This is a genomic window from Streptomyces telluris (assembly GCF_024519335.1).
Classification (GTDB): Bacteria; Actinomycetota; Actinomycetes; order Streptomycetales; family Streptomycetaceae; genus Streptomyces; species Streptomyces telluris.
Map to the genome: position 1 here is coordinate 230,686 of NZ_JANIID010000004.1, position 57,671 is coordinate 288,356.

44 protein-coding genes, 3 pseudogenes and 2 riboswitches (2 of these 49 only partly in view) are annotated in these 57,671 nt (G+C 74.6%); of the genes and pseudogenes, 29 read left to right on the plus strand and 18 right to left on the minus strand.

What is annotated here, in order from left to right:
* The 4 genes and pseudogenes from NQU55_RS07145 to NQU55_RS07160 form a co-directional block, all read right to left on the minus strand.
* Positions 1–899: pseudogene (locus NQU55_RS07145) on the minus strand (ABC transporter permease/substrate-binding protein) (it extends 1,008 nt beyond the left edge of the window).
* Positions 889–2,457, minus strand: a complete 1,569-nt coding sequence (locus NQU55_RS07150) for a sugar ABC transporter ATP-binding protein (protein ID WP_168092877.1) — start codon at positions 2,455–2,457, stop codon at positions 889–891. The pseudogene NQU55_RS07145 and the gene NQU55_RS07150 overlap by 11 nt, the downstream one beginning before the upstream one ends.
* A 73-nt stretch (positions 2,458–2,530) precedes the next feature.
* On the minus strand, positions 2,531–3,532 hold the full coding sequence (locus tag NQU55_RS07155; RefSeq protein ID WP_168092878.1) for a LacI family DNA-binding transcriptional regulator: 1,002 nt from the start codon (positions 3,530–3,532) through the stop codon (positions 2,531–2,533).
* A 188-nt stretch (positions 3,533–3,720) separates the two neighbouring features.
* Complete coding sequence (locus NQU55_RS07160) at positions 3,721–6,117, minus strand: phosphoketolase family protein (protein ID WP_168092879.1); 2,397 nt, start codon at positions 6,115–6,117, stop codon at positions 3,721–3,723.
* 385 nt (positions 6,118–6,502) lie between these two features.
* On the opposite strand from NQU55_RS07160, the gene NQU55_RS07165 reads away from it, so the two are divergent.
* Positions 6,503–7,309: a SigB/SigF/SigG family RNA polymerase sigma factor gene (locus NQU55_RS07165; RefSeq protein ID WP_168092880.1), complete on the plus strand. Its 807-nt coding sequence runs from the start codon at positions 6,503–6,505 to the stop codon at positions 7,307–7,309.
* Between the two features lie 93 nt (positions 7,310–7,402).
* Here the strand turns inward: NQU55_RS07165 and NQU55_RS07170 are convergent, their stop codons facing one another.
* A complete protein-coding gene (locus tag NQU55_RS07170) occupies positions 7,403–7,564 on the minus strand; it encodes a hypothetical protein (protein ID WP_168092881.1) in 162 nt (53 codons plus the stop codon).
* Between the two features lie 115 nt (positions 7,565–7,679).
* Positions 7,680–7,922, minus strand: a complete 243-nt coding sequence (locus NQU55_RS07175; protein ID WP_168092882.1) for a chaplin — start codon at positions 7,920–7,922, stop codon at positions 7,680–7,682.
* A 255-nt stretch (positions 7,923–8,177) separates the two neighbouring features.
* On the opposite strand from NQU55_RS07175, the gene NQU55_RS07180 reads away from it, so the two are divergent.
* The 5 genes from NQU55_RS07180 (at position 8,178) to NQU55_RS07200 (ending at position 14,108) form a co-directional block, all read left to right on the plus strand.
* A complete protein-coding gene (locus NQU55_RS07180) occupies positions 8,178–9,677 on the plus strand; it encodes an SDR family NAD(P)-dependent oxidoreductase (RefSeq protein WP_168092883.1) in 1,500 nt (499 codons plus the stop codon).
* Positions 9,678–9,682: 5 nt separating this feature from the next.
* The gene (locus NQU55_RS07185) at positions 9,683–10,375 is read left to right on the plus strand and encodes a PhzF family phenazine biosynthesis protein (protein WP_256790067.1); all 693 of its coding nucleotides are present in this window, start codon (positions 9,683–9,685) and stop codon (positions 10,373–10,375) included.
* 273 nt (positions 10,376–10,648) lie between these two features.
* Positions 10,649–12,040 (plus strand): precorrin-6y C5,15-methyltransferase (decarboxylating) subunit CbiE, encoded by a 1,392-nt coding sequence (cbiE, locus tag NQU55_RS07190; RefSeq protein WP_168092884.1) that lies wholly within the window; start codon positions 10,649–10,651, stop codon positions 12,038–12,040.
* Positions 12,037–12,807, plus strand: coding sequence for a precorrin-4 C(11)-methyltransferase (gene cobM, locus NQU55_RS07195; protein ID WP_168092885.1), 771 nt, complete (start codon positions 12,037–12,039; stop codon positions 12,805–12,807). Before cbiE ends, cobM begins: the two co-directional genes overlap by 4 nt.
* 74 nt (positions 12,808–12,881) lie before the next feature.
* Entirely contained in the window at positions 12,882–14,108 is a 1,227-nt protein-coding gene (locus tag NQU55_RS07200; RefSeq protein ID WP_168092886.1) for a serine hydrolase domain-containing protein, read from the plus strand.
* Here the strand turns inward: NQU55_RS07200 and NQU55_RS07205 are convergent.
* Positions 14,105–15,343 carry a cobalt-precorrin-5B (C(1))-methyltransferase gene (locus NQU55_RS07205; protein ID WP_168092887.1) on the minus strand — a complete coding sequence of 413 codons (1,239 nt, stop codon included), beginning with the start codon at positions 15,341–15,343 and terminating at the stop codon, positions 14,105–14,107. The genes NQU55_RS07200 and NQU55_RS07205 overlap by 4 nt on opposite strands.
* 105 nt (positions 15,344–15,448) lie before the next feature.
* Between NQU55_RS07205 and NQU55_RS07210 the strand changes: the two genes are divergently transcribed.
* Positions 15,449–16,213, plus strand: a complete 765-nt coding sequence (locus NQU55_RS07210; protein ID WP_168092888.1) for a cobalt-precorrin-6A reductase — start codon at positions 15,449–15,451, stop codon at positions 16,211–16,213.
* Positions 16,214–16,441: 228 nt separating this feature from the next.
* Here the strand turns inward: NQU55_RS07210 and NQU55_RS07215 are convergent, their stop codons facing one another.
* From NQU55_RS07215 to NQU55_RS07225, 3 genes are all read right to left on the minus strand, one after another.
* A complete protein-coding gene (locus NQU55_RS07215; protein WP_168096365.1) occupies positions 16,442–17,956 on the minus strand; it encodes a precorrin-2 C(20)-methyltransferase in 1,515 nt (504 codons plus the stop codon).
* Positions 17,953–18,579 carry a precorrin-8X methylmutase gene (locus NQU55_RS07220; protein ID WP_168096366.1) on the minus strand — a complete coding sequence of 209 codons (627 nt, stop codon included), beginning with the start codon at positions 18,577–18,579 and terminating at the stop codon, positions 17,953–17,955. Before NQU55_RS07220 ends, NQU55_RS07215 begins: the two co-directional genes overlap by 4 nt.
* A gap of 70 nt (positions 18,580–18,649) precedes the next feature.
* The gene (locus NQU55_RS07225; protein WP_256790071.1) at positions 18,650–20,167 is read right to left on the minus strand and encodes a ferredoxin-like domain-containing protein; all 1,518 of its coding nucleotides are present in this window, start codon (positions 20,165–20,167) and stop codon (positions 18,650–18,652) included.
* 185 nt (positions 20,168–20,352) lie between these two features.
* Positions 20,353–20,426, plus strand: a riboswitch (cobalamin riboswitch).
* A 112-nt stretch (positions 20,427–20,538) separates the two neighbouring features.
* Between NQU55_RS07225 and cobN the strand changes: the two genes are divergently transcribed.
* Positions 20,539–24,165, plus strand: a complete 3,627-nt coding sequence (gene cobN / locus NQU55_RS07230; protein ID WP_168094511.1) for a cobaltochelatase subunit CobN — start codon at positions 20,539–20,541, stop codon at positions 24,163–24,165.
* Between the two features lie 97 nt (positions 24,166–24,262).
* On the opposite strand, the gene NQU55_RS07235 is transcribed toward cobN, so the two are convergent.
* Positions 24,263–24,613: a YbaY family lipoprotein gene (locus tag NQU55_RS07235; protein ID WP_168094512.1), complete on the minus strand. Its 351-nt coding sequence runs from the start codon at positions 24,611–24,613 to the stop codon at positions 24,263–24,265.
* Between the two features lie 85 nt (positions 24,614–24,698).
* Here NQU55_RS07235 and legP point away from each other — a divergent pair, with 85 nt between their 5' ends.
* From legP to NQU55_RS07250, 3 genes are all read left to right on the plus strand, one after another.
* A complete protein-coding gene (legP, locus tag NQU55_RS07240) occupies positions 24,699–25,517 on the plus strand; it encodes a Dot/Icm T4SS effector Zinc-dependent metalloprotease LegP (RefSeq protein ID WP_168094513.1) in 819 nt (272 codons plus the stop codon).
* 134 nt (positions 25,518–25,651) lie between these two features.
* Entirely contained in the window at positions 25,652–26,932 is a 1,281-nt protein-coding gene (locus tag NQU55_RS07245; RefSeq protein ID WP_168094514.1) for a VWA domain-containing protein, read from the plus strand.
* A 14-nt stretch (positions 26,933–26,946) separates the two neighbouring features.
* On the plus strand, positions 26,947–27,702 hold the full coding sequence (locus tag NQU55_RS07250; protein WP_256790072.1) for a hypothetical protein: 756 nt from the start codon (positions 26,947–26,949) through the stop codon (positions 27,700–27,702).
* Between the two features lie 43 nt (positions 27,703–27,745).
* Here the strand turns inward: NQU55_RS07250 and NQU55_RS07255 are convergent, their stop codons facing one another.
* Complete coding sequence (locus tag NQU55_RS07255; protein WP_256790073.1) at positions 27,746–28,705, minus strand: trypsin-like serine protease; 960 nt, start codon at positions 28,703–28,705, stop codon at positions 27,746–27,748.
* Between the two features lie 343 nt (positions 28,706–29,048).
* On the opposite strand from NQU55_RS07255, the gene NQU55_RS07260 reads away from it, so the two are divergent.
* The 4 genes from NQU55_RS07260 (at position 29,049) to NQU55_RS07275 (ending at position 32,870) form a co-directional block, all read left to right on the plus strand.
* A complete protein-coding gene (locus NQU55_RS07260) occupies positions 29,049–29,531 on the plus strand; it encodes a helix-turn-helix domain-containing protein (protein ID WP_256790123.1) in 483 nt (160 codons plus the stop codon).
* Entirely contained in the window at positions 29,528–30,196 is a 669-nt protein-coding gene (locus NQU55_RS07265; RefSeq protein WP_256790075.1) for a hypothetical protein, read from the plus strand. The genes NQU55_RS07260 and NQU55_RS07265 overlap by 4 nt, the downstream gene beginning before the upstream one ends.
* A complete protein-coding gene (locus NQU55_RS07270) occupies positions 30,189–31,400 on the plus strand; it encodes an MAB_1171c family putative transporter (protein WP_168094024.1) in 1,212 nt (403 codons plus the stop codon). The genes NQU55_RS07265 and NQU55_RS07270 overlap by 8 nt, the downstream gene beginning before the upstream one ends.
* Before the next feature lie 258 nt (positions 31,401–31,658).
* Complete coding sequence (locus NQU55_RS07275; protein WP_168094025.1) at positions 31,659–32,870, plus strand: cytochrome P450 family protein; 1,212 nt, start codon at positions 31,659–31,661, stop codon at positions 32,868–32,870.
* A gap of 229 nt (positions 32,871–33,099) precedes the next feature.
* Here the strand turns inward: NQU55_RS07275 and NQU55_RS07280 are convergent, their stop codons facing one another.
* Positions 33,100–33,699 (minus strand): hypothetical protein, encoded by a 600-nt coding sequence (locus NQU55_RS07280; protein WP_168094026.1) that lies wholly within the window; start codon positions 33,697–33,699, stop codon positions 33,100–33,102.
* Positions 33,700–33,710: 11 nt separating this feature from the next.
* Positions 33,711–35,273, minus strand: a complete 1,563-nt coding sequence (locus NQU55_RS07285; RefSeq protein WP_168094027.1) for an APC family permease — start codon at positions 35,271–35,273, stop codon at positions 33,711–33,713.
* A gap of 211 nt (positions 35,274–35,484) precedes the next feature.
* A riboswitch (cobalamin riboswitch) is annotated at positions 35,485–35,702 on the plus strand.
* Positions 35,703–35,733: 31 nt separating this feature from the next.
* On the opposite strand from NQU55_RS07285, the gene nicT reads away from it, so the two are divergent.
* Positions 35,734–36,894, plus strand: a complete 1,161-nt coding sequence (nicT, locus tag NQU55_RS07290; protein ID WP_168094028.1) for a Nickel transporter NicT — start codon at positions 35,734–35,736, stop codon at positions 36,892–36,894.
* 103 nt (positions 36,895–36,997) lie between these two features.
* On the opposite strand, the gene NQU55_RS07295 is transcribed toward nicT, so the two are convergent.
* Both NQU55_RS07295 and NQU55_RS07300 read right to left on the minus strand, forming a co-directional pair.
* Positions 36,998–38,203 (minus strand): MFS transporter, encoded by a 1,206-nt coding sequence (locus NQU55_RS07295; RefSeq protein ID WP_168094029.1) that lies wholly within the window; start codon positions 38,201–38,203, stop codon positions 36,998–37,000.
* Between the two features lie 111 nt (positions 38,204–38,314).
* The gene (locus NQU55_RS07300) at positions 38,315–39,826 is read right to left on the minus strand and encodes an alpha/beta hydrolase (RefSeq protein ID WP_168094030.1); all 1,512 of its coding nucleotides are present in this window, start codon (positions 39,824–39,826) and stop codon (positions 38,315–38,317) included.
* A gap of 210 nt (positions 39,827–40,036) precedes the next feature.
* Between NQU55_RS07300 and NQU55_RS07305 the strand changes: the two genes are divergently transcribed.
* From NQU55_RS07305 to NQU55_RS07350, 10 genes and pseudogenes are all read left to right on the plus strand, one after another.
* Positions 40,037–41,293, plus strand: coding sequence for an ATP-grasp domain-containing protein (locus NQU55_RS07305; RefSeq protein WP_256790077.1), 1,257 nt, complete (start codon positions 40,037–40,039; stop codon positions 41,291–41,293).
* Positions 41,290–42,114: pseudogene (locus NQU55_RS07310) on the plus strand (Rossmann-like domain-containing protein); the annotation flags it as partial. The gene NQU55_RS07305 and the pseudogene NQU55_RS07310, both read left to right, overlap by 4 nt.
* A gap of 248 nt (positions 42,115–42,362) precedes the next feature.
* Positions 42,363–43,424: pseudogene (locus tag NQU55_RS07315) on the plus strand (PLP-dependent cysteine synthase family protein); the annotation flags it as partial.
* A 425-nt stretch (positions 43,425–43,849) separates the two neighbouring features.
* Positions 43,850–44,959 (plus strand): enolase C-terminal domain-like protein, encoded by a 1,110-nt coding sequence (locus tag NQU55_RS07320; protein ID WP_168094405.1) that lies wholly within the window; start codon positions 43,850–43,852, stop codon positions 44,957–44,959.
* Entirely contained in the window at positions 44,956–46,188 is a 1,233-nt protein-coding gene (locus NQU55_RS07325) for an MFS transporter (protein WP_168094404.1), read from the plus strand. The genes NQU55_RS07320 and NQU55_RS07325 overlap by 4 nt, the downstream gene beginning before the upstream one ends.
* Before the next feature lie 17 nt (positions 46,189–46,205).
* Positions 46,206–46,985, plus strand: coding sequence for a class I SAM-dependent methyltransferase (locus tag NQU55_RS07330; protein ID WP_168094403.1), 780 nt, complete (start codon positions 46,206–46,208; stop codon positions 46,983–46,985).
* A gap of 83 nt (positions 46,986–47,068) precedes the next feature.
* Entirely contained in the window at positions 47,069–48,628 is a 1,560-nt protein-coding gene (locus NQU55_RS07335; protein WP_168094402.1) for an ABC transporter substrate-binding protein, read from the plus strand.
* Entirely contained in the window at positions 48,625–49,569 is a 945-nt protein-coding gene (locus tag NQU55_RS07340) for an ABC transporter permease (RefSeq protein ID WP_372504647.1), read from the plus strand. Before NQU55_RS07335 ends, NQU55_RS07340 begins: the two co-directional genes overlap by 4 nt.
* Complete coding sequence (locus NQU55_RS07345; protein ID WP_308402206.1) at positions 49,566–50,399, plus strand: ABC transporter permease subunit; 834 nt, start codon at positions 49,566–49,568, stop codon at positions 50,397–50,399. Before NQU55_RS07340 ends, NQU55_RS07345 begins: the two co-directional genes overlap by 4 nt.
* Complete coding sequence (locus NQU55_RS07350) at positions 50,396–51,916, plus strand: ABC transporter ATP-binding protein (protein ID WP_256790079.1); 1,521 nt, start codon at positions 50,396–50,398, stop codon at positions 51,914–51,916. The genes NQU55_RS07345 and NQU55_RS07350 overlap by 4 nt, the downstream gene beginning before the upstream one ends.
* Before the next feature lie 13 nt (positions 51,917–51,929).
* Here NQU55_RS07350 and NQU55_RS07355 read toward each other — a convergent pair whose 3' ends face one another.
* Positions 51,930–52,118, minus strand: a complete 189-nt coding sequence (locus tag NQU55_RS07355) for a hypothetical protein (RefSeq protein WP_168093180.1) — start codon at positions 52,116–52,118, stop codon at positions 51,930–51,932.
* A gap of 174 nt (positions 52,119–52,292) precedes the next feature.
* Here NQU55_RS07355 and NQU55_RS07360 point away from each other — a divergent pair, with 174 nt between their 5' ends.
* From NQU55_RS07360 to NQU55_RS07370, 3 genes are all read left to right on the plus strand, one after another.
* Positions 52,293–54,722, plus strand: coding sequence for an excinuclease ABC subunit UvrA (locus NQU55_RS07360; protein WP_168093179.1), 2,430 nt, complete (start codon positions 52,293–52,295; stop codon positions 54,720–54,722).
* Between the two features lie 274 nt (positions 54,723–54,996).
* Positions 54,997–56,154, plus strand: a complete 1,158-nt coding sequence (locus NQU55_RS07365; protein WP_168093178.1) for an FAD-dependent monooxygenase — start codon at positions 54,997–54,999, stop codon at positions 56,152–56,154.
* Between the two features lie 213 nt (positions 56,155–56,367).
* Entirely contained in the window at positions 56,368–57,231 is an 864-nt protein-coding gene (locus NQU55_RS07370; RefSeq protein WP_168093177.1) for an Fpg/Nei family DNA glycosylase, read from the plus strand.
* Between the two features lie 10 nt (positions 57,232–57,241).
* On the opposite strand, the gene NQU55_RS07375 is transcribed toward NQU55_RS07370, so the two are convergent.
* Positions 57,242–57,671, minus strand: the 3' end of a protein-coding gene (locus NQU55_RS07375) for an amino acid permease (protein WP_168093176.1). The gene runs 1,013 nt beyond the window's last position; 430 of the gene's 1,443 nt are visible here — the last part of the coding sequence; its start codon lies off the right edge, out of view — the gene reads right to left on this strand; the stop codon is at positions 57,242–57,244.

Consider the following 57,671-nt stretch of genomic DNA (forward strand, 5'->3'; position numbering starts at 1 on the left):
AAAGCCGAGACGCTCAGCAGGTTGAGGCCGTTGCGCAGGACCGCGAGGATCAGCGCGCCGATGAGGGTGCCGGAGGCCTTGCCGGAGCCGCCGGACAGACTCGCCCCGCCGATCACGACGGCGGCGATGGCGTCCAGTTCGTAGCCGACGGCCGCCTGCGGCTGCGCGGAGGTCAGCCGGGCGGCCAGGACGATGCCGGCCACGGCGGCGAACAGCCCGGAGAGCGCGTAGATGACGAGTTTGCGGCGCTTGACGTCGATGCCCGACAGCCGGGCCGCCTCCTCGTTGCCGCCGATCGCGAACATCGCGCGCCCGGTGTACGTACGGGCCAGGACCAGCGCCGCGAGCGCCCCCATGGCGATCGTCACGAGGACCGGCACGGGCAGCCGGCCGCCGAGGGTGTCGCCGAGCCGGCCGACGGACGAGGGGAGGGCGATGGGGGAGCCGCCGGAGATCACCAGGGCCAGGCCGCGGCCGACCGAGAGCATCGCCAGGGTGGCGATGAAGGCGGGCAGCCTCCCGTACGCGACGAGGGCTCCGGAGACGAGGCCCGCGCCCGCGCCCACCGCGAGGCCGAGCAGCACGGCGACCCACACCGGCAGGCCCTTCTCGGTGGCCGCCCAGGCGACGACGGTCGCGGAGAGCGCGGCCACCGAGCCGACGGACAGGTCGATGCCGGCCGACACGATCACGAACATCACGCCGAAGGCGAGGATCGCCGTCACGGACGCCTGCACGCCCACGTTGAGGAGGTTCTGCCCGTTGAGGAAGTCCCGGGACAGCACCGCCATCACCACGACCAGGGCGACCAGACCGCCCAGCGGGCCGTTGCGGAGCACCGCTCTGGTGAACCACTGCCCCGTACTGCTCCCGGGCGCCCGCAGCACCTCAGCCGACATCGGAGCCCTCCATCGCGCTCGCTTCGTACGTGTCTGCGGTGTCCACCGGCCGGACGGCCAGTTCCACCACCGCGTCCTGCGTGGCCCGTTCGCCCGACAGCTCGCCGGCGATCCGGCCCTGGGCCATGACCAGCACCCGGTCGCTCATGCCGAGCACCTCGGGCAGGTCGCTGGAGATCATCAGCACCGCGCAGCCCGCCGCCGTCAGCTCGTTGACGAGCCGGTAGATCTCGACCTTCGCGCCGACGTCGACGCCGCGCGTCGGCTCGTCGAGGATCAGCAGCCGGGCGCCCGCCAGCAGCCACTTGCCGATGACGATCTTCTGCTGGTTGCCGCCGGAGAGGGTGCGCGCGCTCTGCTCCAGGCCGCTCATGCGCACCTTCAGCCGCTCGGCGACCTCGGCCGCCCGCCGGCGCTGGCCGCCCCGGTCGACGAACCCGCCCCGGGTGTCCTGCGCCAGCCGGGCCAGGGTGAGGTTGTCGCCCAGCGAGGCGTCCAGCAGCAGGCCCTGGCCCTTGCGGTCCTCGGGGACGAGGCCGACCCCGGCCCGCATCGCCGCCCGCACGTCGCCGCGCGCCAGTTCCCGGCCGTCGACCTCGACGGTCCCGGTGTCGTAGCGGTCGACGCCGAACAGCGCCCGCGCCACCTCCGTCCGGCCCGCGCCGACCAGGCCCGCGAGACCCACGACCTCCCCGGCCCGGACGTCGAAGCCGATGTCGCGGAAGGCGGGCGTGCGGGTCAGCCCGCGCACGCGCAGGAGCGGGGCCCCGGGCTCCGCGGGCCGCTCGCGCGGGTACTGCTCGGCGATGTCGCGGCCGACCATCAGCCGGATCAGCTCGTTCTCGTCCGTCGCGGCGGGCACTTCGGCCACCGAACGGCCGTCGCGCAGCACCGTGACCCGGTCCCCGAGCGCGGCGATCTCGTCCAGGTGGTGGGTGATGAAGACGACGCCCACGCCGCTGTCGCGCAGCTCGCGCACGATGGCGAAGAGCGTGCCCACTTCCTCGGAGGTGAGCACGGCCGTCGGCTCGTCCACGATCAGGACGCGGGCGTCCAGGCTCAGGGCCTTGGCGATCTCGACCATCTGGAGCCGGGCGATGCCGAGCCCGGCGACCGGCGCGGCGGGGGAGACGTCCAGCCGGACGCGGCGCAGCAGCTCCGCCGCCCGGGCCCGCATGGTGCGCTTGTCGATCAGCCCCAGCGCGGTGCGCGGCTGGCGGCCCAGGAAGATGTTCTCGGCGACGGTCAGCCCGGGGACGAGGTTGAACTCCTGGTGGATCGTGGCGATGCCGAGCCGTTCCGCGTCCTGCGCGGAGCGGACCGCGACCTCGCGGCCGCCCACCAGGATGCGGCCCCCGTCGGGCCGGTGGACGCCGGAGAGCAGCTTGATGAGCGTGCTCTTGCCGGCGCCGTTCTCGCCGAGGAGGACGTGCACCTCTCCCGCGCGGAGGCTCAGGTCGACCCCGTCCAGGGCGCGGACGCCCGGGAACGACTTGGTGACGCCTTCGACCCGCAGCAGTTCGCGGCCGCCCGGTACGTCGTCGTCGACGCCGGTCATGCGCTGCCCCTCTCCTGTCCTGCCTGTCCTGCCTGTCCTGATGCCGGTCGGCCCGATCTCGGTCGGCCCGGTGTCAGCCGGTCGGCGGTTCGCCGCACGAGCGGCGCCGCACCAGGTGCGCGGGGAGCAGCACCGACGGCGCCTCGCGCCCCTCGATCCGCGCCAGCAGCGTGTGCACGGCGGCCCGGCCCAGCTCGCGCGTCGGCTGGGCGACGGCGGTCAGCGGCGGGTCGAGGTGGGCGAACCACGCCACGTCGTCGAAGGCGACCAGCGCCACGTCGGAGGGGACGCGCAGCCCCCGTGCCCGCACTTCGTCCAGGGCGCCGAGCGCCATCAGGTTGTCGGTGGCCAGCACGGCGTCCGGCGGCTCGGCGAGGTCCAGCAGCCGGCGCATCACCTGCCTGCCGCCCTCCGGCCGCAGGTCGGGCGACGCGCCGATGCGCTCGGCCGGCAGGGGGACGCCGTGCGCGGCGAGGGCCGTGCGGAACGACTCCAGGCGCTCGTCCCCGACGGGCGTGCCGGCGGGCGCGACGATGACGGCCGGCCGGCGCCGCCCCAGCGCCGCCAGGTGCGCGGCCAGCTCCGTCAGCGCGGCCCGCCCCTCCGCCCGTACGCACGGGGCGGCGACGCCCGGGACCTCGCGGTCGAGGAGCACGAGCGGGGTGCCGGCGGCGACGGCCTCGCCGAGCATGGCCGAGCCGGTGCCGGCCGAGCTGACCAGCAGGCCGTCGATGCGCCGGTCGAGGAGGGTGCGGATGTGGTCGTCCTGCTGCTCCGGGCTCTCGCCGGCGTTCCCGATGATCAGGCTGTACCCCAGCCGCCGGGCCTCCTGCTCGACGGCGTCGGCCAGTTCGGTGAAGAAGGGGTTGCGCAGGTCGCTGATGACCAGCCCGAGCGTACGGGTCCGGGCGGTGCGCAGGGCGCGGGCGACGACGTCGGGCCGGTAGCCCAGCTCGGCCACGGCGGCCAGCACGCGCTCGCGGGTCTCGGCCACGGGCGAGCGGCCGTTGAGGACGCGGGAGACGGTGGCGACGGAGACGCCGGCCCGCTCGGCGACGTCCTTGATGTTCGCCATGGCGCTGCGCCTCCCGGTCCCCGGCGTGTAATCGATTTCGTGCCGCCGTCGTGCCGGTCAGGTAATCGATTACACGCCCGGGGCGTCAAGGTTCCGCCGGGGTGACGCACATCACACGGGCGCACGTCACGGGGGCGCACGTCACGCGGGCGCATGTCACCCGTGCGCATGTCACGCGGTGCGGCGCGTCACCCCGGCCAGCTCCAGTCCGCCACCTCCGGCATGTCCACCCCGTGCTCCCGGATCCACGCGTGGTGGCGGGTGCGGGCGTCCGCCATGGCCTGGCGCACGGACGCCGCGCGGACGCCGAGGCCGGGGACGCGGTCGACGACGTCCATGACGAGGCGGTAGCGGTCGAGGTCGTTGCGGACGACCATGTCGAACGGGGTGGTCGTGGTGCCCGCCTCCTTGTAGCCGCGCACGTGCAGGTTGGCGTGGCCTGCGCGGCGGTAGGCGAGGCGGTGGATCAGCCACGGGTAGCCGTGGTAGGCGAAGACGACGGGCCGGTCCGTGGTGAACAGCGCGTCGAACTCCGCGTCGGTCATCCCGTGCGGGTGCTCCTCCCGGGGCAGCAGCCGCGTCATGTCGACCACGTTGACGACCCGCACGGCGAGCTGGGGCAGCTCGTGGCGGAGCAGGTCGGCCGCCGCCAGCACCTCCTGGGTGGGGACGTCGCCGGCGCAGGCCAGGACGACGTCCGGCGGCCGGTCGCCGTTCTCCGTGCCCGCCCATTCCCAGATCCCCGCGCCGCGGGCGCAGTGCGCGCGCGCCTCGTCCAGGCCGAGCCAGTCGAAGCAGGGCTGCTTGCCCGCCACGACGACGTTGACGTAGTCGCGGCTGCGCAGCACGTGATCGGCCACCGACAGCAGGGTGTTGGCGTCCGGCGGGAGGTAGACCCGCACCACCTCGGGGCTCTTGTTGAGGACGTGGTCGACGAAGCCGGGGTCCTGATGGGAGAAGCCGTTGTGGTCCTGGCGCCACACGTGCGACGTCAGAAGGTAGTTGAGGGAGGGGACGGGGCGGCGCCAGGGCAGCGTGCGCGCGGTCCTGAGCCACTTGATGTGCTGGTTGACCATCGAGTCGACGATGTGGACGAACGCCTCGTAGCAGGAGAACAGGCCGTGCCGGCCGGTGAGGGTGTAGCCCTCCAGCCAGCCCTGGCAGAGGTGTTCGGAGAGCACTTCCATGACGCGGCCGTCGTGGGCGAGGTGCTCGTCGACGGGCAGCTCCGCGGCCTGCCACGCCTTGCCGGTGGCCGCGTAGAGGGCGTCGAGCCGGTTGGAGGTGGTCTCGTCCGGCCCGACCACGCGGAAGTTCCGGCTGCCGGCCGTGTCGGCCATGATCTGGGCGAGCAGGCCGCCGAGGACCCGGGTCGGCTCGTGCAGCGTGGCGCCGGGCTTGTCGACGGGCACCGCGTAGTGCTCCAGCGGGGGCAGCGGCAGGGAGCGGGTGAGCAGGCCGCCGTTGGCGTGCGGGCTCGCGCCGAGCCGCCGCTTCCCCTCCGGTACGTGGGCGAGGACCTGGGGGCGCGGCCGCCCCTCCTCGTCGAAGAGCTCCTCCGGCCGGTACGAGCGCAGCCAGCGCTCCAGCTGCCGCAGGTGGTCGGGGTTGTCGCGCACCCCGGCCAGCGGCACCTGGTGGGAGCGCCAGGTGCCCTCGACGGGCAGGCCGTCGACCTCGTCCGGGCCGGTCCAGCCCTTGGGCGTGCGCAGCACGATCACCGGCCAGTGCGGCCGGTCGGTCACGCCCTCCTCGCGGGCGGCGCGCTGGGCGAGGGCGATGTGGTCCAGGGCCCGGTCCATCGCGTGGGCGAGGGCGCGGTGCACCTCGGCCGGGTCGTCCCCGGTGACGTGGATCGGCTCGTGGCCGTAGCCGCGCAGCAGCCGGTCCAGCTCGCCCTCGGGCAGCCGGGACAGCACCGCCGGGTTGTCGATCTTGTAGCCGTTGAGGTGGAGGATCGGCAGGACCGCGCCGTCGTGCACCGGGTCGAGGAACTTGTTCGCGTGCCAGGACGTGGCCAGCGGCCCCGTCTCCGCCTCGCCGTCGCCGATCACGCACGCCACGAGCAGGCCGGGGTTGTCGAGGGCGGCGCCGTAGGCGTGGGCGAGCGAGTAGCCCAGCTCGCCGCCCTCGTGCAGGGAGCCGGGCGTCTCGGGGGCGACGTGGCTGGGCACCCCGCCGGGGAAGGAGAACTGCCGGAACAGCCGCTCCATGCCGTCGGCGTCGCGGCCGACGTCCGGGTAGACCTCGCTGTAGCTGCCCTCCAGCCAGGAGTTCGCGAGGACGGCCGGCCCGCCGTGCCCCGGCCCCCAGACGCAGACGGCGTCCAGCCCCCGCGCCTTGATCACGCGGTTGAGGTGGGTGTGGACGAGGTTGAGGCCGGGGGAGGTGCCCCAGTGGCCGAGCAGGCGGGGCTTGATGTGCTCGGGCTCCAGGGGAACGGTCAGCAGCGGGTTGCTCAGCAGGTAGATCTGGCCGGCGGCCAGGTAGTTCGCGGCGCGCCAGTGCGCGTCGAGCGCCGCCAGCTCCTCCTCGGCGGGGCCGTCCGGTCGCGGTCCGGCGGTGCGGTCGGCGTGCTCGGGCATGTACGGCCTCCTCGGGACGCGTGCCGGGTACCCGCGACCGGGCACGGGAAACGCTTCCAGCACCCCGGCCTCTCCGCGTAGGGGCTGTCCGGCCAGCTTTGCGGTCCGTCCGGCCTGCATCGCGGCCCCGTCCGGCTCCTGCCGCCCCGCCCGCACCCGGCGCACCGTCACCCTGTGTGCCGCCCCCGGCGCTCCGAGTCGCGGGAACGGGTGCGCCGGGTGATTCTTGGAGGACGTGGCCTGCCCCCAGGCCACCGCCCCGCGGCACGGCCGGGGCGATCCGCCGAGCAGTTTGCAGGTGCCCCGCGGGGGCAGCCGCAACTACCGGAAGGTGCTTCCGGCCGGCAGGCACTCCTTTTGCTCAGGAGCGAGGAGGACCGTGACCATGGCCCAGACGATGCGCCGGCGCAACCGGGACGCCCCCGACACCGCCGACTCCTTCGCCCGCATGGCGGAACTGCCGGCCGGCGCGGAGCGCGAACGGCTGCGGCAGGACGTCATCGCCGCCTGGCTGCCCATGGCGGAGCGCATCAGCCTGCGCTTCCGCAGCAGCGGCGAGAGCCCCGCGGACCTGCGCCAGGTCGCGGCGCTGGGGCTGGTCAACGCCGTGGACCGGTACGACCCCCGGCTCGGCCACGCCTTCGAGACCTTCGCCGTGCCCACGATCGTCGGCGAGCTCAAGCGGCACATCCGCGACCACGCGTGGTCGCTGCACATCCCGCGCCGCGACCAGGAGCTGCGCACGGCCGTGCGCTCCGCCCAGGCGGCCCTCGGCCAGCGCGGCGCCCGGAGCCGGCCGAGCCCGGCCGAGCTGGCCGCGGAGTGCGGCCTGTCCGAGGACGAGGTGCGCCGGGGCCTGGCCGCCGAGGGCGTGCACAACACGCTGTCGCTGGACCACCCGGTCCTGGGCGCCGACGACCTCCCGCTCGCCGACACCCTCGGCGGCCTGGACCGGGCGCTGGACCTCGTCGTCGACCGCCAGTCCCTCAAACCGCTGCTGAGGGCGCTTCCCGAGCGCGAGAAGTACGTCCTGTACTGGCGCTTCTTCGGCAACCTCACCCAGAAGCAGATCGGAGCGCGCCTCGGCGTCTCCCAGATGCAGATATCCCGCATCCTCAGCCGGACCTGCGCCCGGCTGCGCGACGAGCTCGGTCCCGCGGGGACCCCGCAGCGCACCCCGGCCCCGGGCTGACCCCTCGCTCCCCTCCGGCCCACCCCACCCCTCCCTCCTTCTTCTCCCCACTCCTTCCCAGGACCTCCGACAAGGCAGGCACCAGCGATGACCTCAGGGCATACGCACTTGACCCCGGACCTCCCGCCCGTCGTGGAGATACCCGACCTGCCCGGCGCGCAGCGCCCGGGCCGCCCGGCGGCGGAGGACGGCCGGGACGACGGGGACGACGGGGGCGGCCGCGAGGACGCCGGACGTGACCGTGGCGCCCACCATGCGGAACATGATGGGCGCCACGAAAGCGCAGGTCAGAATCCCGGCGGCTGACTGTGACCCCGCCTGCGCCTACCGCGCAGGTGGGTCCGGTGGTCCCACCTGGGCGCGGGGTTCCCTAGTCGGCGTTGATGCAGGTGTTGCCGAAGGTCGGGTTCAGGAGAGCGACGATGTCGATCGTGTTGCCGCACAGGTTGATCGGGATCTGGATCGGGACCTGAATGACGTTCCCGGAGATGACGCCGGGCGAGCCCACGGCCGCACCGTTCGCTCCGGCACCGGCGAAGGCGACCCCGGTGGCACTGCCGACGGCGACCCCGGCGGCAGCGGTCAGGACGGCGGCCTTGGCGATACGCGACATGGCTAAACCTTTCTCATGGGTGGTGAGCGGCAATTGTGTCCGGTGTAACTGTGGGGATTGGTCCGATGTGGTCACTGAAAGGCGTAAATAACCCGGAAGACCCAATAAGTGGTATGTGATGCATGCGCCGCGAGGGGCGGGTGCGTACCCTGTGCCACAACGCTCGCGCCTGCGGGTTTGGCGGTGCCGCCGCCGTCTACGTACAGTTCCCTGGAAGCTTCATTCGAACAGACGAACTGGGACACAACAGCGGCGATGACGGTCACCGAGGTCACTGAAGGCAGCCGCGCAGGCGCAGGCACGGACGCAGAGGGCGAGTACGGGCCCGGCATCGACCCCGAGCGCATGGCGGTCTGCCTGAGCGTGCTCGAGGAGCTCGACGAACTGCCCGTCGACCACCCCGACGCCATCACCGTCCGCCGCGCCACGGCCGGCATCTACCGCACGGTCAAGCAGCGCCGCCGCCAGGAGCGCCGGGCCGCCAAGACCGCCCACGACAAGTCGGTCACCGAGGCCACGGCCACCGGCGCAGCCGACCGGATCGACGACGAGACCCGCGGCATCCCGCTCGCCGCCACCGCCACCACCCAGATCGTCGGCATCCTCGAGCGCCCCCGCTCCTGCTACATCTGCAAGGGCCGCTACACCGAGGTCGACGCGTTCTACCACCAGCTCTGCCAGCCCTGCGCGGCGGAGAACCGCGCCCGCCGCGACGCCCGCACCGACCTGACCGGCCGGCGGGCCCTGCTCACCGGCGGCCGCGCCAAGATCGGCATGTACATCGCGCTGCGGCTGCTCCGCGACGGCGCGCACACCACGATCACCACGCGCTTCCCCAACGACGCCATCCGCCGCTTCAAGGCGATGGAGGACAGCGCGGACTGGCTGCACCGGCTCAAGGTCGTCGGCATCGACCTGCGCGACCCGGCGCAGGTCGTCGCCCTCGCCGACTCCGTCAGCGCCGAGGGCCCGCTCGACATCCTGATCAACAACGCGGCCCAGACCGTCCGCCGCTCCCCGGCCGCCTACCGCGAGCTCATCAGCGCCGAGGCGGCCCCGCTGCCCGCCGGCGAGCTGCCCGCCTCGGAGGTCTTCGGGGCCTTCGGCAGCGGCGCCCAGCCGGCGCTGCCCGCCCCCGCCGGCAGCAAGCACGACGAGCTCACCCCGCAGGCCCTCACCGAGCTCGCGCTCACCAGCGGCTCCGCGTCCCTCGCCCGCGTCGAGGCCGGCACCGCGATCGACGCCGGCGGGCTCGTCCCCGACCTGGACGCCACCAACACCTGGATCCAGGCCGTCGGCGAGGTCGACCCCGTCGAGCTGCTCGAAGTGCAGCTGTGCAACGTCACCGCGCCGTTCGTCCTGGTCAACCGGCTGCGGCCGGCGATGGCCGCGTCGCCCGCGCGCCGCAAGTACGTGGTGAACGTCTCCGCCATGGAGGGCGTCTTCAGCCGCGGCTACAAGGGCGCGGGGCACCCGCACACCAACATGGCCAAGGCCGCGCTGAACATGCTCACGCGCACCAGCGCCGAGGAGATGTTCCAGACCGACAACATCCTCATGACCAGCGTCGACACGGGCTGGATCACGGACGAGCGGCCCCACCCGGACAAGGTCCGGCTCGCCGAGGCCGGCTTCCACGCCCCCCTCGACCTGGTCGACGGCGCCGCGCGCGTCTACGACCCGGTCGTCCGGGGCGAGCAGGGCGAGGACCTCTACGGCTGCTTCCTCAAGGACTACAGCCCGGCCGGCTGGTAGCCGGCGTGGACGTCCACGTCCTGCGGGTGTTCACCGGCCGCCCGGATAGGGCGGCCGGGGCGGCCGGGGGTAACCCCCTCGGAGTCGTCACCGACGGGCCGGCCGTTCCGGACCCGGCGGAACGGCAGCGACTGGCCGCGGAACTGGGCTTCAGCGAAACGGTGTTCGTCGACGACGCCGAGCGCGGCGTCGTCGACATCCGCACCCCGAGCGGGCGCCTGGCCTTCGCCGGGCACCCGCTGGTGGGCGTGGCGTGGCTGCTGCGGCAGCACGGGTACGCGGCCGACGTGCTGCGGCCGCCGGCCGGTGAAGTGCCCTCCTGGACGGCGGACGGCATCACGTGGATCCGCGCCCGCGCGTCCTGGGCCACGGGCCGCCTCCTCCAGCAGTACGCCATGCCCGCCGACGTCGACGCCCTCCCGTCACCACCGCCCGGCGAGGGCTGGCTCTACGCCTGGTCCTGGCAGGACGAACCGGCGGGCCGCGTCCGCGCCCGCGGCTTCCCGCGCCGGGGCGACGGCATCACGGAGGACGAGGCGACGGGAACGGCGGCCCTGTCCCTGACGGCCGCGCTGGAACGATCCCTGACGATCAGTCAAGGCCGGGCGTCACTGATCCGCACCCGCTACGAGGGGGAGGACACGGCGTCTTTGGGAGGCGGGGTCGCCTCCGGCGGGGTCCGCGTCGTCAACGCCTGAGGGTTCGGCGGGCGCCGAGGGGGCGCGCCGCCACCGTGACGGCGGGGGCTTCTGGCGCCGCCGGTATCCAGAGGGCGGGCCGCGCCACCCTTTTCCGCCGCGATGGTGATCAGCCCGCACGTGGCGTTTCGGCGGTGCCGAGCCGGCGTGCAGGTTGGCGGTTCTCCGGGCGTCGCCTGGCCGCGGCCTGTGCGTCGCCGGGCCCGGGCCGGGGCCCGGATGTTCGTTCTTCTTCGCTGGTCAGTAGAGTTCCCGTGCCCCCGCCCGTAGCGAATGCCGAGGTGTCAGCCCGTGAGCCCCGCCCCCGTCGCCGTCACCGTCGTAGGCATCGGCGCCGACGGCTGGCCCGGTCTCGCCCCGGTCTCGCGGGAGGCGCTGCGCGGGGCCGAGGTGGTCATCGGCGGTCCGCGTCAGCTGGACCTGCTGCCCGGTGAGTGCGCCGCCGAGCGCGTCGCCTGGCCGTCGCCGCTGCGTCCCGCCGTGCCGGGCCTGCTGGCCGCGCACGCCGGGCGCCGGGTGTGCGTGCTCGCCAGCGGCGACCCCATGTTCTTCGGCATCGGCCGCACGCTCGCCGACATCGCCGGCCCGGCCGCCCTCCGCGTGCTCCCGCACCCGTCCTCCGTCTCGTACGCGTGCGCCCGGCTCGGCCTGCCGCTGGAGGAGGCGGAGGTCGTCAGCCTCGTCGGCCGCCCGCTCGCCGCGCTCACCGCGGCCCTGCACGACGGCCGTCACCTGCTTGTTCTCAGCGCGGGCGCGGACACCCCGGCCGAGGTCGCCGCGCACCTGCGTTCGCGCGGCTTCGGGCCGAGCCGGATGACGGTCCTGGAGCGGCTCGGCGCGCCCGCCGAGCGCCGTGCCGAGGGCACCGCCGACGACTGGCCGCACCCGCCGGGCGACGCCCTGAACGTCATCGCCGTCGCCTGCCGCCGCGCCCCCGGCGCCCCCCGCCTCCCGCTCACGCCCGGCTTGCCCGACGACGCCTTCGAGCACGACGGGCAGCTGACGAAACGTCACGTACGGGCGGCCACGCTCGCCGCCCTGGCCCCGGCCCCCGGCGAGCTCCTGTGGGACGTGGGCGGCGGCTCCGGCTCGATCGCGATCGAATGGATGCGGGCGCACCGCACGTGCAGGGCCGTCAGCGTGGAGCGCGACCCCGCGCGGGCGTCCCGCATCACCCGCAACGCCGAAGCGCTCGGCGTCCCGGCCCTCCGGGTGGTCACCGGCGCCGCGCCGGCCGCCCTCGCGGAACTGCCCGCCCCGGACGCTGTCTTCATCGGCGGTGGCCTGACGGCACCGGGCCTGCTGGCCGCCTGCTGGGAGGCGCTGCCCCCGGGCGGCCGTCTGGTGGCCAACACGGTCACCCTCGAATCCGAGGCGCTGCTCACCGAGTGGTACAGGCGTCACGGGGGCGAGCTGACCCGGCTGGCGGTGGCGCACGCCGTCCCCGTGGGAGGCTTCACGGGCTGGCGCCAGGCGATGCCGGTGACGCAGTGGTCGGCGGTCAAGCCCATCGACGCCGACCCCGACCCCGGCCCTGGCCCCGGCTCCGATCCGGACCCCGGCCCCCGCCCTGGCCCCGACTCCGATCCGGACCCCGGCCCGGACCCCGGCCCGGGCCCGGCCCCGGCCCCGCTCACCGCTCCCGAGGGGAACTTCCCGTCATGACCGTGTACTTCATCGGCGCCGGCCCCGGCGCAGCCGACCTCATCACGGTGCGCGGCGCCCGCACGCTCGCCCGCTGCGGCGTCTGCCTGTACGCGGGCAGCCTCGTCCCGCGCGAACTCCTCGCCGAGTGCCCGCCGGACGCCCGCCTCGTGGACACGGCCGGGCTGAACCTGGACCAGATCACCGAGGAGTTCGTCCGCGCCCACGAGGCGGGCCACGACGTGGCGCGCCTGCACTCGGGCGACCCGTCGGTGTTCAGCGCGGTCGCCGAGCAGATGCGCCGCCTCGACGCGGCGGGCATCCCGTACGAGATCGTGCCGGGCGTCCCCGCCTTCGCCGCGGCCGCCGCCGCGCTGGGCCGCGAGCTGACCGTGCCGACGGTGGGCCAGACCGTGATCCTCACGCGCATCTCGCAGCAGGCCACGCCCATGCCCCCCGGCGAGGACCTCGCGACCCTCGGCCGCAGCGGCGCGCTGCTCGTCCTGCACCTGGCCGCGCGCTACCCCGAGCGGATCGTCTCCGAGCTCCTCCCGCACTACGGCCCAGACTGCCCCGCAGCCGTCGTGGCCATGGCCAGCCGCCCGGACGAGCTGGTCCTGCGCGGCACGCTCGCCGACATCGCGGGGAAGGTGAAGGAGGCCGGCGTGGTCCGTACCGCGGTCATCCTCGTGGGCCGCACGCTGGCCGCGGAGCAGTTCCCCGACAGCTACCTCTACTCGGCGGGCCGGGAGCGGGATCAGGACCGGGGGGGCCGCTGCGCAAACTGAGGTCAGCCTATGCTTACCCCTAAATGATCATGTGGTCGTCAGTCCGGCCACGACATTTCCCAGGGGGGAAGCGCATGTCGCAGCACGTATCCAAGGTCCTGAGGGCCACGCTCGTCGCCCTCACGGCGACCGCGGTCGTCGGCACGGCGGTCGTCCCGGCCGTCGCCGCGACGGCGCCGGGCGCGGACAAGGCGCACGCCGCCACGCAGGAGGCCCTGAACGGCCTGGTCGCCGCCGACATGCCGGGCGTGGCCGCCGAGGCCCGTACGCCCAAGGGCACCTGGTCCGGCTCCGCGGGCTACGCGGACACCGCGACGAAGCGCAAGCGCACCGCCGCCGACCACTTCCGCGCGGGCAGCATCACCAAGTCCTTCGTCGCCACGGTCCTGCTGCAGCTGGAGGCCGAGGGGAAGCTGAGCATCGACGACTCCGTCGAGAAGTGGCTCCCCGGCGTGATCAAGGGCAACGGCTACGACGCCAACAAGATCACGATCCGTCAGCTCCTCAACCACACCAGCGGCGTGCACGACATGGTGTACACGCCCGAGTGGAACGAGCAGATGAACGGCCAGGGCTTCTTCGAGCACCGGTACGACATCAAGACGCCCGAGCAGATCGTCGCCATGGGCATCAAGTACGGCCCGGACTTCGAGCCCGGCAAGGGCTGGCGCTACTCCAACACCAACTTCGTCCTCGGCGGCATGATCATCGAGAAGGCGACGGGCAACGCCTACGCCCGCGAGGTCGAGCGGCGCATCGTCAAGCCGCTGGGCCTGAAGGAGACCACCTTCCCCGGCACCGACCCGAAGCTGCCCGCCCCGCACCCCGTCGGCTACTCCAAGCTCTACGTGCCGAACCCGGGCCCGGAGATCTACGACGCCACCGAGTACCGGCCGTCCTGGTCCGGCGCCACGGGCGAGGTCGTGAGCACCAGCGGCGACCTCAACCGCTTCTACAGCGCGCTGCTGCAGGGCAAGCTGCTGCCGAAGAAGCAGCTCGACGCGATGCTCACGACCGTCGAGACCGGCGAGCACTACACCTACGGGCTCGGCATCATCTCCCGCAAGCTGTCCTGCGGCGTGCAGGTGTACGGGCACGACGGCGTCGTCTGGGGCTCCCTCAGCGGGTCCGCGGGCACGCGCGACGGCAAGCACATGCTCACCTTCAACATCAACGGTGACTGGCTCAACGAGAGCCCGCCCTTCGAGAACATGTTTGAGGGCGAGTTCTGCGGCGCGCTCCCGAAGCCGGTGAAGGACAAGCCGGCGGCCGCGCCCTCCGCGCTCAACACGCTGCGCTAACCCCGCCCGTGAGGGCCGCGCGGGCCCGCGGGCTCCGCGCGGCCCACGATCGTGCCCGCGCGGTCGATGCAGATCACGTCGACCGCGACGGGCGCGCCGCGCAGCACCGCCAGGGCCTCCTCGCGGGCCGTGGCCGCGACCAGGTCGCCGAGCGGGACGCCCGCGGCCTCGCACAGCCGCAGGGCTTCCAGGCCCGTGTTGGCGGAGGCGACCGCGGCCGCCAGCTCCTCGCCCGCGCCGCCGTGCCGGGCCAGCTCCGCGAGGAACCCCTTGTCCACCTGCGAGCGGCCCGAGTGCAGGTCGAGGTGGCCCGCCGCCAGCTTCGACAGCTTGGCGAAACCGCCCGCGACGGTGAGCCGGTCCACCGGGTGCCGGCGGATGTACTTGAGCACCGCCCCCGCGAAGTCGCCCATGTCCAGCAGGGCGTCCTCCGGCAGGCCGTGCACGGCCACGGCGACCTTCTCCGACGTCGAACCCGTACAGCCCGCCACGTGGCGGCGGCCCGCCGCCCGGGCCACGTCCACCCCGCGCCGGATGCTGTCGATCCACGCCGAGCACGAGTACGGCACGACGATGCCCGTCGTGCCCAGGATCGAGATGCCGCCCAGGATGCCCAGGCGCGGGTTCCAGGTGGAGCGGGCGATCTCCGCGCCGTGATCGACCGACACCTCGACCTCGACGTCCCCCGTACCGCCGTACCGGGCCGCGACGCCGGCGACGTGGTCGCGGATCATCTGCCGCGGCACGGGGTTGATCGCGGGCTCGCCCACGTCCAGGGGCAGGCCGGGGCGGGTCACGGTGCCGACGCCCGGGCCGGCCCGGAACACGACGCCGGAACCCGGCGGGAGGATGCGCACCGTCGAACGGATCAGCGCGCCGTGCGTCACGTCCGGATCGTCGCCGGCGTCCTTGACGATGCCGGCCATGGCGGAACGGCCGCCTCGGCCTCCGCCTTCACCGTTGCCCTCGCCCTCGCCCTCGCCCTCGCCCTCGCCTTCGCCCTCGCCGTCGCGGAGGTCCTCCGCGGCCAGCGCGAATGCGGGCGTCTGCCCCTTGGGCAGCGTGATCGTCACGGGGTCGGGGAACTCGCCCGTGAGGAGAGCCGTGTACGCGGCCGTGGTCGCGGCGGTCGCGCAGGCGCCCGTCGTCCAGCCGTGGCGCAGCCCGGTGTGCTGCAGCTGCGCGGTGCGCCCGCCGGTGACCTTGCCCGGTGCGTCGGTGGTGGCGTCGGTCATGGAGCACTCCGGAAGAATTTCCCGCCGCGACGGCGGACCACCACAATGTGAGGGACCGGCGGGGTGGAACCGGCCGCGACCCGAAGGCGAACAGAAAGGCACGACGTGGGGGCCGAGCGCCACATCCTGATCCTGGGCGGCACGACCGAGGCCCGCCGGCTGGCCGGCGAGCTCGCCGCGGACCCCGGGCTCCGGGTCACGACGTCCCTCGCCGGGCGCGTGGCGCAGCCGCGGCTGCCGGCGGGGCAGGTCCGCATCGGGGGGTTCGGAGGCCCGAGCGGCCTCGCCCGGTGGCTGCGCGAGCAGCAGGTGGACGCGCTCATCGACGCCACCCATCCTTTCGCCGGCACGATCAGTTTCAACGCGGCGCAGGCCGCCGCAGAGGTCCATGTTCCCCTGCTCGCCCTCCGCCGCCCCGGCTGGGTCGCGGGTCCGGGCGACGACTGGCACGACACCGGCTCGCTGGAGGAGGCCGCGGCGGCGCTTCCCGCGCTGGGCGAGCGGATCTTCCTCACCACGGGCCGCATGGGCCTCGCCACCTTCGCCCACCTCGACCGGCTGTGGTTCCTCGTCCGCTCCGTGGACGCCCCCGAGCCCCCGGCACCGCCGCGCATGGAGGTCCTCCTGGACCGGGGCCCCTTCACGGTCGAGGGCGAACGCGAACTGATCCGGCGGCACCGCATCGACGTCCTGGTGACGAAGGACAGCGGTGCGGCGGCCACGTCGGCCAAACTCACCGCGGCCCGCGAGGCGGGCATCCCGGTGGTGGTGGTCCGGCGCCCCGCGACGCCGCCGGGGCTGCCCACGGCCGCGGGCCCGGCGGACGCGATCCAGTGGCTCCGCCACCACCTCGCCCTACCGGGCGCCTGACCCTCCCGTCTCCGGCGCCGCCGGGCCGGTAGGCCGTGTCTGGTCGCCGCGGCGGCGGAAGGGAGCATCCGCCGCCGCGGCGCGCAACCGCGACGGTGGAGTCCGGCGGTGCCGTACGGGCCTCGGGTGAGGTCGGCACCGCCGAGAACCGCCGCGGCGGCGGGAGGGAGCGGGCCCGGGTCGAGGGCGGCCGCTCCTTGGATCCGCCGCCGTGCCGTCAGCTCTCCGTCACCCCTCCGGATACCGTCGCGGCGTCCAGACGATCTCCTCCGGGGAGCCTTCCGCCGTGCGGCGGACCGTCCGGGTCTGGGTCGAGCCGACCAGCAGGATCGTGCGCATGTCGACCTCGGCCGGGTCGAGTTCGCCGAGGCGGACGATGCGCACGCTCTCCTCGGGGCCGCCCACGTCGCGGCCCAGGACGACCGGGGTCTCCGGGGAGCGGAATTCCAGGAGCAGTTCGCGGGCCTTGCCGACCTGCCAGACGCGGCTGCGGGAGCCGGGGTTGTACAGGGCGAGGACCAGGTCCGCGGAGGCCGCGGAGCGCAGCCGTTCCGCGATGACCTCCCACGGCTTGAGCCGGTCGGAGAGCGAGATCACCGCGTAGTCGTGGCCGAGCGGCGCACCGGCCCGCGAGGCCGCCGCGTGGGCGGCGGTCATGCCCGGCACGACCCGTACCGGGATGTCGCGGTACGGGCCCTCGGAGGCCACCTCCAGGACGGCCGTGGCCATGGCGAAGACGCCGGGGTCGCCGGAGGAGACCACGGCGACGCGCCGCCCCTGCCGCGCCAGGTCCAGCGCGAACTCGGCGCGCTCGGACTCCACCTTGTTGTCGGACGCGTGCCGCCGCTGGCCGGGCCGCACGGGCACCCGGTCCACGTACGTGCTGTAGCCGACGAGGTCCTGCGCGGCCGCCAGCTCGCCGCGGGCCTCGGGCGTGAGCCAGAGCGGGCCGGCCGGGCCGAGCCCGACGACGACGACCTCGCCCCGTTCCGCGGCCGGCTCGGCGTCCACGCGGCTCGGCAGCACGGCCACCGAGAAGTACGGGACGGACTCCGGGTCCACGTCGGCGAGCCGCCCCGTGCGCTCGCCGCTCATCGTGGCGCGCTCGACGTAGCGCGCCTCGCCGAGCCGCCCGGCCCGCTCCAGCGCGCCGCGCACGGCGGGGAAGGTGCGGCCGAGCTTCATGACGACGGCCGAGTCGGTGGCGGCGAGCCGCGCCGCGAGCTCCTCCTCGGGGAGGGTGCCGGGCAGGATCGTGAGCACCTCCTCGCCCTCGACGAGCGGCTCGCCGAGCCGCGCGGCCGCGGCGCTCACGGAGGTGACCCCGGGGATGACCTCGGTGGGGTAGCGGTCCGCGAGGCGCTTGTGCATGTGCATGTAGGAGCTGTAGAAGAGCGGGTCGCCCTCCGCGAGCACGGCCACCGTGCGCCCGGCGTCGAGGTGGGCTGCCAGCCGCGCCGCGGCCTCCTCGTAGAACTCCTCCATGGCGCCCCGGTAGCCGCCGGGGTGATCCGTGGTCTCCGTCGTGACGGGGTAGACCAGGCGCTCCTCGATGTGGTCGGGGCGCAGGTGCCGTTCGGCGATGGAACGCGCGATGGAGCGGCCGTGCCGGGCGCTGTGGTACGCGACGACGTCGGCCGCCGCGATGACCTCGACGGCCCGTACGGTCATCAGCGACGGGTCGCCGGGGCCGAGCCCCACCCCGTACAGCCGGCCCGTCGTCTGCGGATGCTGCTCGCTCACTCTTCCTCGCTCGCTATCGCGTTGATCGCGGCCGCGGCCATGGCGCTGCCGCCGCGCCGCCCCCGCACCACCAGGTATTCCAGCCCCAGCGGGCTGCCGGCCAGGGCGTCCTTGGATTCGGCGGCGCCGATGAAGCCGACCGGTATGCCGAGGACGGCGGCCGGGCGCGGCGCGCCCTCGGCCACCATCTCCAGGAGCCGGAACAGGGCGGTGGGCGCGTTGCCCACGGCCACCACCGCGCCGTCCAGCTTCTCGCGCCACAGTTCCAGCGCGGCGGCGCTGCGCGTGGTGCCCATGCGCTGGGCCAGGCCGGGCACGGACGGGTCGGTGAGGGTGCACAGCACCTCGTTGTCCGCGGGCAGGCGCTTGCGGGTGACGCCGCTGGCGACCATGTTCGCGTCGCACAGGATGGGCGCCCCGGCGAGCAGGGCCTCGCGGGCCCGTGCCACGACCTGCGGGGAGTACGCGAGGTCCCGTACGAGGTCGGTCATCCCACAGGCGTGGATCATGCGCACCGCGACCCGGCTGACGTCCGGCGGCAGCCCGCCGAGGTCCGCCTCGGCGCGGATGGTGGCGAAGGACTGGCGGTAGATGGACGCGCCGTCCTTGTCGTACTCGAACACTCTGCCTCGCTCGCTGGTGGTGCTGTGTCTGTTGGTATCGCTGGATGCCGCTGTGCCGCTGTCGCTACTGCTATGTCGTTGTCGCCGCCGCCGGCGTGGCCGCGCGTGCCGCCGCCACCGCCTCCGGCAGCCCGCCGGGCGCCACCCTCCGCACCGGGCCGTCCGGCTCGCCGCCTCCCCGCAGGGAGACCTCGTAGCCGTCGCCCGTCGCGAGGACGTCGACCCAGCGGCCGCCGCCCGGCCGGCCGCAGCGCCGCTCGCAGCCGGACCAGTACACCGGCAGCGCCGTCGGCACCGTCACCGTCACCGCCGTTGCCGTTGCCGTCGTCGCCGCACCGGCAGGCTGCCCGCCGGAGAGGCACCGCGCCGCATCCGCCCGCACGTCCGCGAGGGACTTGGCGCATCCGGGGCGCCCGGCGCACGCGCCCGCGCGGTGCCAGGCGGAGCCGGCGGAGGTGACGAACCCGGCGTCGGCGAGCTCGGCCAGCAGCTGCGGGGCCTTGTGCGCGGGGAGCCCGGGGACGACGAGGCCGCGCCAAGGAGTTACCCGGAGCTCCTGGTCCCCCTCCTCGGCGGCCACGCGGGTGACGAGCCGCCACTGCGCGCCGGTCAGCCGCCCCAGCGGCGCCGTCACCGACAGCGCGCAGCGGCCGCCGGGGCCCGTCACCAGGCCCGGCGCGGGCGGGTCGCCGAGGGGGAGCCGGGGGAGGGGGAGCGGGCGGCAGTCGATGCCCGCCGCGGCGAGCCGCTCCGCCAGCCCGGCGGCGGTCGGCCGCTGTTCCGGCGGGAGCTCCCGTACGCGCCAGGCCGTACTCCCGTGCGCCTCCAGCGCGGCCAGGAACCCGGCCGCGGCCACGACGGCCGCGCGCGGGGCGTCCGCGGCGGAGATCCGCAGGCCGGGACCGGCCGTGCCGAAGAACAGGCCGGCGTGCCCGGCGCCGCTTGCGATCAATGTCACATCGGGCCGGAGCGCCACGATGTCGCCCCGCCCGTCGTCCAGTCCGAAGAGGAATCTTCCGGAGAGGCCGGTCAGATCGGCGGAGACGCCGGGGACGTCGTCGGCGCAGAGAAGTCCGTCCAGCTCACGGGCCCACGCCTGGACGTCGGGCGGGGTCGCACCGGCCTCCGGCGCAACCGCCTCCGGGCCGGAACCGGAATCCTGGTGCGGGCCGTCCGGTCCGCCGAGGTGCCGGTCCTCCGGGTGCCGGTCGTCCAGCCCGCACAGCGGCGAGGCCGCCACGTTGCGGATCCGGTCGTGCCGGTCCGACGGCAGCAGGCCGTGCAGCCGCAGCCGCCCGGCGACGGCGCCGCCGCAGCCGGCGGCGAGGCCGCGCAGCTGGACGTTGCCGCGCGAGGTGAGGTCGAGGTGCCCGTCGCCCAGCTCGTCCGCCGCTCCGGCCAGCGCCTCGGCCTGACGGACCGTCAACAACCCGCCGGGCAGCCGGACACGGGCCAGCGCACCGTCGTCCGCGGTGTGCAGGCGCAGGGTGCCGGGGCAGGCGTCGCCGCGCTCGCGGACGGGCCCCGCGGCGGATGTTCCGGCACCGGAGCCGTCCCGGCCCGGGGAAGGTGCGGGGAGGGTGGACATGGCGGCGAGCATACCGACGCCCGTATCCGGCGCACGGCCCCGTACCGCACGCCCCGCAGTCTCCCGTACCGCTCGCCCTCCACTCTCCCGTACCGCCTCCTGCCAGGGCTTTACTATGCTCAGCGGTGGAACGGTGCCCGCTCTCGCGGGCGCAGCTCCGCCAAACGCCAGCGACGGCGACAGGGGAGGAAGCCGGTGAGACTCCGGCACGGTCCCGCCACTGTGAGCCCGGCACTCCCGCCGGGCGAGTCAGGAACTCCCGCCGTCCTCCAACCGCCCGGGGCGCGGACCCCGAGGAAGGCTTGCCGCCGCATGCGCACATTCCGGTGCCGGGCACCCCGGGCGACCCTCGAAGCCCTGGGGAGCGCCGCGTGATCCTTCTCCTGTCGACGTCCGACACCGACCTGCTCAGCGCCCGCGCGGCTGCTGTTCACGGCGGCCCGGTCCCGTACCGGCTCGCCAACCCCGCCCGGCTCGCCCTCGACGACCTCCCGGCCCTCCTGGAGGGCACCGACCTCGTCGTCGTCCGCCTCCTGGGCGGCGTCCGCGCCTGGCAGGAGGGCCTGGACCTGCTGCTCGCCCAGGACCGCCCCGTCGTCGTCCTCACCGGCGAACAGGCCCCCGACGCCCAGCTGATGGAGGCCTCCACGGTCCCCATCGGCATCGCCGCCGAGGCCCACGCCTACCTCGCGCACGGCGGCCCGGCCAACCTCGAACAGCTCGCCCGCTTCCTGTCCGACACCGTGCTCCTCACGGGCCACGGCTTCGAGCCCCCCGCCGCCGCCCCCACCTGGGGCGAGCTGGAGCGCACCCCGCGCGCCGGCAACGCCGGCGGCCCGCTCGTCGCCGTGCTCTACTACCGCGCCCACCACATGAGCGGCAACACCGCCTTCGTCGACGCCCTCTGCGGCGCCGTCGAGGACGCCGGCGCCCGTGCGCTGCCGCTGTACGTCGCCTCGCTGCGCGCCCCCGAGCCCGAGCTGATCGAGGCCCTGAGCGGCGCCGACGCCGTCGTCACCACCGTCCTCGCCGCCGGCGGCACCAAGCCGGCCGAGGCCTCGGCCGGCGGCGACGACGAGTCGTGGGACGCCGGCGCCCTCGCCGCGCTCGACGTGCCGATCCTGCAGGCCCTGTGCCTGACCGGCCCGCGCAGCGCCTGGGAGGAGAACGACGAGGGCCTCTCGCCGCTCGACGCCGCGACCCAGGTCGCCGTGCCGGAGTTCGACGGCCGCATCATCACCGTCCCGTTCTCCTTCAAGGAGGTCGACGAGGACGGCCTCCCGGCGTACGTCGCCGACCCCGAGCGCGCCGCCCGCGTCGCCGGCATCGCCGTGCGCCACGCCCGGCTGCGCCACATCCCCGCCGCCGAGAAGCGGATCGCGCTCGTCCTCTCCGCGTACCCCACCAAGCACTCCCGCATTGGCAACGCCGTCGGCCTCGACACCCCCGCCAGCGCCGTCGCCCTGCTGCGCCGCCTGCGCGAGGAGGGCTACGACTTCGGCGACGAGGCCGTGCCCGGCCTGGAGTCCGGCGACGGCGACGAGCTCATCTACGCCCTCATCGAGGCCGGCGGCCACGACCAGGACTGGCTCACCGAGGAGCAGCTCGCCCGCAACCCCGTCCGCATCCCCGCCGCCGACTACAAGCGCTGGTACGGCAAGCTGCCGCAGGAGCTGCGCGAGTCCGTCGAGCAGCACTGGGGCCCGCCGCCCGGCGAGATGTTCCTCGACCGCAGCCGCAACCCCGAGGGCGACATCGTCCTCGCCGCCCTGCGCCGCGGCAACCTGCTGATCCTCATCCAGCCGCCGCGCGGCTTCGGCGAGAACCCCATCGCCATCTACCACGACCCCGACCTGCCGCCCTCGCACCACTACCTCGCCGCCTACCGCTGGATCGCGGCCGCCCGCGAGGACGGCGGCTTCGGCGCCGACGCGATGGTCCACCTCGGCAAGCACGGCAACCTGGAGTGGCTGCCCGGCAAGAACGCCGGCCTGTCCGCCGCCTGCGGCCCCGACGCCGCCCTCGGCGACCTCCCCCTCGTCTACCCCTTCCTCGTCAACGACCCCGGCGAAGGCACCCAGGCCAAGCGCCGCGCCCACGCCACGCTCGTCGACCACCTCGTGCCGCCCATGGCCCGCGCCGAGTCCTACGGCGACATCACGCGCCTGGAGCAGCACCTCGACGAGTACGCCCAGATCTCCGCGATGGACCCCTCCAAGCTCCCCGCGATCCGCGCCCAGATCTGGACCCTCATCCAGGCCGCGAAGCTCGACCACGACCTGGGCCTGGAGGAGCGCCCGGACGACGACGGCTTCGACGACTTCCTGCTGCACGTCGACGGCTGGCTGTGCGAGGTCAAGGACGCCCAGATCCGCGACGGCCTGCACGTCCTGGGCGGCGCCCCCACCGGCGAGGCGCGCGTCAACCTCGTCCTGTCCATCCTCCGCGCCCGCCAGATCTGGGGCGGCACGGCGGCCCTGCCGGGCCTGCGCGAGGCCCTGGGCCTGGACGAGTCGGCGGCGACGCGCACGACGGCGGACGAGGCGGAGGAGAAGGCCCGCGCGCTGGTGGAGGCGATGGAGGCGGCGAACTGGGACCCGGCCGCCGTCCCCACGGTCGTGGGCGACGCGGCGAACGCCGAGGGCATCGCCGCGATCCTGGACTTCGCGGCACGCGAGGTCGTCCCCCGCCTGGCGGGCACGACCGCCGAACTCGACCACGCCGTCCACGCCCTGGCGGGCGGCTTCGTCCCGGCCGGCCCCTCCGGCTCCCCCCTCCGCGGCCTGGTCAACGTCCTGCCGACCGGCCGCAACTTCTACTCCGTCGACCCCAAGGCCGTCCCCAGCCGCCTCGCGTGGGAGACCGGCCAGGCGCTCGCGGACTCGCTCCTGGAGCGCTACCGCACCGACAACGGCGACTGGCCGCAGTCGGTGGGCCTGTCCCTGTGGGGCACGAGCGCGATGCGCACGGCGGGCGACGACGTCGCCGAGGCCCTGGCCCTGCTGGGCGTCCGCCCGGTGTGGGACGAGGCGTCGCGGCGCGTGACGGGCCTGGAGCCCGTCGCCCTCGACGAGCTCGGCCGCCCCCGCATCGACGTCACCCTCCGCATCAGCGGCTTCTTCCGCGACGCGTTCCCGCACGTCATCGGCCTCCTGGACGACGCGGTGCGGCTCGCGGCCTCCCTGGACGAGCCGGCCGAGCAGAACTACGTCCGCGCCCACGCCCAGGCCGACCTCGCCGCCCACGGCGACGAGCGCCGCGCCACGACCCGCATCTTCGGCTCCCGCCCGGGCACCTACGGCGCGGGCCTGCTCCAGCTCATCGACAGCCGCGACTGGCGCACCGACGCCGACCTCGCCGAGGTCTACACCGTCTGGGGCGGCTACGCCTACGGCCGCGGCCTCGAAGGCCGCCCGGCCCGCGAGGAGATGGAGACGGCGTACAAGCGCATCGCGGTCGCGGCCAAGAACACGGACACCCGCGAGCACGACATCGCCGACTCCGACGACTACTTCCAGTACCACGGCGGCATGGTCGCCACGGTCAAGGCCCTGCGCGGCAAGGCCCCCGAGGCGTACATCGGCGACTCCACCCGCCCCGAGACGATCCGCACCCGCACCCTGGTCGAGGAGACCTCCCGCGTCTTCCGCGCCCGCGTGGTCAACCCCCGCTGGATCGAGGCCATGCGCCGCCACGGCTACAAGGGCGCCTTCGAACTCGCGGCGACCGTGGACTACCTGTTCGGCTACGACGCCACCACCGGCGTCGTCCCCGACTGGATGTACGACAAGCTCGCCCAGACCTACGTCCTGGACCCGGAGAACCGCGCCTTCCTCCAGGAGGCCAACCCCTGGGCCCTGCACGGCATCTCCGAGCGCCTCCTGGAGGCGGAGAGCCGCGGCATGTGGGCCAAGCCGGACGCCGACACCCTGGCGGCCCTCCGCGAAGCCTTCCTGGAGACGGAGGGGAGCCTGGAGGGCGGCACGGACGACGAGTGACGTCGCCCTGGGACGAGTGACATCGTCCTGAGCGGACGGTGAACCATCGCCCGTCCTGCCGGCCTCTTTAACGGGGCGGCAGGGCGGGCGTTGGCGTTCAGGGCACCGGTGACAGCTCCACGGTCACCGTCGGGGGTGTTGCCGGGTGGCTTTTTCTGGTGATCCAGTCGCCGGGGGTGATCGTGCCCGAGTCGTCGAGGTCCGCGTGGGCGCGGATCGTGTAGCGGGTGCCCGGGGGCGGTGGGGGGAAGGTCAGGCGGACGCGGGGGTGCGGGGGGTGGTCCAGGCGGGTGCGGGGGAGGCGGGCGCGGGCCACTGTGCGGGACGGGGCGTCGGCCGTGCTCGTGTCCTCCACGGTGACGTGGAGGGTCAGTGGCGTCCGGGGCGCGGCGGCGCCCGGTGCCAAGGTCACTTCGACTTCGATTTCCGCGAGGTCCGCAACGGACATACGCCTCACCTCTTGTCAGACAGCATATCTCTCAGTATTTTCCGGAATTGAGACCTATAAGGTTGACGGAAGTCGGGGTGGAACCATGTCCCCTGCTGAGACCAATGATGCCGGTGCGGGTCGCGGTGAATTCCGTACGGCGCCCCCGGCGAAGACGGTGAGGACCGCGCTGATCGCCGGCGCGACCTTTGGAATCCGGGCCGTTCAGTACGTGGAGATCGACGGACTGGCCGTATTCGAGGGGGATATTGTCCTCGGTACCGCGGCCGAGGTCGAACGGCGCACGGAGGCGGCGCAATTCCGTCCCGAAAGGGGGCTGCCGCAGTCGGCGGTGGTCGTCGTCGGGCCGGGCGTCCGCTGGCCGAACCACGTGGTGCCCTTCGAGATCGACCCCGCGCTGCCGAACCAGCAGCGGGTCACCGACGCCATCGCGCACTGGGAGTCGCGCACGCAGATGCGCTTCCCGCGGCGGGCCGGGCACCCGGATTACGTGCGGTTCGTACCGGGCAACGGCTGTTCGTCGTTCGTCGGCCGCCGGGGCGGTCGCCAGGACATCACCCTCGGGAACAACTGCAGCACGGGCAACGCCATTCACGAGATCGGGCACGCCGTGGGGCTGTGGCACGAGCAGAGCCGCGAGGACCGGGACCGGTTCGTGACGATCCACTTCGAGAACGTCATCCCGGGGTTCGAGCACAACTTCGACCAGCACATCGCGGACGGCGACGACGTCGGTCCGTACGACTACGGGTCGATCATGCATTACCCGAGGGACGCGTTCTCCCGGAACGGGCTGGACACCATCACCCCCACCGACCCCAATGCCGTCATCGGCCAGCGGATCGGGCTCAGTCCGCGGGACATCGACGCGATCCGCGCGATTTTCGATCCGGAGCCCGCGTAAGGGCCGGGCAAGGGCTCGGGCAAGGGCCTGGGCAAGGGCCTGGGCAAGGGCCCGGGTAAGGGCCCGGGTAAGGGCCCCGTAACCCCGGGTACTTCGAGTTGGGCCCCCGGCCGGTGATCACTAGGATCATTCCAATGATCATCAGAAAACGGCTGGCAGCGGGCGCCTGCGCCCTCCTCGCCGCCCTGGCCGGGGGCATCGCGCCGGCGAACGCCGCCGACGGCCCCCCGAAGGATTCCCCGAAGGTCGAGCTGGTGCTGGACGTCAGCGGCTCGATGCGCGCCCAGGACGTGGACGGCGGCAGCCGCACCCGCATGGCGGCCGCGAAGCAGGCGTTCAACGAGGTCATCGACGCGGTGCCGGCGGACGTCCGGCTCGGCATCCGGACCCTCGGCGCCAACTACGCCGGTGACGACAAGGAGCTCGGCTGCCGCGACAGCAAGCAGCTCTACCGCGTCGGCCCCGTCGACCGCACCGAGGCCAAGACCGCCGTCGCGACGCTGCAGCCCACCGGCTGGACCCCCATCGGCTACGCCCTGCGCGGCGCCGACCAGGACCTCGGCACCGACGGCGGCACCCGCCGCATCGTCCTCATCACCGACGGCGAGGACTCCTGCGGCCAGCCGGACCCGTGCGACGTGGCCCGCGAACTGGCGGCCAAGGGCACGCACCTGACGATCGACACCCTCGGTCTGGCCCAGGACGACAAGACCCGCGAGCAGCTCAGCTGCATCGCCGAGGCCACCGGCGGCACGTACAGCACCGTCCGCCACACCAAGGAGCTGTCCGGCCGGATCAAGCAGCTCGTGCGCCGGGCCGAGACGCCCGTCGAGACCCCCAAGCCCGTCAAGGGCGCCGACGCGTGCTCCAAGGCCCCCGAGATCGGCGCCGGCCTGTGGACCGACCGCGAGACGTTCTCCGAGCACCGCTGGTACCGCGTCAATGTGAAGCCGGGTCAGGAGCTGCGCACGTCGGTGAGCATCGGCGCGGACCGGGCCGTCGACCGTGACTACGGCGTGCTCGTGCGCGCCGTGAGCGAAGGCGGCCAGGAGCTCGTCCGCGGCGCGGAGTCCGGGAGCGGGCGCACGGACGTCATCTCGTCCGGCCTCCGCTACCCGTACGGCCAGGCCGGGGACAAGGACAAGGCCAAGGAGGACGGCAAGGAGCCGCGGACCGTCTGCCTGGAGGTCTCCAGCTCCTTCTCCGCCCCCGCCGGCGTCAAGCGCGACCCGGGCCTGCCCGTCGAGCTGGCCGTCGATCTCGTCGACGCCCCGGACGACCCCTCCGACCTGGCCGCCTTCGGCCTCGGCCGCGGCTGGGTGCTGCTGGCCGTCCTGGCCCTGACCGGGCTGATCGCAGGGCTGGTGTGGGGCTGGGTCTCCCGCTGGCGCGTCACGGTGTGGAGGGCGAACTGATGAGACTCCCCCTTATGGCCTCCACGACCCGCGCGGCCTCGGCCGCGCTGCTCGCCGCCGCCGCACTGTTCACCTCGGCCGGCGCCGCGGCGGCCGCCTCCCCGAGTCCGAGCGCCCCGGCGAGCGAGGACGGGGCGCCCACGGAGGCCGGCACGGGCTTCCGCACCGCCACCGTCCTCAAGCAGGGGCAGAAGGCGACCGCCGACGCCTCCACCGGTGACTACCTCTACTGGCAGTTCCCCGCCGGGGCCGGGCAGCAGCCGCAGGTGAAGGCCACCGTGAACCTGCCGGAGGCGGCCACGCGGCACGGCTCCGCCGTCTGGCAGCTCGACGTCTACGACGGACTGCGCCGCCGCCAGGCGTGCGCCTCGGGCGAGCCGACGAAGCGCGCCTCCGAGCAGGACGCGACGGTGACCCTGACCTGCACGCTGCGGACCGTCCGCCCGTGGTCCGAGCGATGGGCCAACGACCCGCTGCCCGGGGCGTACTACATCCGCCTCACCCTCACCGACGCCCCCGACCAGGACCACGGCCTGCCGGTGAAGGCGGAGGTCGAGGCGACGGCCAAGGACGCGGGCGGTGCCCGCGCCGAGGGCGGCGAGGTGACCCCGCTGCACGCCGCGGCCGTCAAGGAGCCGGAGGACGGCTGGAACGGCAGCTGGTGGTCGGACCGCTGGGCCTGGACCGTCGGCGGCGCCGTGCTCGGCGCGCTCGCGGCCATCGGCGGCTACGTGCTGACGCGCCACCCGCGGCGCCCCGCACAGCAGTAACGCCCATGCACGGGCGGTGAGGCGGGACCGGACCGGTCCCGCCTCACCTGCTCGGCGGCGGATCGCCCTCCACGGCGGCCACATACAGATCCAGCAGGTCCTCCGTGAAGTACGAGCTGTACGAGATGTCCGGAGTGTCGCCCCCGGTGTGGTAGCCGCCGATCACGCCGATCAGCGCGTACCCGCCGCTCACCCCGCCGCGCACCAGGAACGGCCCGCCCGACGTACCGCCGACGTACCCCGCACAGGCGATCTCCAGGAAGTCGCCCGGGGCGCCGGGATCGGTGCTGGTGTAGCGGTGCGTGGAGGAGGAGCAGTCCAGCGGCTTGGGGTACTTGGCGTCGCTGCTGCCCGGATAGCCGATGAGCCGCACGTTGCGGTGGGAGTACCCCGGCCGGATCGCGAGGTCGAAGCCGCCGACGACGCTCTGCACGTTCCTGCCGTCCTCGCGCTCGCCGAGCCGGAGCACCGTGTAGTCCCAGCGCGCGCCGGCGTCCGTCCCCAGGTCGTAGTAGCGCTGGTCGATGTAGATGTCCTCGACGGGGAAGACCCCGTGGGGCTTCTGCCCGTCGTGGTACTGCGGCACGAACGTCAGCCGCTTCTTGGGATCCGGCGACCGCAGGCAGTGCGCTGCGCTCACGGCCAGGTCCCGGTGCGGGCTGCGCACGACCGTACCCCCGCAGAACCGGCCGGTGTTGTCCCCGTCGGTCCAGAAGAACGTCCCCACCTGCGGCAGCCCGTCGAAGGGACGGCTGGGCGGCACGGGCCCGCCATGAGCGCGCGCGCCCTTCCGCACGGCGGCGGTGGACGGCACGGCGGCCTTCATGCGCTCGGCCGTCCAGTAGGCGCCGGCCTCGGCAGCGGCCTTGCCGACGGCCCGCCCCGGCGGCGGCCCGCCGGCGGCGACCGCACCCGGCCCGGACGCGACGGCGGCCGACAGCCCGAACAGCAGGGCGGCCAGGCCGCGCACGACGACCGGTCTGCGGCAGCGGGGTCTGTTCACGACGGGTTCCTCCCTGGTGCGCGGGGCGCCCGGCAGGGCGAGGGCACGTACGGGGCGAGCGTGTCATCGTCCTACGGGCGGGAGCCGGGGGAACAGGGCAGGACGCGACAAGGTTCACGAGGACGTGGGACAGGCCGAGGGGAGAGCCGCGCGGCGTGAACCGTTCCTCCGCGCGTGGTTGAGCTCGGTATCAACTCGTGGTTAAGTCCTCACCCAGTCGAAACGCCCTACGGACTAGTGCTGAGGGTTCGAGCCGTGACAGGATGCTTCTCGCAGTCGCTTCCGGCTTAACTGGCCGTGAGGTGGCGTGGGGGAAGAACGTCGGTCGGTGAGGACGGAGCAGATGGCACCCGGGGGCGACAGGTCGGCAGGTGACGCGGGCAGCCCGCTCGCGGCGCGGCTCAACTACCTGTTCGCGAACATGCATCCGCCCGGTGCCCCGTACACCAACGGTCACGTCGCCGACGAGATCACCAACGGCGAGGAGTACGGCGAGGTCGGTCTCACCGAGCAGTATCTGTCGATGCTGCGCAACGGCCGCCGCGCCAACCCCAGCCCGGACGTGCTGCGTGCGCTGGCGAAGTTCTTCGCCGTGCCCGTCGGCTATCTGATGGGCGACCTCTCGGCCTCGCAGGCCGAGCGCGTGGAGGAGGAGGTCCGCTTCCTCGTCGCCATGCGCGACCAGCGGGTGCGGGCCATCGCCCTGCGCTCGGTGGGGCTGCCCCCGGAGGTGCAGGACAGCCTTACGACGATCATCTGCCAGTTCCGGCAGCAGATGAACCTTCCGTCCGACCCGCCCGACGCGGGTGGTGAGGAGCGCCCGTGACCGTTACGGCGGATGACCGGCTCTTCACTTACTGGCGGCGTACCGAGGACGAGGACGGTGCAGGCATGCGAGTGGGGCGCATACGGCGCCGGTGCAAGCAGCTCATCCATGAGCTCGCGCTGCCCGCGTCCACCGACCTGCAGGGCCTGTGCGACATCGTGGCGCGCCGCGTCGGCCTGCCCATCCGCCTGGTTCCCATGAGCCTCGACGGCGTCGTCTCCGGCATGACCGCGACCACCGACGACGCCTACTGGGTCATCTACGAGCAGAAGACCTCCCCCTGGCACCAGGTCCACATCGTCCTGCACGAGATCGGCCACCTCCTCCTCGGCCACGACCAGGACCCGGCCGTCACCGAGGACGCCCTCAAGGTGTGGACCCCGTCGGTCGACGTGGCCACCGCCATGCGCCGCATGGGCCTGACGATGGGCCTCGCCCGCCACCACTGCTACGACAACCTCACCGAGCGCGAGACGGAGATCCTCGGCACCCTTCTCATGGAGAAGGTCGTGCCCCCGCCGCCCGGTCAGGACGCCCGCCTGGAGGGCGCCGCCGCCGAGCTGGCCGCGTCCCTCGGGCCCGCCCTGCAGCACGTCCGCCGCGGGAACCGGGAGCACGGCGCAGACGGCGACGCGGGCGGCGACGGCGGAGGCGGCCGTGTTTGACGTCCTCTACCTGACCTTCAGCGCCGTCGCCTGGGCCATCGTCGGCTACAAGGCCCGCGCCTGGTTCCGCGACCGCGGCAACGTCGACCTGGGCCTGACCGCCCTGATGACCTCCGGCGTCCCCGTCGTCTTCCTGTTCTCCGCGCCCAGCGTCTACCGCGCGTTCGACCGGCTGACCGGCGTGGCCAACCTGGCCATGGTCTTCCTGTACTCGGCCGTGGTCCTCTTCGCCTCGGGCGCCACGGTGCTGCTCCTGCGCTGGACCAGCCGCGGCGACGCCCGGGCCCACGCCCGCGCGGCCGCGCGCTCCCGCATCGCCGTCGCCGTCGTGGCCGTCGCCTGGGCCACCGCCATCGTGTGCTTCGCCGTCGGCCGGCCCGACTCCGTCGAGCACCCGCGCGACTTCAGCACCGCCTACGCCCACGCGCCCGGCGTCGTCGCCTTCCTGGTGCTGTACCTGGCCATCTTCGGCACGAGCCTGGCCGGGCTCGGCGCCCTCTGCCCGCGCTACGCCACCCAGCTCGGCCCCTGCTGGCTCGCCAAGGGGCTGCGCACGCTCGCCGCGGGCTGCTGGCTCGGCCTGCTCTACTGCCTGTGCAAGCTCGTCGGCTTCGTGCTGACCTGGGCGGGCCACGACGTCTACTGGCTGTCGAACGGCGTCGCCCCGATGAGCGCCTCGGTGGCCGCGCTGCTGGTCCTCCTCGGCTTCTCGCTGCCCGCCGCCGGCCCCCGCGTCTCCGCCTGGCGCCGGCTGCACCGGCTGCAGCCGCTCTGGCAGGCCGTCACCGCCCACGCCCCCGAGGTCACCCTCACCGGCCACCGCCTGACGGGCCGCTGGCCCTTCGCGGACCTGGAGTGGCGGGCGAACCGGCAGATGGCGGAGATCCGCGACATCCAGCGCGGCATCCGCCGCCACGTCGAGCCCGCCACCCTGGACATCGCCCGGCGCAAGGCGACCGGCGCCGCGCTCGACGAGCGCCGACTCGCCGCGCTCGTGGAGGCCGCGGCCCTGCGCCGGGGCCTGCAGAACCAGATCACCGGGCACGTCCCCGCCCCGCACGCCGACAGCGTCGTCGTGACGGTCAGCGCCGACCCGGCGGAGGAACACGAACACCTGGCCCTCGTCGCCGACGTCTACCACGATCCGATGGTCGACGCCGTCCTCGAGGAACTACGGGAGATGAGCGCGGCACGCCGTTCCTGACGGCGTGCGGCCCATGGACGAGGCGGCCCTGGACGGGGGTCAAGGCCGCCTGCGCCACAGGCCGGCGCCGGGTCCGTCACCACGACGGATCCGGCGCCGCCCGTGCGCGTCTCCTTCGGAGGGGTTCGCCCCGGGCGCCGGTGAGCCCACGTGGCGGGTTCCACGCACAGGACTCCGTGCACCGGCTCCGCATCCGCCCCCGCCCCTGCCCCGCCGTCCTCCAGCACCGGACGGTTTGATCTTCTAGAGTCGGGCGCCATGCAGAACTCCACCGCCTCCGGGCTCATGACCGACCCGCACGGCACCTACGCCAGGCTGCGCGAGGCCGGCCCGGTCCACCGCATCACCGGCCCCGACGGACGGCCCGCCTGGCTGGTGACCCGCTACGACGACGTCCGCCGGGCGCTCGCCGACCCGCGGCTTTCCCTGGACAAGCGCAATGCCACGCCGGGCAACTACGCCGGATTCAGCCTCCCTCCGGCGCTCGACGCCAATCTGCTCAACATGGATCCCCCGGACCACACCCGTATACGCCGCCTCGTGGTCAAGGCCTTCACCCCCGGCCGCGTGGAAAAGCTCCGCGCACCGGTGCGCAAGGTCGCCGGCGAACTCCTGGACGCCGTCGAGGCCGACGGCCGTACGGACCTGCTGGCCTCCTACGCGGGCCCGCTGCCCATCACCGTCATCTGCGACCTGCTGGGCGTACCGCAGGAGCAGCGACCGGACTTCCGGTCCTGGACGGACGCGCTGATCACGCCGGACCCGGCGCGGCCGCACCTGATGAAGGAAGCCATCGGCAACATGATGCGCTTCTTCACCGACCTCATCGCGAGCAAGCGCGCCACCCCTGGCGACGACCTGCTGTCCGACCTCATCGCGGTCCGCGACGGCGACGCGGGGGACGGGGCGGACGGGGCGGACGGGGCCGACCGGCTCTCCGAGGACGAGTTGTCCTCGCTCGCCTTCCTGATCCTCTTCGCGGGCTACGAGAACACCGTCCATCTGATCGCCAACTCCGTCCTGGCGCTGCTGGACCACCCGGCCTTGATGGACTCTTTGCGAGCGAATCCGGCCGGACTCGGAACGGCCGTGGAGGAGTTCATGCGGTGGGACGGGCCCGCGGCCCTCGCGATCCGCAGGTTTCCGCTGGAGAACGTGGACATCGGTGGGGTGACCGTGCCGGCCGGGGAGACCGTCCTGCTGTCCCTGGCGTCGGCCAATCGTGACCCTCATCACTTTTCCGAGCCGGATCGGCTGGATCTGAACCGTGATCGTTCCGGTCATCTCGCACTGGGCCACGGGATCCACTACTGCCTCGGCGCCCCGCTGGCCAGGATGGAGACGGAAATCGCGCTGGCAGCGCTGCTGGAGCGGTTCCCCGGGCTCGCGCTCGACGGGGCGCGGGAGAATGTCGCCCGGCGGCCCTCGATCCGCGCGAGTGGCCTGATTTCGCTCCCTGTTCGCTGGTAGTCAGCAAAGCCGAACAGGTTTTTGGTGCATAACCCATCCTTGATGAGGTAGAACTGTCATCGAGCCCGCCCGGTGTGCATCCCCCGTCGCACCGGGCGGGCCTTCGAACCCTCAGGCCGGTTCTCCCGGTTCTTCCGGCGCGCCCGCCGCGGCGACCACAGCAGCCGCAGCGGTCGGGGCAGGCGCAGGGACCGTGGCAGTCGCAGCGGCCGGACCGGCTCGCGGTGGATCAGACCGTGGTGGCAGGGAACTTCAGCAGGGCGACCGCCGCGAGCATCTGTATGCTCACCGCCGCCACGGCCTTGTGCGTGGGCAGGTGGTGCTGACCGCGGATCAGCAGGGTGGCGAAGGCGTAGCCGAAGGCCGAGGTGATCCAGGCGGCCGCCCGTACGGGGAAGGACTCCCCGGGCAGGCACGCGTCCAGGGCCAGGCGCGGCAGGTCCGTCGCCCAGAACACCACCACGAACAGCGTGACCGTGGGGCCGAACTTGCCGTTGCCGCCGAGCCGGCGGGCGATGGCCTGGGTGGCGATGCCCAGCAGCAGGCTGGCCAGCACGAGCACGACGTCGGCTATCGCCATGGCCTCCAGGGCCAGGGCCGGGCCCACGCGCCAGCCCTCCCAGAACGAGTCCTTGCCCAGCGTCCCCAGCGCTCCGCAGAGCAGGCACAGGAACGCCGCCGCCCCCCACACGCTCCGGTCCCGCGCCTCGTCCAGGATCTCGACCGGGCGGTACCACAGCCCGAAGAAGAGGCGGTGCCAGTACAGCCTGCGGCGGGCGGCGGAGGCGTGCGGGGCGGGAGGCGAGTGAGGGGAGGCAGAAACAGGCATGGGTGCAAGTATCACCGCTCGGCGGGCACCCCGGTGTCCGGGTCGGCGTCCGGCGCCTCGCCCGACCTGGCGTCGGGGACCGCACCCGCGGCGACATCGGGGGTGGTTCCGGGTGCCGACCCGGCGTCGGCGTCCGGGTCGGCGCCGTGCAGGTACTCCTCGCTGATCTCCCGCGGCCCGAACGGCCACACCTTCTCGTAGCGCGACCAGAGCACGAAGGCCACGCAGCCCGCCCCGACCCAGGCCAGGGACCATTCGATGGGGTGCCGGCCGGGCGAATTGCGGTCCGCGTAGCCGTAGATGACGAGCCATCCCACCAGCGCAACCAGGCTCGGCAGCGGGTAGAGCCACATGCGGTACGGGCGCGGCAGGTCCGGCTGGCGGCGGCGCAGCACGGTCACGGCCAGCACCTGGGCGAGGGCCTGCACGATCACCATCACGGACGTCAGCAGCTGGATCAGCGTGGCCAGGTCGGTATGACGGCCGATCAGGAACCCTGCTCCCGTGATGACTCCCATGGCGGCCAGGCCCAGCGCCGGGAAGCGGTGCCTGGGATGCAGGCGTCCGAAGGGGCGGAAGAAGACCTTCTCCCGGGCGGCGTCGTAGGGCACGCGGGAGCCGCCGAGCAGCCCGGCGAGGACCGAGGCGACGGCCGTGACGAGGATGAGCACGGTGACGACCCGGGCGGGCCCCTTGCCCCAGGCCTCCTCCAGGACCGCCGAGGCGACGGACGAGGACGCCGTCGAGGTGGGGTCGAGCATCTGCTTCCAGTCGATGACGCCGAGCGTGCCGATCTGCAGGAGCAGGTAGATGGCCATGATGCCGAGGATGGAGAAGACGATGGCGCGCGGCAGGGTGCGCCCGGGGTTCTTGATCTCGGCGCCCATGTACGCGGCCGTGTTGTAGCCGAGGTAGTCGTAGATGCCGATGGTCAGGCCCGCCGCGAAGCCGATCCAGAAGTGGTTGGTCGTCAGCTCGAAGGCGTCCGCGGGGTAGGTGAAGGCCCGGCCGGGGCTGAAGTGGGTGAAGGCGGCGAGGATCACCAGCACGACGGAGGCGATCATCACGCACCACAGCACGACCGTGATCCGCGCGATGTTCTCGACGCGCCGCCACAGCACCAGCACGATCAGCGCGATGACGGCCAGTCCGGTCAGGTCGCCCTGTGCCTGCCCCATGTCCGGCCACAGGTAGCCCAGGTACTGCACGAAGCCGATGACCCCGGTGGACATGCCCAGCGGGATGAAGAGCATGGCCGTCCACACGAACAGGAACGGCATCAGCTTCCCGGTGCGGTACTGGAAGGCCTGGCGCAGATAGACGTAGCTGCCGCCCGCGCCGGGGAGCGAGGCGCCGAGCTCGGCCCAGATCAGCCCGTCGGCCAGGGCCAGCACCGCGCCCGCGACGAAGCCGATGACGGCCTGCGGGCCGCCGAAGGCCGCGACCATGAGGGGGATGGTGACGAAGGGGCCGATGCCGCACATCTGGCTCATGTTGATGGCGGTGGCCTGGAACAGTCCGATGCGGCGCACGAAGCCGACCCGCTCGTCCGGCGATGGTTCCGTCTCTGCCATGGCGGTCGGCCCTTTCTCGCGCCGGACGGGGTCCGGCTGACCTGATTGTCCGTCCAATGCACTGGTAGCACCGGCGTGTCGCAACCGTCCACCGTTCCGGCACCGTCCGGGGGAACGGTTGCGCCCGCGCCCCTGCCCGCGCCCCGCCCCGTTCACGATCCGCCGCCCTCGATTGCGAGATCTTTGCAACTGCAGAACCTGTGCACAACCGCTAAGGTGGCCCGGCCGTGGTGTTCGGGAAGACCGGTGACGGGCCCTCGTGGTCCCAGTCCGGAGCGGCCCTCGCCACTGTGATCGGGGAGTGACCGTCCCGTTCCGCGCGCTCCCCACGGCGCGCGGAGCCACTGGCCGCAGCCGGCTGCCGGGAAGGCGGGGACGGGCGCGAACGGACCCGTAAGCCAGGAGACCGGCCACGGCATCTCGCAAATGGTCCACGAGGTGCTGGAGCGTTCAACCCAAGATGTCCCGTCCTGCTGATTCCCCCGGTTCTCCCGGTTCTCCCGGTTCCCCTGATTCCCCCGGTTCTCCCGGCCCCGGTCCCGCGCCCGCCTTCCGCTGGCGCCGCGAGGACACCGTGCGGACCGCCGGTCTGCTGGCCGTCATAGCCGCCCTGCACGTCGTCGCGTTCGGCGTGCTCTACCTGCTCGTCGTCCCCAACCACTACACCGTCGGCTCGAAGGTCTACGGGGTCGGGCTCGGCATCACCGCCTACACCCTCGGCATGCGGCACGCCTTCGACGCCGACCACATCGCCGCCATCGACAACACCACCCGCAAGCTCATGGCGGACGGCAAGCGCCCGGTCTCCGTCGGCTTCTGGTTCGCGCTCGGCCACTCCAGCGTCGTCGTCGCGATGGCCGCCCTGGTGGCCGGCGGCACCCAGCTCGCCGGGCGGCTGATGGACGAGGAGTCCACGGCCCACCAGACCCTCGGCGTCGTCGGCACGACGGTCTCCGGCGGCTTCCTCTACCTCATCGCCGCGCTCAACCTCGTCGCCCTCGCCGGCATCCTGCGCATCTTCCGCGCCATGCGCGAGGGCCGCTACGACGAGGCCGAGCTGGAGCAGCACCTGGACTCGCGCGGCTTCATGAACCGCATCCTCGGCCGCTTCACCCGCTCCATCACCCGGCCGGGGCAGATGTACCCGCTGGGCTTCCTCTTCGGGCTGGGCTTCGACACGGCCACCGAGGTCACGCTGATGGTGATGGCGGGCAGCGGTGCCGCCGCGGGCCTGCCCTGGTACGCGATCGTCTGCCTGCCGCTGCTGTTCGCCGCGGGCATGAGCCTGTTCGACACGCTCGACGGCACGTTCATGAACTTCGCCTACCAGTGGGCGTTCTCCAACCCGGTCCGCAAGGTCTACTACAACCTCACGATCACCGGCCTGTCCATCGCCGTCGCCTTCCTCATCGGCACCATCGAACTGGTCGGCGTCCTGCACGAGAAGCTGGAGCTGGACGACGCGGTGACCGGCTGGATCGCCGGGCTGAACCTCGACAACGTGGGCTTCGTCATCGTCGGCCTGTTCGTGGTGGTGTGGGCCGTGGCGCTCGGCTACTGGCGCTTCGGCAAGGTCGAACAGCGCTGGGCGGCCCGCACACAGGCCGCGGCCGAGAGCTGACGCCGGGCCGGCCCGGTCCCGGCGGGGCCGGTCCCGCCGGGGCCGGGGCCGGCAGGGTCCGGCTCGACCGCAGGGCCGGGCCCTGCCGCGGCACCGGCCCTGCTCAGACGGCGCGGGCGGGCGCCTCCGCGGTCTCCTCCCGCGCCGCCGGGACGAGGTGCGCCTGCCCGGCGAGGATCACCAGGGCGCCCACGGCGAGCCCGGCGACCCCGCACGAAGCGGCCCACGTGGGCCCCGCCGTCTCCAGCACCGTGCCGACGACGGCCGACCCCAGCGCCACGCCCGCCGTCATCAGCGTCACCAGCCAGGCGAACGCCTCGGTGACGGTGCCCGCCGGGGCGAGCTCGCCCACCAGCACGAACACGACGGTGAGCACGGGCGCGAGGAACAGCCCGGTGAGGATCATCAGGCCGGCCATGAGCGGCGGCGCGGGCAGCAGGCACAGCAGCCCGTACCCGGCCGTGAGCCCGAGCATCAGCAGCAGCGTCCGGCGCGGCGGCGCGATCCGCCAGTGGCGCACGGCCCCGTAGGCCAGCCCGCCGATCAGCGCGCCGAGGGCGTTGAGCGCGAGGAGCGTGGGGGCGCCGCCGGGCAGGGCGTGGTCCTCCGCGTAGTGGACGACGAGGACGTTGAGCGTGCCGATGGCGACGCCCGCGCCCGTGAGGCCCGTGAGCAGCACGACCAGACCGCGGCTGCGCAGCGGACCGAGCCAGTCGCCGGAGCGGGCGGGCGCCTTCCAGACCCGGGCGGGCGGGGCGGTGGCGACGACGAGCACCCCGGCGATGCCCAGGAGCGCACCGGCCCACAGCGCCGCCGAGGGCGAGGCGACGGCCACGCCACCGGCCACCACCAGGGGCCCGCCGACGAAGACCAGCTCCTGCGAGGCGGAGTCCAGGGCGTACGCCGCCTCCAGCTTCCCGGGCGCGACGATGTCGGGCCACAGGGCCCGCAGGCACGGCTCCAGCGGCGGCGTCGCCGCTCCGGCGAGCGCGACCCCGGCGAGGACGGCCGTGCGGCTGCCGGGCGCGATCGCCACGACCGCGAAGCCCACGGCCGCCACGAGGGCGGTGGGCAGCAGGACGAGCGGCTGGCCCGCCCGGTCCACCAGGCGGCCCAGCAGCGGGCCGCCGATCGCGGAGGCGATGGCGAACACCCCCACGGCCACGCCCACGAACCCGTACGACGCCCCCGCCTGACGGAGGGCCAGCGGTACGGCGACGGAGGCCATCGCGCTCGGCAGCCGCCCGACGAGGGTGCCCAGGAGCAGCCTGGTCACGTGGGGGCCGCGCAGCAGATCCGCGTAGCTCATGAGGGGCCCTCGCCGCTCGTCGACTCCCTCGGCCGCTGGGCGGCCATGTCCGGCGCTGACGCTCGCGTGGGTGAGATCACGAGGGCATCGTTATACGTAACACGTCGGCCGTCAAGGGATTTCCGGCAGGCCCGGGCCCTGGCAGCGCAGATCCTTGCCGGGCACCGTGCCGTCCACCAGGTAGGCGGCGACGGCGTCGTCCACGCACGCGTTGCCCCGGCTGGCGAAGACGCCGTGCGAGTAGTCGTTCTCCAGCGTGACCAGGCGGGATCCCGGCAGTACGCGCTGCATGGCCCGGGCTCCCTCGACCGGGGTGACGGGGTCGTGCTGCGAGGCGACGAGCAGGGCCGGGGGAGCGGCGGGGCTGCCGAGCCGCGTGCGGCTCTCCGGGCGGTGGTGCCAGTACGTGCAGGCCGGCGCCTCGATGCCGGTGAGGACGGGCAGCGGGTCGACGCGGCGCAGGCGGCGGAGGTCGGCGACGACCCGTCCGGGGGCGGGGCCGGGGCCGTCGGCGCACTTCACGGTGCGGTTGGCGGCCTCGTACGTACGCGAGTCCGGGCCGTCGAAGGGGGCGGCGGGGCGCAGGCCGCCGGCCGTGCCCTCGCGCAGGTAGGTGCGCAGCCCGTCGCCGAGGGGCGCCCAGCGCTCGGTGCGGCCGAGCGCCCGGTAGACCGCGCGGTCGAACTCGGCGGGCCCGAAGCCGTCCACGGGCCGGGCCGCGAGCCCGGCCCGCACCCGCTCGTACGCCCCGCGGACCGCGCCCGCCGTGCTGCCGAGCCCGAACCGCTCGTGGTGGGCGGCCAGCCACTCCAGCAGGGTCGCGCGCTGCCGCAGCAGGGACCCGGCCTGGCGGAGGTCGAAGGCGTACCAGTCCTCCGGGCCGACGACGCTGTCCAGCACCATCGGGCCCACCCGCCGCGGGAAGAGGGCCGCGTAGGCCGCGCCGAGGTAGCTGCCGTAGGAGACGCCGAGGAAGCCGGTGCGCCGCTCGCCGAGGGCCGCGCGGACGGCGTCCATGTCGCGGGCGGTCTCCTCCGTCGACAGGTGCGGCAGGGCGGGCCCCACGCCTGCCGCGCAGTCGTCGGCGAGGCGGTGCAGGGAGGCGAGGTGCTCCCGCTCGGCGGGGCGGTCGCGCGGGACGGGGTCGGGCGCGGGCGACGCGAACAGGCCGCCCATCGCGCCGCAGTCCGCGGGGGCGCTGCGGCCGGTGCCGCGCGGGTCGAAGCCGATGACGTCGTACGCGCGCCGGACCCGTTCGGGCAGTTTGGCGCGCTTGGTGACGGCGTACGGCAGCCCGGAGCCGCCCGGCCCGCCGGGGTTGACGAGCAGGATCCCGCGGCGCTCGGCGGGGGTTCCCGTGGCGCGGACGCGCGAGACGGCCATGGACAGGTGCGGGCCGCGGGGCCGGGCGTGGTCGAGGGGCACGCTCAGCGTGCCGCACTCGACGCGGGCGGGCGGGGCGGGCGCCGGTACGGAGGCGGGGCACGGCCCGAAGGCGATCGCGGCGGCGGGCGGCGCGGCGGCCGCGGCGGAGGAGGGGGAGACGGGGGAGAAGGGGGACAGGGCTGTCGCGGTGGCGGCGACGGCGCACAGGGCGGCGGCCGGGCGGGTGGGGCGGCGCATGGATCTCGCAATCGGCGGGGGTGGGGTGCGCAGGGGGCGACGCGGGGCGGTGGTGGCTGACGGCCCAGCAGATGACAATGACAACCATTATCGATAACGTGTGCGGGGTCAAGACGGGCCGCGCCGCCCCGAGGGCTCCCTCCGGCATGCCCCGGGCGCGCCCCGGACCCCCGGCCGGAACCGCCGACTGCACTACCAAGAGGGAGAGTTGTGGGACACCTGCTGATGGTCGAGAGCTGGGTCGGATCGATGAGCAGACTGCTGCCACGGGCGATCCGCGAAGCCGGCCACGAATTCACCTTCCTCACCCGCGACCTCCACCACTACCTGCGCTCCGCGCCCGAAGGCACCGCCCACCCCCTGCTCTCCGCCCGCAACGTCGTCCAGGCCGACACCAACGACCCCGCCGCACTGCTCCCGCACGTCGGGCAACTGCACGCCGCCCTGCACTTCGACGGCGTCCTGACCTCCTGCGACTACTACCTCCCGACCGCCGCCCGCATCGCCGCCCGCCTCGGCCTGCCCGGCCCGCCCGTGCGTGCCGTCACCGACGCCTGCCGCAAGGACGCCACCCGCCGCGCCCTCGACCGCGCCGGCCTCCCCGGGCCGCGCTTCGCCGTCTGCCCCGACTGGACCGCCACCGCCGAAGCGGCCCGCGACCTCGGCTACCCCCTCGTCCTCAAGCCCGTCGACCTGTGCGCCGGCATGTACGTGCGCAGGGTCGACGACGAGGCCGGGCTGGCCGCCGCCCACCGCGCCCTCGCGGACTTCCCCGTCAACGCGCGCGGACAGCTCCGCGCCCCCGTCGTCCTCCTCGAAGAGCTGCTCGAAGGGCCCGAAGTCAGCGTCGAGACCGTCTCCTCCGGCGGAACGGCGCACGTCGTCGGCATCACCGACAAGAGCGTCGGCGGCGCCCCGGCCTTCGTCGAGACGGGCCACATGTTCCCCGCCGCCCTGGACCGGGCGCGGGCCGAGGAGGCCGCCGCCACCGCCCTGCGCGCCCTCGACGCCCTCGGCCTCGACGACGTCGTCGCCCACACCGAGATCAAGCTCACCGCCGACGGGCCCCGCGTCATCGAGGTCAACCCCCGCCCCGCGGGCAACCGCATCACCGAACTCGTCCGCCACGTCACCGGCATCGACCTCGCCGCCGCCTGCGTGGACGTCGCCCTCGGGCGCGCACCCGACCTGACCAACCGTACGACGGGCATACGCAGCGCCGCCGTCTCCTTCCTCGTCCCGGAGACCGCCGGCACGCTGCAGCACATCGACGGGGCGGACGGCGTCGCCGGTGCCCCCGGCGTCCTCGAAGCCTCCTTCGCCGAGCCCGGCACCGCCGTCAAGGCGAGCGGCAGCAACAACGACTACCTCGGGCACGTCATGGCCGCCGACCCCGGCGGCCACGGAGCGCGCCGCCGCGCCGAGGACCTCCTCGCCGGCCTCACCCCGAAGGTGGTGGCGCCGTGAACGCCCTCGCCCCCGCCCCCGTCCCCGCCGTCTCTTGTCCCGACCTCGAACAGCGCGTCCTGGCAGGCGCGTACGGGCCCGACCCCCGCACCCTGCGCATCAGCGTCGCCTTCACCACCGCCCAGGCCGTACGCCACGAAGGCCGCAGCGGCGGCTACCGCAACGAGGTGCTCAGCCTGCGCGTCGGAGCCGCCGTCGGCTCCTGCGCCGTCGAACCCGGCGCCCTTCCCGCCGGCGCCGTCGAGGAGTGCGCCGGCACCGACGTCGCCACGCTCCTCGACCACCCCCTGCGCGCTGTACGGGTGGCCGCCCTCGACGCCTACCTGATGCACACCACCCCGCACACCCCCGCCAACGGCGCCCGGCCCTGGGCCCTGCCCGCGGGCGACTCGCTGCGCAAGTCCCGCGCCCGGGCCCGCGCCGTCGTCAGCCTGCTGGACGCCCGCCCCGGGCAGCGCGTCCTCGTCGTCGGCGTCGTCAACTCCCTGCTGGAGGCGCTGCGCGAGCGCGGCCTGGCCTACGTGCCCTGCGACCTCAAGGGAGGCGTCACCGAGTGGGGCGAACCCGTGCGCACCGACGCGCACGCGGAACTCGGGGACTGCGACGCCCTGCTCGTCTCCGGAATGACCCTCGGCAACGGCACCTTCGAGCCCCTGCGCGAACACGCCCGGCGCCACGGCAAGCAGCTCGTGGCCTTCGCGCAGACCGGCAGCGCGATCCTGCCGCGGCTGATCGGCGCCGGAGTGAGCGCGGTGTGCGCCGAGCCGTACCCGTTCTTCTGGCTCGACGGCGGCCCCGGCGTCGTCCACCGCTACGGCGGGCCGGGCGCGCTCGACGCTTCCGGGGGCGCCGTCTCTCTCGACGCGTCCGAGGGCCTGGGTTCCCGCCACGCTTCGGGCGGGCCGGGCGTCCTGCGTGCTTCCGGCGGCCTCGGCGCGCTCGACGCTTCCGTCGGCTCCGGCGCCCGCGAGACTTCCGGCGGCGCCGGCTCCCTCGCCGCCTCCGGAGGCCCGGGCCGCCTCCGCCCCTCCTCGGGTACAGGCTCTCTCCACCCCTCCGGAGGCCCGCGGTGAGCTCCCTCCTGCAGGCCGCGCCCCGCGCCAACCGCGGGCTCCTCGCCCTCCTCGGCCGCACCCCGCTCGCCCGCATCGACGCCGGACTGCCCGGCCCGCACCCCGGGTTCTGGGCCAAGCTCGAAGGGCTCGGCGCCGGCGGCATGAAGGCCCGCGCCGCCGTCTCCATGCTCAGGGGCGCCGAGGAACGCGGCGAGCTCCTGCCCGGCGCGCCCGTCGTCGAATCCACCTCCGGCACCCTCGGCATCGGCCTCGCCTTCGCGGGCCAGGCCCTCGGCCACCCCGTCGTCCTCGTCGGCGACGCCGAACTGGAACCGTCCATGCGGCGGCTCCTGCGCGCCCACGGCGCCCGGCTCGACATCGTCGACCGCCCGGCCGCCGAGGGCGGCTGGCAGGCCGCGCGCCTCGCCCGCCTGCGGCAGCTCCTCGCCGCGCACCCCGGCGCGTACTGGCCCGACCAGTACAACAACCCCGACAACGTCGCCGGTTACGCCTCCCTCGCCGCGGAACTGGCCTCCGGCCTGGACCACCTGGACATCCTCGTGTGCAGCGTCGGTACGGGCGGGCACAGCGCCGGCATCGCCGGGCCCCTGCGCCGGCACTTCCCCGGGCTGCGCGTCGTCGGCGTCGACGCGACCGGCTCGACGATCTTCGGCCAGCCGGCCCGGCCCCGCCTGATGCGCGGCCTCGGCAGCAGCATCCACCCGCGCAACGTCGCCTACGACGCCTTCGACGAGGTCCACTGGGTCGGCCCCGCCGAGGCCGCGGACGCCTGCCGGAGACTGGCGCGCGAGGCGTTCGTCAGCGGCGGCTGGTCCACGGGCGCGGCCGCCCTCGTCGCGGCCTGGGCCGCCCGCGTCCACCCCGGTGCCGTCGTCGCCACCGTCTTCCCGGACGGCCCCCACCGCTACCTCGGCACGCTCTACGACGACGACTTCACCGCCGCACACGGCCTGGACCTCGACGCGGCCGCCCGCCGCCCCCTGGAGATCCCGCACCCGCGAGCCGCGGAGGCGACGGGCTGGGCGCGGTGCACGACGGTGGTGGACCCGGTGCGGGACGCGGGCGGGGCAGGGGCGGCGCCCTGCGGGTGGCTCGGTGCCACCGAGGCGGCTCGCGCCGCCGGCGCGCCCGTGGCGGGCCCGGCCGACGGTGGGACGACGCCTGCGGCCGGTGGGGCCGACGCTGACGCGGCCGGCCCCGGGAACGCGGCAGCCCGAGGCGTCGCGGCAGCGTCCTCGACGGGCTCTGCCGTCGCCGGTTCGCCCGCCGCCCGAGGCGGCGGTGGCGTCGGCGGACACGCCGGCGCCCGGCCCGGCCGCGACAGCGTGTCCACCGGCGCCGGGGGAGCCCTCGCACCGGCCGCTGCTCCAGCCGCCGCACCGGCCGCCCCCGCGGCCCGTCATGACCTCCCCGGCGGCCGCTCGGCGCGCAACCGGGCGGCGGACGGACGTCCTCACTGCCGTACGACCGGAGGCGCCCCGTGAAGACCACCCTGCGCACCGCCCGGCTCCGTCTCGCCGAGCCCCTGCGGATCTCCCGGGGCGTCATGGACGCCCGTGACGCCGTCTGGCTGACCGTCGAGCACGGAGGAGTCCGCGGCTTCGGCGAGGCCGTGGCCAGTGCCTACTACGGGCTGGACGCCGGTGCCATCCGGCGGCTGATGTGCCACGCGGCGGTCGGGCTCGGCAGGTTCGCGACGCCGGAGAGCGCGCTGGAAGCCGTACGAGAAGAAACGCTTCTGCCGCGTGACACCCCACCCGCCGTGGCCGCCGCCGTCGAAGCCGCCCTGCTCGACCTCGCGGGCAAGCGCGCCGGCCTGCCCGTGCACCGCCTCCTGAGGAACGGCAGCACGGCCGCGCCCGCCGCCGACACCGCCCGCACGATCGGCATCACCTCGCCCGTCCGGGCCGCCCTGACGGCCCGCTGCCTCGCCGACGCCGGGTTCACCGTCCTCAAGATCAAGGGCGGGTCGCCCGACCCCGCCGACGACCTCGAGCGCGTACGGGCCGTCCGGCAGGCCGCCCCGCACGCCCGGCTGCTCCTGGACCCCAACGGGGCCTGGACCGTCGCCCGCGCCCGGAAACTGCTGCCGCGCTTCGCCGAGCTCGGCGTAGAGGCCGTCGAACAGCCCACCCTTCCCGGCGACCCCGAAGGTCTCGCCAAGCTCGCCGAGACGTCTGCGCTGCCCGTCATCGCCGACGAGGACGCGGTGAGCCTCGACGACGCCCGCCGCCTCGCGGGCCGTGTCCACGGCGTCAACGTCAAGCTCGCCAAGTGCGGTGGCGTCCACGCCGCCCTGCGGATCGCCGACGCCCTGGCCGGCAGCGGCACGGAGCTCATGCTGGGCTGCCTGACCGCCAGTTCGCTCGGCATCGCGCCCGCCGTGCACCTCGCCGACCGGGCCCGCTGGACCGACCTCGACGGCCACCTGCTGCTCGCCCACGACCCGTGGACCGGCATCGGCGGCCGCGACGGGACCGTCCGGGCCCCGGACGCCCCCGGCCTGGGCGTCCGTGCCGCCGGGCGACACCCGCAACAGATGCAACAGACGAAACAGGCGCAACGCGCGCAAGGAGACCCCGCACCGTGAAGACCTGGCACGAAATACGCGGCTTCCCGCTCGCGATCCGCCTCCTCCTCCTCAACCAGCTCGGCGTCAACACCGGCTTCTACCTGCTGATCCCCTACCTCGCCACCCACCTCGGCCAGGACCTCGGCATGTCGGCCGCCGTCATCGGCATCGTCCTCGGCGTCCGCAACCTCAGCCAGCAGGGCCTCTTCCTCATCGGCGGCTCGGCCGCCGACCGGCTCGGGGCGCGCGGCGTGATCATCGCCGGGTGCGCGCTGCGCACGGCGGGCTTCGCCCTGTTCGCCCTCGGCGACGGCCTCGCCGTGCTGCTCGCCGCGTCCGTCCTCAGCGGCCTCGCGGGCGCGCTCTTCAACCCCGCCGTGCGGACGTACCTCGCCCAGGAGGCGGGGGAGCGGAAGGCGGAGGCCTTCGCCCTGTTCAACGTCTTCGCGACCACCGGCGCGCTCATCGGACCGCTGCTCGGCAGCGCGCTCCTCCTCGTCGGCTTCCGGGCCTCCGCGCTCACCGCCGCCGGGATCTTCGCCGTGCTCACCGTCGCCCAGGCGCTCGTCCTGCCCGCCCGGCCGGCCGCGCCCAGCGGCGGCGGGGTGCTCGCCGACTGGCGCGAAGTCCTCGCCAACCGGGCTTTCCTGGCGTTCTCCCTCGCCATGGTCGGCATGTTCACCATGGAGAACCAGCTCTACCTCCTCCTGCCCGACGGAGCCCGCCGCGCCACCGGCTGGGACGGCGCCGCGGGGCTCGTCTTCCTCGCCGGGACCCTCGCCAACCTGGGCCTGCAACTGCGCATCACACGCGCCCTGAAGGGCCGCGGCAGTCGCGGGAAGTGGGTCGCGGCCGGACTCGCCCTGATGGGCCTCGCCTTCCTGCCCCCGATGGCGGTGGCGGGCACCGAAGGGAACGTGCTCGGGCTGCTGCCCGTCCTCGGCGGAGCCCTGCTGCTCCACCTCGGCGTCATGGTCGCCCAGCCGTTCGTCATGGAGATGATCCCCGGCTTCGGGCGGCCCGGGCTGACCGGCACGTACTTCGGCATCTTCTACGCCGTCTCCGGTATCGCCGCCGCCCTCGGCAACGCGCTCGTCGGCTGGGCCATGGACACCGGGGGGCGCGACGGAACCCAGTGGCTGCCCTGGGCGTGCTGCCTGGCGCTCGGACTCGCCTCCGCGGCCGGGGTGGCGTGGCTGCACCGGCTGCGGGCACTGCCGGCGGCGACGGCTCCGGCGACGGCCTGAAGGAGCGAGGAACAAGGATGGACACCCGAAACCTGCTGACCGACCACCCCGAACTCTACGAAGCCCGCTTCCCCGACCCCGAACGCCTCGCCGCCCGCTGGGCCGAGGCCGCCCTCGCCGCCCACGGCGCCGGGCCGCGCGTCCTCGACCTCGGCTGCGGTACGGGGCGGGACGCGGCGTGGCTCCACGGGGCCGGGCGCGAGGTCACCGGCGCCGATCTGTCCGAAGCCATGCTCTCCCACGCCCGGGCCCGGCACCCCGGCCCCGCGTACCTCCGCGCCGACCTGCGCGGATTCGACCTCGGCGACGGTGTCTTCGACGCGGTCGTCTGCCTGGACAGCGCGCTCCTGTACTGCCACAGCAACGAGGAGCTCGACGGCCTCCTCGGCTCCTGCCGGCGGGCGCTGCGGCCGGGAGGTCTGCTCGTCGCCGAGATGCGCAACGGGGCGTTCTTCCTGGGCCGCACGGAGCTGCTGGACGCGCCCTCGTCCGGGGAGTTCGCCTGGCAGGGGCGGACGTACGCGCACGTGACGACGCTGAGCGTCGACCGCGCGGCGCAGCTGCTGCGGCGCCGCCGCGTCTGGACGGCGGACGGCTCCGCGCCGTTCGAACAGCGCTCGGCATGGCGCCTGCTGTTCCCCCAGGAACTCCGTTACGCCCTGGCCGCGCACGGCTTCGACACCCTCTCCCTCCACGACGGCCCGGGCCCCCGCACGGAGCCTCCCTGGCGCGAGGGTGACCCGCCGTCGCCCAGTGCCGACGGCGACCGCCTGCACGTGATCGCCCGCCGGCGGTAGCGCCTGGCCGGCTACGGGCCGGGGCCGGGTGTCGGCGTCGGCACCCACCCCCCCAATACCACCCCCAACCAGGAGGAACCTCCATGCACACCCCCCACCCCGGTCTCCGCCGGCGCGGGTTTCTCGCTGCTACTGCCGCTACCGCCGTCGGCATCGGCCTCAACGGGTGCGCCCCAAGCGCCGGTACCGGCACTGGATCCGGCTCCGCCGCCCGCAAGGGCGGCCGGTTGCGGGCCGTGTTCGCCGGGGGCGGGGCGGCCGAGACGCTTGATCCGCATCTGGGGAACCTCTTCGCCGACGCGGCCCGGGCCAAGGCCCTGTTCGACAAGCTCGCCGACTACGGGCCCGACCTGACCGCCAGACCCCGCCTGGCCGAGCGGTGGGAGGCGAATGCCGGGCTCGACCGGTGGTCGGTCACGCTGCGGGAGGCCGTGTTCCACGACGGCAGGCCCGTCACCGCCGAGGACGTCCTCTTCAGCTACCGCCGGATCGCCGATCCGAAGAAGGCCTTCCGGGCCAGGGCGTCCCTGGAACCGATCGACCTGGAGGCCAGCCGGGCCACGGGACCCCGTACCGTCGAGTTCCGCCTGAAGCGGCCGACGGCCGAATTCCCCAACGTGCTGGCCGCGTTCGGCGCGTACATCGTGCCGAAGGGCGCCGAGCGCTTCGACGAGCCCGTGGGGTCGGGCCCCTTCCGCCACGTGTCGTTCGCGCCGGGGCGATCCGCCCGGTTCCGCCGCAACGACGCCTACTGGGACGGCGCCCCGCACCTGGACGAGCTGGAGTTCGTCGTCGCGAACGAGGAGTCGGCGCGCGTCAACGCCCTGCTGGGCGGCCAGGTCGACTACGCGCACGAGCTCACCCCCACCACGGCCCGCGCCCACGAGGGCAAGGGCCGCATCGACATCGTGCGGCTGCGCAACAGCGCGATGCAGGGCTTCGTGATGAAGACCGACCGGCCCCCGTTCGACGACCCGCGCGTACGGGAGGCGTTCTTCCTCATCGCCGACCGCGACGAGCTCGTCAAGGGCGCCCTGTCCGGCGCGGGCGAGACCGGCAACGACCTCTTCGGCAAGGGCTGCGCCCACTACGCGGCGGGCCTGCCGCAGCGCCGCCAGGACCTCGACCGGGCCCGGCGCCTGCTGAAGGAGGCCGGGGCCGAGGACCTGAAGGTCACGCTGGACACCTCCCCGGTCGCCGCGGGCTTCACGGAGGCCGCCGGCATCTTCCGCGACCAGGCCGCGAAGGCGGGCGTCACCGTCGAGGTGCGCGTCGGCAACAAGGACAGCTACTGGAAGGACATCCTCGACCACGGCACCTTCGCCAGCTACCGCTCCGGCGCCATGCCCATCGAGTCGCACATCTCCCAGCGGCTGCTGAGCGACTCCACCACCAACGCCACCCACTGGCGCCGCAAGGACTTCGACGAGCTCTACCGCCGCCTGCAGTCGACCAAGGACGCGCAGGAGCGGGCGGGGCTCTACGAGCGGATGCAGCGCGTCCTGCACAGCGAGGGCGGATTCCTCGTGTGGGGCTTCGCCGACTGGATCGTCGGCACGTCCCGCCGCGTGCGCGGCGTGGCCCGCGACGCCCCGGCCAACACCCTGGACTGGGCCCGCTTCGACAAGGTGTGGCTGGCGTGAGCCGCTGGCTCGTCCGCCGGATCCTGCTCGGCGCCGCCCAGACCGCCGCGGTCGTCCTGCTCGTCTTCGCGCTCACGGAGGCCCTGCCGGGCGACGCGGCCGTGGCCCTGGCGGGCGATGATCCGGACCCGGCCCGCATCGCCGCGATCCGCGAGGCCCTCCACCTGGACCGGCCCGCGCACGAGCGGCTGGGGGAGTGGGCCGCGGGCCTGTTCCACGGCGACCTGGGGATGTCGCTCGCCTCGGGCCGCCCGGTGGCGGCGGCGCTCGCCGAGGGGTTCGGTCCGACCCTGCTCCTGGCCGCGCTCACCCTCGCCCTCCTGGTCCCGGCGGGCGTCGGCCTCGGCGTGCTGGCGGCCCGCCGCGAGGGCGGCCCCGTCGACCGGGTGGTCTCCTCGGTGACGCTCGCCGTGTACGCGGTGCCCGAGTTCGCCCTCGGGGTGCTGCTGGTGACCGTCCTGGCCCTGCGCCTGGGCTGGCTGCCCCCGACCGCGGTCGGCTACGGCACCGACCTGCTCGCCCACCCGGAGGCGCTCGTCCTGCCCGTCCTGGTGCTGCTGTCCCGTCCTGTGTGCTCGATCAGCCGGCTGGTGCGGGCCGGCATGGTCGAGGCGCTGGCCTCCCCGTACGCGGCGCAGGCCCGCCGCTACGGCCTGTCCGGCGCCCGCGTCCGCTACGCGCACGCCCTGCCCAACGCGGTCGCCCCCGCCGCCCAGCAGCTCGCCCGCACCGTCGACTGGCTGCTGTGCGGGGTGATCGTTGTCGAGGCCCTGTTCGTGATCCCCGGCCTCGGCACCGTCCTGATGGACGCGGTGGCCGCCCGCGACGTCCCCGTGGTGCAGGGCCTGGCCGTGGTCTTCGGTCTGGTCGCCGTCGTCCTCAACCTGGCCGCGGACCTGGTCGCCCACCGCTTCGCGCCGCGCGCGGGAGCGGCGGCATGAGCGGCGGGCCCGCGAAGGGCGAGCAGATGCGGGCAGGGCGCTTCGCGCTCGGCGCGGCCGTCGCCGGGCTGCCGCTGCTCCTCGCCCTGCTCGGCCCGTGGTGGGCGGGGGAGCCGGGCCCGCGCGGCACGTCGTTCACGCTCGGCGAAGGGCACTGGCTCGGCACGGACTTCGCCGGCCGGGACGTGTGGCGCCAGGTCCTCCTCGGCGGCCGCTCGGCGGTCCTGGTGACCCTCGCCGCCACCGCCCTGGCCTACGCCGTGGCCGTGCCCCTCGGCCTGGCCGCGGCGCTCACCCGGCGGGCGTGGCTGGAGGACGTGCTGCTGCGCCCCCTGGACGTCCTGCTGGCCGTGCCCTCCCTCCTCCTCGTCCTGCTGGTGGCCTCGGTCCGCCCGCCGGGCCCCGCCGGGCTCGCGCTGCTGGCGGCCCTCGTCAACATCCCCGACGCGGCGCGGATCGTCCGGGCGCGCGCCGCCGAGGTGGCGTCCCGGCCCGCGGTGGAGGCCCTGCGCATGCAGGGCGAGTCGTGGTGGCGGATCGCGGCCGGGTACGTGGGGCGCTCGACGGCCGGGACCCTCGCCGCCGACGCGGGCGTCCGGCTGACCGGTGTGCTCTACCTCGTGGCCACGGCGGCCTTCCTCGGCGTGGGCGCCGGGCCGGACGCCCCCGACTGGGCCGTGATGGTGGACCGCAACCGCACCGGGCTGTTCGTCCAGCCGTGGGCCGTCGTCGTGCCCGCCGTGCTGGTCGTGGCCCTGTCCGTCGGCACGAACCTGCTGTTCGACGCGGTGCGCAGGACACCCGCGCGCAAGGAAGGAAGGCGACTGTGAACGGTCCGGATGCTCCGGAGACGCCGGCGGGTCCGGAGGACGCCGTGGCCGGGGTCCGCGGGCTGCGCGTGGTGGTGCCCGGCGGGCGGGCGATCGTCGACGGCGTGAGCCTGACGGCCCGGCCCGGGCGCGTCACCGCCCTCGTCGGCGCGTCCGGCAGCGGGAAGACGACGACGGGCCTCGCGCTGCTGGGCGAGTACCCGCCGGGCGCGCGCGTCACGGGCGAGGTGCGCGGGGCGCAGGGGCTCACCGGGTACGTGCCGCAGCACCCCGCGTCCGTCCTCAACCCCGCCCGGCGGGTGAGCGCCCTGCTGTACGACATCGCCCGCCGCCAGGTCCGCGGACTGCCCCGCGGGGCACGGCGCGAGGCGGCCCGCGCGCGGGTCCGGGACGCCCTGCGGGACGCGCAACTGCCCGATGCGGACGAGGTGCTCGCCCGCTACCCGCACCAGCTGTCGGGCGGGCAGCAGCAGCGCGTCGTCCTCGCCCAGGCACTGCTGCTCGGCGCGCGTGTCGTGGTGGCCGACGAGCCGACGACCGGCCAGGACCCCCGTACGAAGGAGCGCGTGGCCGCGCAGCTCGCGGCGGTGGCCCGCCGGGGCATCGCCGTGGTCCTCCTCAGCCACGACCTGGACGTGGTACGCGCCCTGGCGGACGAGGTCCTGGTGATGCGCGACGGAAAGGTGGTGGACCAGGGCACGCCGGAGGAGATCTGGGCCGGGGCGCGGCGGCACGCGTGGACGCGGGAACTGCTGCAAGGGGACGAGGAGGAAGTTCCGGCAGTGGCCGGCGCCGGGGCGCCGGACCGGCCCCCCGTCCTCGAAGCCCGCTCCCTGACCGCCCGCCACCCCGGTGCTCCCGGCGCTCCCGGCGTCCTGCGCGACGTCTCCTTCTCGGTGCACGCCGGCGAGTGCGTCGCGGTCGTCGGGCCGTCCGGCAGCGGCAAGACCACGCTCGGCCGCTGCCTGGCCGGACTGCACCCCGCCCACGACGGCGTCGTCACCCTCGACGGGGCTCCGCTGCCGCGCAGCCTCAGGCGCCGCGGCAGGGCGGAGCTGGCAGCCGTGCAGTACGTGTTCCAGGACGCGCGGGCCGCCTTCGACGAGCACCGGGCCGTGCTCGGCCAGGTCGCCCGTACGGCGGTGCGGCTGCGCGGCCTCGGCCGGGCCGCGGCCGAGGAGGAGGCCCGGGCGCTGCTCGCGCGCATGGGGCTCGGCGCGGACCACGCGGGGCGGCGGCCCGGCGAGCTCTCCGGCGGCGAGCTCCAGCGGGCGGCCCTGGCCCGGGCCCTGCTGGCCCGGCCCCGGGTCCTGATCTGCGACGAGGTCACGTCCGGGCTGGACGCGGTCACCCGGCGGGGGATCCTGGACCTGCTGACCGCGCTGGCGGGCGAGCCGGACGGGCCGGGGCTGGTGCTCATCACCCACGACACCGCGACGGCCGCCGTCGCGGGGCGGACCGTCGTGGTGGAGGCGGGACGGGTGCGCGAGCGGGCCGTCCGGCCTCCGAGCTCCTGAGGACCGGCGCGGGTCAGGGGGCGAGGCAGTGGACGAGCGGGACCTCGGCCGGGATCCCGGGGGAGGACGGGTCGACGAGGCTCGTGAGGTCGTCGGCGGCGCAGCTGACCGTGGCCACAGGGTCGGGCGCGGCTGTGGCGGTGGTCGTGCTCACCCCGAGGAGGCAGGCGGCTCCGAGGACTACGGCGGCGATGCGGCGCATGAAAGGCCTTTCGACGGGCTGGAGTTGACACTGGGCACACCCTGCCCAGCGGTGCGTCGCGGCATGTGCGCTGTCACCCGTCCGTGAGGGGCCGAATCGATACCCCGCCACCGTGTTCGGGGCGCGGCGGCGGGGCACCGGGCCGGGACGGACCGGGCAAATAGAATCGCGCACATGCACGACCCCTACGTCCGCGTCCGCGGTGCCCGCGAGCACAACCTCAAAGCCGTCGACGTGGACGTCCCGCGCGACGCCCTCGTAGTCTTCGCGGGCGTCTCCGGCTCCGGGAAGTCCTCCCTCGCCTTCGGCACCGTCTACGCCGAGGCCCAGCGCCGCTACTTCGAGTCCGTCGCCCCGTACGCCCGCAGGCTGATCCACCAGGTCGGTGCGCCCAGGGTCGAGGAGATCACCGGGCTGCCGCCCGCCGTCGCGCTGGAGCAGCGCCGCTCCGCCCCCACCTCCCGCTCGTCCGTCGGCACGGTCACCACGCTGTCGAACTCCCTGCGCATGCTGTTCTCCCGCGCCGGCGACTACCCCGAAGGCGCCGGGCGGCTCGACTCCGACGCCTTCTCGCCCAACACGGCAGCGGGCGCCTGCCCGGAGTGCCACGGCCTGGGGCGGGTGCACCGGGTCACCGAGGAGTCGCTCGTCCCCGACCCGGCCCTGTCGATCCGGGAGGGGGCGATCGCCGCCTGGCCGGGCGCCTGGCAGGGCAAGAACCTGCGGGACATCCTCGACGCGCTCGGCTACGACGTCGACCGGCCCTGGGGCGAGCTCCCGCAGGAGGACCGGGACTGGATCCTGTTCACCGACGAGCAGCCCGTCGTCACCGTCCACCCCGTCCGGGACGCCGAACGCATCCAGCGCCCCTATCAGGGCACCTACATGAGCGCCCGCCGCTACGTCCTGCACACCGTCGCCGACTCCAAGAGCGCCGCGCTGCGCGCCCGCGCCGAGCGGCACCTGGTCAGCGCCGCCTGCCCCGTCTGCGCGGGCAGGCGGCTGCGCCCGGAGGCGCTGGCCGTCACCTTCGCCGGGCAGGACATCGCCGCGCTCGCCGCGCTGCCGCTGTCCGACCTCGCCGCGACGCTCCGCCCCGCCCGCGCCGGCGACGGCGTCGCCGCGACCCTCGCGCAGGACCTCGTCGCCCGCATCGAGGTCCTCACCGAACTCGGCCTCGGCTACCTCGCCATGGACCGGCCCACCCCCACCCTGTCCGCCGGCGAGCTGCAGCGGCTGCGGCTCGCCACCCAGCTGCGCTCGGGCCTCTTCGGCGTGGTGTACGTGCTGGACGAGCCCTCCGCCGGCCTGCACCCCGCCGACAGCGCCGCCCTGCTGACCGTCCTCGACCGGCTCAAGGCCGCGGGCAACTCGCTGTTCGTCGTCGAGCACCACATGGACGTGGTGCGCCGCGCCGACTGGATCGTGGAAGTCGGCCCGGGGGCCGGGGAGCACGGCGGGGAGATCCTCTACAGCGGCCCGGTGGCGGGCCTGTCCGGCGTGGCCGGATCCGCGACCCGCCGCTTCGTGTTCGCGGAGGGGACCCCCGCGCCCCGCACGCCCCGCGAGCCCTCCGGCGCGCTGCGGCTGCGCGGCGTCACCCGGCACAACCTGAGCGGGCTCGACGCCGAGTTCCCGCTCGGCGTGTTCACCGCCGTCACGGGAGTCTCCGGCTCCGGCAAGTCCACACTGGTCGGGCAGGTCCTCGCCGACACCGTCGCCGCCCGGCTGGAAGGACGGCCCCTCGAAGGCCACGGCAGCGCGTTCACCGCCGAAGGCCTGGCCGCCGTCGACCGCCTCGTGCGCGTCGACCAGAAGCCCATCGGCCGCACCCCGCGCTCCAACCTCGCCACGTACACGGGCCTCTTCGACGCCGTGCGCAAGGTCTTCGCCGCGACGGACGGCGCCCGCGAACGCGGCTACACCGCGGGCCGGTTCTCCTTCAACGTCCCCGCCGGACGCTGCGAGACCTGCCAGGGCGAGGGCTTCGTCGCCGTCGAACTGCTCTTCCTGCCCGGCTCGTACGCCCCGTGCACCGCCTGCGGGGGAGCGCGCTACAACCCCGAGACGCTGGAGATCACCTACCGGGGCGCGCACATCGCCGAGGTCCTCGGCATGACCGTCGACGCCGCCGCGGACTTCCTCGCCGACGTGCCCGCCGCCCGGCGCGGCCTGCGCACGCTCCAGGACGTCGGCCTGGGCTACCTGCGCCTCGGACAGCCCGCCACCGAGCTCTCCGGCGGCGAGGCCCAGCGCATCAAGCTCGCCACCGAACTCCAGCGCACCCACCGCGGCCACACCCTCTACGTCCTGGACGAGCCGACCACCGGCCTGCACCCCGCCGACACCGAACTCCTCATGCGCCAGCTGCACGGCCTCGTCGACGCCGGCAACACGGTCGTCGTGGTCGAGCACGACATGACGGTCGCCGCGGGCGCGGACCACGTCCTCGACCTCGGGCCCGGCGGCGGCGCCGCGGGCGGGCGCGTGGTGGCGGCCGGGACGCCACGGGAAGTGGCCGGGGCCGCAGGAAGCGTGACGGCACGCTATCTGGCGGAGGCCTTGGCCGGGGGGCACGGGCCGGCCTCCGGGCCGCGGAGATGATCCCGCGCGGGCGACCGCGTCCGGACCCGCATCCCGCGGGACGCCGCCGATCCCCGCGGCGCCTCAAGCGGAGGCCTGACCGGAAGCGCAGGCCGGCCTCCGTGCCGTGCGGAGAGCAGCCTGCGTCTCCGGCGGAGTGACCGCGGCAGGCCTACGCCCCGCATCCTGCGGACCGCCGCCGATCCCCGCGGCGCCTCAAACCGAGGCCCCGGGCCGGGCGTAGGACCCGACGCGCTCTGGACGCACCGCCCCCCTCCCCGGCTACGCTCGGAGCATGACCCACGCCCTGGTCATCGGCGGCGGCATCGCCGGGCCCGTCACCGCGATGGCGCTGCGGCGCGCCGGCATCGAAGCGACCGTCCACGAAGCCCATCCGACCGGCGCGGACCACCTCGGGGCGTTCCTCGTCCTCTTCGCCAACGGCCTCGCGGCGCTGCGCGCCGTCGGCGCCGACGGGCCCGTGCTCGACTGCTCCTTCCCCGCCGACACCGTCGAGTTCCTCGGCCCCACGGGGGACCGGCTCGGCGCCCGGCCCCTCACCGGCGCCGGGGACGACGGCCTGAGCCCGCGCACCCTGCAGCGTGCCGCGCTCTACCGGGCGCTGCGCGACGAAGCCGTGTGCCGCGGCGTGCGCGTCGTGTACGGCAAGCGTCTCGTGGACGCCATCACCGGCCCCGACGGCGTCGTCGCGTACTTCGCCGACGGGACCCGCGCCGAGGGCGACGTCCTCATCGGCGCCGACGGCATCCACTCCCGCACCCGCACCCTCCTCGACCCCGCGGCGCCCCCGCCCCGCCACACCGGCCAGCTCACGATCTGCGGCCGCACGCAGGACGCCGGGCACGCCGTCCCCGCCCGCACCTACCGGATGGTCTACGGACAGCGCGCCTTCTTCGGCTGCACCAGCGCACCGGACGGCACCACGTACTGGTTCGCCAACATCCCCGCGCCCGAGCAGGCGCGGCCCGCGCTGGCCGCGATCACCCCCGCCGGGTGGCGGCAGCGCGTCCTGGACGCCTTCGCCGGCGACCGCACCCCCGTGACCGGCCTCGTCGCCGCCACCGGCGACGCCGTCGTCGGCGTGAACGCCTATGACATCCCCACCCTCCCCGTCTGGCACGGCGACCGCGCCGTCCTCGTCGGCGACGCCGTCCACGCCACCGCGCCCAACGCCGCCCAGGGCGCCTCGATGGCCATCGAGGACAGCGTCACCCTCGCCCGCTGCCTGCGCGACCTGCCCGGCCCGCGGCAGGCCTTCGCCGCGTACGAGCGGCTGCGGCGCGAGCGGGTGGAGCGCGTGGTGGCCCTCAGCGCCGGCATGGCGAGCCGCATCGCCGGCCCGCCCGAGCAGCCGCGGACTCCGGCGGACGCCGGCGGCGCCGACGACTGGCTGACGTCCTACCGCGTCGACTGGGACGCGCCCGTCGGCTGACGCCGCCGTCCGCCGGAGAACGACCGGGGTGGGGGCCGCACCGCCGCCGGGGCACGCCGTACCGGCCGATCGCCGCGTCGCGGCGGAAGGAAGGCCCGCGGTGGCGTCGGCACCGCCGGACTCCGCCGTCGTGGTCGATCGCCGCTGCGGCGGAAGAACGGTGCCGGCCCGCGCCCGGCTTGCCGCCTCCCCCCGCTGCGGCAGACTGGAGCCATGCCGGAGTTGCCGGAGGTCGAGGCTCTCGTCGGGTTTCTTGCCGGGCGTCTCGTGGGGCGTACGGTCGAGCGCGTGCTGCCCGTGGCCGTGAGTGTGCTCAAGACCTACGATCCGCCGCTCACCGCCCTGGAGGGGCGGGAGGTCAGCGGCGTGCGCCGGTACGGCAAGTTCCTCGGCCTCGCCACCGGTGACGGCCCGCACCTTGTCCTGCACCTGGCCCGCGCCGGCTGGCTGCGCTGGCAGGAGAGCCTGCCGGAGGCGCCGCCCCGCCCCGGCAAGGGCCCGCTGGCGCTGCGCGTACGGCTGACGGGCGGCGGGGGCTTCGACGTCACCGAGGCGGGCACCCAGAAGCGGCTGGCCGCCTACTGCGTGCGGGACGTCTCCGAGGTGCCCGGCGTCGCCCGGCTCGGCCCCGACCCCCTCGCCCCGGACTTCACCCTCGACGCCTTCGCCGGACTGCTGCGCGACGAGCGCCGGCAGCTCAAGGGCGTCCTGCGCGACCAGAGCGTCGTCGCGGGGATCGGCAACGCCTACTCGGACGAGATCCTGCACGCGGCGCGCATGTCCCCGTTCAAGCTCGCGGCGAGCCTGACGGAGGACGAGACCGCCGCCCTGTACGGGGCCTTGCGCACGGTGCTGCACGAGGCCGTCGAGCGGGCGCGCGGCCACGCCGCGGACGAGCTGAAGGCGGAGAAGAAGAGCGGCCTGCGCGTGCACGGCCGCACCGGGCAGCCGTGCCCCGTGTGCGGCGACACCGTCCGCGAGGTGTCCTTCAGCGACTCCTCGCTGCAGTACTGCCCCACCTGCCAGACGGGCGGCAAGCCGCTGGCCGACCGCAGGCTGTCCCGCCTGCTGAAGTGAGGCGGGCGCTTCAGTCCCGCGGGATTCCCCTGGCGTCGGCGTGGGCGAGCTCCGAGTGCTTGTAGGAGTAGGCGAAGTAGACCACCAGCCCGATCGCGAACCACACCGCGAACCGCAGCCACGTCTGCCACGCCAGGTAGGTGATCAGCCAGATCGACGCGGCGACCCCGATCCCGGGCACCACGGGCACCCAGGGGCAGCGGAACGAGCGCGGCAGCTCCGGCTGCTTGTAGCGGAGCACGATCACGGCCGCGCACACGACCGCGAAGGCCAGCAGGATGCCGATGTTCGTCAGCTCCGCGGCCTCGCCGATGGGCATCAGGCCCGCGATGGCCGCCGACACCACGCCCACGATCCAGGTCACGCGCGTCGGCACGTGCCGGGTCGGGTGCGTCTTGGAGAACCACTTCGGCAGCAGCCCGTCGCGGCTCATCGCGAAC

Excerpts from the sequence above, each read along its gene's own strand:
- NQU55_RS07150 (WP_168092877.1), bottom strand. The coding sequence starts at position 2,457 with ATGACCGGCGTCGACGACGACGTACCGGGCGGCCGCGAACTGCTGCGG.
- NQU55_RS07155 (WP_168092878.1), bottom strand. The coding sequence starts at position 3,532 with ATGGCGAACATCAAGGACGTCGCCGAGCGGGCCGGCGTCTCCGTCGCC.
- NQU55_RS07160 (WP_168092879.1), bottom strand. The coding sequence starts at position 6,117 with ATGCCCGAGCACGCCGACCGCACCGCCGGACCGCGACCGGACGGCCCC.
- NQU55_RS07165 (WP_168092880.1), top strand. The coding sequence starts at position 6,503 with ATGGCCCAGACGATGCGCCGGCGCAACCGGGACGCCCCCGACACCGCC.
- NQU55_RS07170 (WP_168092881.1), bottom strand. The coding sequence starts at position 7,564 with ATGGTGGGCGCCACGGTCACGTCCGGCGTCCTCGCGGCCGCCCCCGTC.
- NQU55_RS07175 (WP_168092882.1), bottom strand. The coding sequence starts at position 7,922 with ATGTCGCGTATCGCCAAGGCCGCCGTCCTGACCGCTGCCGCCGGGGTC.
- NQU55_RS07180 (WP_168092883.1), top strand. The coding sequence starts at position 8,178 with ATGACGGTCACCGAGGTCACTGAAGGCAGCCGCGCAGGCGCAGGCACG.
- cbiE (WP_168092884.1), top strand. The coding sequence starts at position 10,649 with ATGCCGAGGTGTCAGCCCGTGAGCCCCGCCCCCGTCGCCGTCACCGTC.
- cobM (WP_168092885.1), top strand. The coding sequence starts at position 12,037 with ATGACCGTGTACTTCATCGGCGCCGGCCCCGGCGCAGCCGACCTCATC.
- NQU55_RS07200 (WP_168092886.1), top strand. The coding sequence starts at position 12,882 with ATGTCGCAGCACGTATCCAAGGTCCTGAGGGCCACGCTCGTCGCCCTC.
- NQU55_RS07205 (WP_168092887.1), bottom strand. The coding sequence starts at position 15,343 with ATGACCGACGCCACCACCGACGCACCGGGCAAGGTCACCGGCGGGCGC.
- NQU55_RS07225 (WP_256790071.1), bottom strand. The coding sequence starts at position 20,167 with ATGTCCACCCTCCCCGCACCTTCCCCGGGCCGGGACGGCTCCGGTGCC.
- NQU55_RS07235 (WP_168094512.1), bottom strand. The coding sequence starts at position 24,613 with ATGTCCGTTGCGGACCTCGCGGAAATCGAAGTCGAAGTGACCTTGGCA.
- legP (WP_168094513.1), top strand. The coding sequence starts at position 24,699 with ATGTCCCCTGCTGAGACCAATGATGCCGGTGCGGGTCGCGGTGAATTC.
- NQU55_RS07245 (WP_168094514.1), top strand. The coding sequence starts at position 25,652 with ATGATCATCAGAAAACGGCTGGCAGCGGGCGCCTGCGCCCTCCTCGCC.
- NQU55_RS07250 (WP_256790072.1), top strand. The coding sequence starts at position 26,947 with ATGGCCTCCACGACCCGCGCGGCCTCGGCCGCGCTGCTCGCCGCCGCC.
- NQU55_RS07260 (WP_256790123.1), top strand. The coding sequence starts at position 29,049 with ATGGCACCCGGGGGCGACAGGTCGGCAGGTGACGCGGGCAGCCCGCTC.
- NQU55_RS07275 (WP_168094025.1), top strand. The coding sequence starts at position 31,659 with ATGCAGAACTCCACCGCCTCCGGGCTCATGACCGACCCGCACGGCACC.
- NQU55_RS07280 (WP_168094026.1), bottom strand. The coding sequence starts at position 33,699 with ATGCCTGTTTCTGCCTCCCCTCACTCGCCTCCCGCCCCGCACGCCTCC.
- NQU55_RS07285 (WP_168094027.1), bottom strand. The coding sequence starts at position 35,273 with ATGGCAGAGACGGAACCATCGCCGGACGAGCGGGTCGGCTTCGTGCGC.
- nicT (WP_168094028.1), top strand. The coding sequence starts at position 35,734 with ATGTCCCGTCCTGCTGATTCCCCCGGTTCTCCCGGTTCTCCCGGTTCC.
- NQU55_RS07295 (WP_168094029.1), bottom strand. The coding sequence starts at position 38,203 with ATGAGCTACGCGGATCTGCTGCGCGGCCCCCACGTGACCAGGCTGCTC.
- NQU55_RS07300 (WP_168094030.1), bottom strand. The coding sequence starts at position 39,826 with ATGCGCCGCCCCACCCGCCCGGCCGCCGCCCTGTGCGCCGTCGCCGCC.
- NQU55_RS07330 (WP_168094403.1), top strand. The coding sequence starts at position 46,206 with ATGGACACCCGAAACCTGCTGACCGACCACCCCGAACTCTACGAAGCC.
- NQU55_RS07335 (WP_168094402.1), top strand. The coding sequence starts at position 47,069 with ATGCACACCCCCCACCCCGGTCTCCGCCGGCGCGGGTTTCTCGCTGCT.
- NQU55_RS07345 (WP_308402206.1), top strand. The coding sequence starts at position 49,566 with ATGAGCGGCGGGCCCGCGAAGGGCGAGCAGATGCGGGCAGGGCGCTTC.
- NQU55_RS07355 (WP_168093180.1), bottom strand. The coding sequence starts at position 52,118 with ATGCGCCGCATCGCCGCCGTAGTCCTCGGAGCCGCCTGCCTCCTCGGG.
- NQU55_RS07360 (WP_168093179.1), top strand. The coding sequence starts at position 52,293 with ATGCACGACCCCTACGTCCGCGTCCGCGGTGCCCGCGAGCACAACCTC.
- NQU55_RS07365 (WP_168093178.1), top strand. The coding sequence starts at position 54,997 with ATGACCCACGCCCTGGTCATCGGCGGCGGCATCGCCGGGCCCGTCACC.
- NQU55_RS07370 (WP_168093177.1), top strand. The coding sequence starts at position 56,368 with ATGCCGGAGTTGCCGGAGGTCGAGGCTCTCGTCGGGTTTCTTGCCGGG.